The organism is Pelagerythrobacter aerophilus (genome assembly GCF_003581645.1).
Lineage (GTDB): Bacteria > Pseudomonadota > Alphaproteobacteria > Sphingomonadales > Sphingomonadaceae > Pelagerythrobacter > Pelagerythrobacter aerophilus.
Genome location: NZ_QXFK01000015.1, coordinates 57118 through 112961, shown reverse-complemented (window position 1 = coordinate 112961; position 55844 = coordinate 57118). Strand labels below are relative to the sequence as shown.

The window sequence follows — 55844 nt, the reverse complement described above, 5'->3', positions numbered from 1 at the left end:
CCGCGGTGTGAAGCACGCCGGTCTCGCTCGTCGGTTCGTGAGCGATCGGGGGCAGGACCCGCTTCGGATCGTGCTGCGTGCCCGCCTGGATCAGGCCGTTGGGTTGCTCACCCCAGTCGAGCCGCATGGCGCGGTAGAACACGATCCCGTCGAAGCGGCCCTCGTCGACATAGCGCAGGAAATTCGCGGCGGTGACCGGTGCCCGCTCGGTCTCGATCGCGGCGGTAATGTCACCCATCGTCGTCTCGAGCACGACGAGGGTGGTCTCGGCTTCGGCTTCGGGGGAAGGAATAGGCGCGGTGTCCTGCGCGAACGCAGCGGAGGCGAGCGCGAAGGGCAGGGCGAGTGCGGCGAATCGTCTGAACATGCCGCGACTATGCCGGACTTTCACCGCCGTCGCAGCATGCTGCGTTCGAGCTGGTCGACCGATGTCACGCCCATCAGGCGCATGCCGCGTTCGATTTCGTCCTTGAGTAGCGTGAGCGCGCGTTCGACGCCTGCCTGTCCGGCGGCGGCGAGGGCGTAGAGGTAGAGCCGACCGCCCGAGGCGGCGGTGGCGCCTTGTGCCAGCGCTTTCAGCACGTGGGTCCCGCGCCGCACGCCGCCGTCGCAGATAATCTCGATCTCGCCGCCCACCGCGTCGACGATCTCGGCAAGCTGGTCGAAGGGCGCGCGGCTGCCGTCGAGCTGACGGCCGCCGTGGTTGGAGACCATGACCGCGTCGGCGCCGATCTCGACCGCGCGGCGCGCGTCGGCGACGCTCATGACCCCCTTGAGGCAGAAGGTGCCGCCCCAGTCCCGCCGGATGCGCGCGGCGGTGTCCCAGTCCATCGCCGTGTCGAGCATGGTGTTGAAGTATTCCGCAATCGACACGGCGCGGCCGGTCCCTTCGCTGACATGGGTGTCGAGATTGGGCAGGCGGAACTTCTCGCGGAATACATAGTCGAGCGCCCAGCGCGGCCGGGTGGCGTAGGACCACACGGCACTCGGCGTGAACCGGGGCGGGGTGGTGAACCCGCTGCGGGCGCACCGCTCCCGTTTGCCCGAAACGATCGTGTCTACTGTCAGCGCCAGGGCATCGAACCCGGCTGCCTTGCAGCGTTCGATCATCGAGGCGTTCAGCCCATCGTCCTTGTGGACGTAGAGCTGGAACAGCTTGGGTGTTGACACGAGTGACGCGATCTCTTCGATACTCACGGTCGCGAGGCTGGAGATGCCGAACCAAAGGCCGAACCTCTCGGCCGCTCGCGCGACGGCTCGCTCACCCTGCCAGTGGAACACGCGCTGGAGTGCGGTGGGGCTGAGCATCAGCGGCAGCGCGCTGTGGCGGCCCATGATCGTGCAGCTTGTGTCGATCTCGGCCACGCCGGCGAGCACGTTCGGCACGAGGTCTACCTCGTCGAACGCAGCCGTATTGCGTGCGCGGGTGATCTCGTCGTCGGCCGCGCCGTCGATGTAGTCGAACACCGGCCACGGCAGGCGGCGCTTGGCCAGCAGGCGCAGATCGTCGACATTGTGGCAGTCCGACAGATGCATGACCGGGCTCTACCAGCAGCATCGGCAGGCGCCAATCGGTTCATCCATGCTTAATGTTTACAAGCGTAATCGGTAAGTCTACAAACGTAGACGCAAAACCGGGGAGGTTTTCGTGGCGAAGTCCGAAGAAGACGAACGGCCGGAGCGCATCAGCGATGCGGAGCACGCCGTCATGGAAGCGCTCTGGGCGAAAAGCCCGCTGACCGCCGCCGAAGTGTGCGAGGCGGTCTGTGCGGAGCGCGACTGGAGCTTGCCGACGGTCAAGACGCTGCTCTCGCGGCTCGTGACCAAGCAGGCAGTGGCGACCAAGCCGGACGGGCGGCGGTTCCTCTACAGGCCGCTCCTCGCCCGCGACGATTATGTCGGCGATGAATCCCGCCGGCTGGTTGATCGACTGTTCGGCGGCCGCGCGGCGCCGCTTTTCGCCCATCTCGCCCAGGAGGAGGCGTTGACCGACGCCGACATTGCGGAGATCGAGGCGCTACTGAAGGAGCTGAAGCAATGAGCTGGCTTCTCGATACGCTCGTCTGGACCGCGGCGCTGATCGCGCTGGTCCTCCTGCTGCGCCGTCCGGTTGCTCGCCATTTCGGAGCGAAAGCGGCGTACGGGCTATGGCTGCTGCCGTTCCTCCGTCTGCTGCTGCCGCCGATCACGCTGCCAGCTTCGCTCGCGCCCGAAACGCCGGCCGCACCCGCCGTGATGCCTTCCGAAACCGCCAATCTCATCATCGATCGAACTGCCGCCCTGGACGGGACGGGGGCAGCAGTGGAGGCAGCGTCGCCGACAATCCCCTGGGCGGCGGCGCTGCTTGCACTGTGGCTCGCGGGCGCGGCGGTGTTCCTCTGGTTGCGCTTCTCCGGATACCACCGGATGCGCCGTGTGCTGCTCACAGGCGCGGTGCCGGTGGGGGAGGCGGGCAAGATCCGCCTGGTCGAGACGTCCGAGACCAACGCTCCGATTGCGTTCGGCGTGCTCGACAAGGTCGTGGCCTTGCCGCCGGGTTTCATGGCCCAGCGCGACCGCGCTGCGCGCGATTTGGCTCTGGCCCATGAACTCGCCCATCACCGTGGAGGCGATCTGCTGGCGAACTTTGCCGCACAGCCGCTGTTTGCCCTGCACTGGTTCAACCCGCTGGCCTACGCGGGCTGGCAAGCCATGCGGCGCGATCAGGAAGCGGCGTGTGATGCCCGCGTGGTCGAGAAGAGCGACCGCGAGACCCGCGCCGCCTACGGCCAGGTTATCGCCAGCTTCGCCGCTGGCCCCCGCGTCGCGCTCGCCGCACCGATGGCCTGCCCGGTGCTGGGCGACAAGTCGATCATCCATCGTTTGAGGAGCCTGACCATGTCCGAGATCACTCCGCGCCGGCGCATGGCCGGGCGCGCACTGCTTGCCGCCGGATTGTTGGCTCTGCCGCTGACCGCTTCGATCAGCTATGCGGAAACCACAACCCTGCCCGAGCCGCCCGAGCCACCCGCCGCGCCGGCCGCTCCTGCCGACGTGCCGCCGGCCCCGCCCGCTCCCCCGGCGCCTCCCGCGCCCCCGGCACCGCTCCCGCTCCAGGTTGTCGGCGATTACCCCGATGGCGAGCGGCGCCACGTCGTCGTCCATCGGCTCGATGACGAGCGTGAGCGCATGGTCGTCAGGAGGTACGGCGATGACGCAACCAGGCACGACCATCTCCGGCGTCTTTCTTCGGAAGAGCGCGAGGCGCACCTCAAGGCACTCGAAGAGCTCGATAAACTCGGCGAACTGGGTAAGCTTGGCGAACTCGGCGAACTTGGTAGTTTGGGCGAGCGTATCGGCCATGAGGTGCGCGTCGCTCTGGCCGACATGCCGGAGGTTCCGCGCGTGATCGAGGGCTGCCGCGGCACCGACGCGGTACACGAAAGTTCGGAAGATGGACGGCAGGTCATCCGGATCTGCACCGCCGCGATCAATGCGGAAGCGATGCGCGGCTTGCGCGAGGCCCGGGCAGAGGTCGCCCGCGACCGAGCGATCTCGGCGGAGATGCGGGCGCGCGTGCTGAGCTCGCTGGACGAGTCGATCGCGCGGATGGCTGCAAAGAACTAGACCGCGCGGCGGTTCAGCCGCCCACCGGCTGCACGACTTCATTGGAAACGAAGGTGATCCCCCGGGCGCCTTCGCTTTCCGCGTTCGGCTTCTCGTCCACGGGCGCGGCTTGCGCGCTGGCAGCGCCGAACGTGAGTTCGGTTTCGGCCCATTCGACGCGGTCGTCCTTCGTCACGTCGATCTTCGCGAAGGCGGGCCGGGCCGGATAGGCGCAGCCCATCTGTTGGCCCAATCCTTTCAGATAGCCGCGCCGGATCAGCCCTGCGACGATTGCCGCCTCGAACTCGCGCTGGTGGTCGGCCGCGCCGGTGATCTCGCGCACGATGCTGCGGAAGGGAATGAACGATCCCACCGCGCTCTTGGCGATGCGACCCACGGATATATCGTCGCGGTGCTCGTCGGCGATGTCGAGGTCGGTGCCGAGCACCGCATCAAGCTGGGCGATTGCCCCTTCGACTTCGCTGCATTCGTCGAGGCTTTCGTTCGCGTAAGGCGCCTGTGCCGCGGCGAGCAGAATCTCCGGAATTGGATCCTTCGCGAGGTTGAGATCGGTGAGCGGCGTGGTGGCGATGTCCGCCATGTCGGGGTCGGGATCGCGCACGTTCGCCTGGTCCCGTGCCGCGAGCGGCGCGCCGGCCAGAACCGAGGCCAGCGCGAGCACCCTAGCGCATGTCGAAATAGGCATCGCACACACTGTCATCGGCCTGTTCCATTCCGCGCTGCAGCGCTTCGGTGCGCTGGGCGCTCGAACCGTGGGTGAAACTCTCAGGGCTGACCTGCTGTCCGGCCTGGCGCTGGAGCGTATCGTCGCCGATGGCGCTCGCAGCGCGCAACCCTTCCTCCATGTCGCCCGGATCGATCAGGTTGCGGTTCTTGCCGGCCCAGACGCCGGCATAACAATCCGCCTGCAGTTCCATCCGCACCTGCAGCTCGTTGGCGCGGCCCGGGTTCTGCGATTGCGCGCTGCGTACCTGAGCGGCGAGTCCCGTGAGGTACTGGATGTGATGCCCGTATTCGTGGGCCATGACGTAGTAGCGGGCAAAGTCGCCGCCCGCGCCGAGTTCCCGAGCCAGCGTGTCGTAGAAGCTCGTGTCGATGTAGATACCCTGATCTGCGGGGCAGTAGAACGGCCCCATCGCGCTCGATGCGCCGCCGCAGCCGGAATTGGTGCCGCCGGCGTAGAACTCGAGAACAGGGTCCTGGAAAGCGATTCCCGCGCGTTCGAACTCGGGTTGCCAGGTGCGATTCAGCGAATCGAGCGCGTTGCAGGCTTCGAGAGCATATTCGTTCTGTTCGCAGACTTGCGTTTCCGACAGGCTCGATTGCGGCCGCTGCCCGGCGGGTGCGCTCTGCTGGACGCTGTCGATCGTGCCGAGCATCTGGCCGGGGTCCACTCCGAACACGAGCGCGGCGACGACCACGATCACCAGTGTGCCGCAGCCGACTTTGCCGCCACCGCCGCCGGGAAACCTGCTTCCGCCCCCGCCACCCTGGCGTACGCGAATATTGCGCGGATCGAACCGGTTGAGCCTCATCTATTCATCTCCCCGAAGGCGCGTCCGCCGATAGTATCTGGACAGGTGCAGACTTGCCCGCAAAAGCCGTCTAGGCAAGGCTTTGCTCATTAAATCTGCAGGGGGTATCGAATGTTCCTTTCTGGCAAGCGTGCGCTCGTCACCGGGTCGACCTCCGGTATCGGCCTCGCGGTCGCGCGCGCTCTGTCGGCGGAGGGGGCGGAGATCGTGCTCAACGGCTTCGGAGAGGAAGCCGAAATTGCCCAGCTTTGCGACGAACTTCGCGCGCAGCACGTCGGGGCGGACCTGACCACGCGCGAAGGATGCGACGCGCTGATGGATGCCGCCGGGCCGATCGATATCCTGGTCAACAACGCAGGGATGCAGCACGTCGCCCCGGTCGAGGCGTTTCCGGTCGAGAAATGGGACGCGATTATGGCGCTCAATCTGACCGCTGCGTTCCACACGGTGCGCCGCGCGGTTCCGCACATGAAGGAACAGGGCTGGGGGCGGATCGTCAACGTGGCGAGCGCGCATTCGAAGACCGCGTCGCCCTTCAAAAGCGCCTATGTCGCCGCCAAGCACGGCCTCGACGGCTTCACCAAGACCGTCGCGCTGGAATTGGCCAAGAGCGGAGTAACCGCGAACTGCGTCAGTCCGGGCTATGCCTGGACGCCGCTGGTCGAGAACCAGATTCCCGATACGATGAAGGCGCGCGGCCTATCGCGCGAAGACGTAATCGACGATGTGCTGCTGGCCAAGCAGCCGACCAAGAGGTTCGTCCAGCCTGCGGAAATCGGCGCGCTCGCCGTGTTCCTATGCCGCGACGAAGCGGGCAACGTCACCGGTGCCAACTGGAGCATCGATGGCGGTTGGACCGCCGAGTAACCGGCGATGCGGGCAGGGGCGCAGATGCACCGTTGGGCGGTGATCCTTCTCGCGGTGGCCGCCGCGAGTTGCGCCCCTGCGCGAATGGACTCGGCGCCGGCCGATAGCCTTGATGCGATCGAAAGCGAACTGGCGGCAGATGTCGCCGTGCTGGCGAGTAACGAGTTCGAGGGCCGCCGCCCCGGCACGGACGGCGAGGCGAAGACGCTGCGCTACCTCGCGCAGCAGTGGCAGGCGGCCGGGCTCGAGTCAGGCACGAACGATCCGGCAAACCCCTGGTTCGCACCAGTGGCGCTGCAGCTCATCACGCCGGAGCACTTCGAGGCCGCTTTCTTCCGCGGCCGCCGCAAACTTACGCCGCCGGAGGGATCGGTCCGCCTTTACACCTCCGGGCGCCGTTCGCTGCTCGAGCGCAGCCCGGTGGTGTTCGTCGGCCGCAAGGGCCAGGCGCTCGATCAGGCGGAGCTCGCCGGACGCATCGCGATCATGCTGTGGGATCATCCACGCCAGGTCGAGCAGCGCGAAGCGCTGCTGGAGAAAGGCGCTGCGGCCGTACTCGCGATCGTGCCCAATGGCGCGGAGCTCGCCGAACTCGCAGATCTTCGAAGCAAGGGCTCCTATCGCCTGGCCGGCGCCGAAGATGGCGCCCAGCTGGACGGGCTCGTGTCGCGGGAAGGCGCAGAGGCGCTGCTGGGTGCGGAACGCTTCGCGGAGCTTTCCGCCGCAGCAGGGCGCGAAGGCTTCAGACCCGTTCCGCTCGATATCGAAGCGCGTCTGGAGGCGACCTCGCTCTCGCGCGAGGTGCGCACGCACAACCTTATCGCACGCCTGCCCGGCCGCCTGCCCAACGCGGGCGCGGTGTTGCTGCTCGCCCACTGGGATCATTTCGGGCATTGCGCCGAGGGGCAGGGTCCGGACGCGATCTGCAATGGCGCAGTCGACAATGCCAGCGGTCTCGCAGTGCTCGGGGCGGTCGCAAAACGGCTTGCGCAGGGGCCGCAGCTCGACCGCGACGTCTATTTCCTCGCGACCACGGCGGAAGAGTGGGGCCTGCTAGGCGCGCGAGCCTTCGCCCAGGATCCGCCGATGCCGCTCGACACCATCGTCGCCGCATTCAACGTCGACACGATAGCGGTCGCGCCGCGGGGCGGGCGGGTGGCGATCGTCGGGCATGGCATGACGGCGCTCGACCGCGAAGTGGAGCGCCTCGTGGCGAGCCTCGGCCGCGAGCTCGGCGATCACGACTATGCCAACCGTTATGTCCGCCGTCAGGACGGCTGGGCCCTGTTGCAGCATGACGTGCCCACGCTGATGGTTTCCAGCGCCTTTGCAGATCGCGACGCGATGGAAGCTTACATACGCGATCGCTATCATCGCACCGGCGACGTCGCCGATGCGATCCAGTTCGGCGGTGCGGCGGAGGACGTGCTGCTGCATCTCGCGCTGGTGCGGCACTTCGCCAGCCTCAGCGGTTACCAGGCCGCCCAGCCATAAATTCCCGCTCACCCCTAGCGGGGGCCGGTACATGCGGTTACATGGGCCGCCACGATTCTCCGGCGAAAGATTTTACGTGGCTTCGATCGACATCCCCCTCGGCCTTACCTTCGACGACGTGCTCCTGCGTCCGGCGGAAAGCGATATTCTCCCGTCCATGGCGGATACGAGCACGAGGCTGACGCGCGATATCGCGCTCAATATTCCCGTGCTGTCCGCTGCGATGGACACGGTGACCGAGGCGGACATGGCGATCGTCATGGCGCAGCTCGGCGGGATCGGCGTGCTCCACCGCAATCTCACCATCGAACAGCAGTGCACCGCGGTGCGTGCGGTCAAGCGGTTCGAGAGCGGCATGGTGGTCAATCCGATCACGATTTCGCCGGAGGCGACGCTGGGCGAGGCGCAGGCGCTGATGACGCAGCACCGGATCAGCGGCATTCCGGTGACCGATCGCGGCGGCACGCTGGTCGGTATCCTGACCAACCGCGACGTGCGCTTTGCGGAGAACCCGCAGCAGCCCGTGCGCGAGCTGATGACGACCGAGAACCTCGCGACCGTGCCGCTTGGCACCGGGCAGGACGAAGCGCGCCGCCTGCTCCACCAGCGGCGGATCGAGAAGTTGCTGGTGGTCGATCAGGACTATCGCTGCATCGGGCTGATCACGGTCAAGGACATCGAGAAAGCCGTGAACTATCCCGATGCGACCAAGGACGTCAGCGGGCGCCTGCGGGTAGCTGCCGCGACCACCGTTGGCGACAAGGGCTTCGAGCGGACCCAAGCGCTGGTCGACGCGGAAGTCGACGTGGTAATCATCGACACGGCGCACGGTCACAACAAGGACGTCGCGCGCGCGGTGGAGAAGGCGAAGACTCTCTCGAACTCCGTGCAGATCGTCGCGGGTAATGTCGCGACCGCGGAAGCGACGCGGGCGCTGATCGACGCGGGCGCTGACGCGGTGAAAATCGGCATCGGTCCGGGCTCGATCTGCACGACCCGGATCGTCGCTGGCGTCGGCGTGCCGCAGCTCACTGCGATCATGGAATGCGCGGAGGAAGCGGCGAAATCGGGCGTTCCGGTGATTGCCGACGGCGGCCTGCGGACGAGCGGCGATGCCGCGAAGGCGCTGGCGGCGGGCGCCTCGACCGTCATGGTCGGCTCGATGCTCGCCGGCACGACCGAGAGCCCTGGAGAGACCTTCATTTACCAAGGGCGCAGCTACAAGGCGTACCGCGGCATGGGCTCAGTGGGCGCGATGGCACGCGGCAGCGCAGATCGGTATTTCCAGCAGGACGTGTCGGCGATGAAGCTGGTGCCCGAGGGGATCGAGGGGCAGGTGCCGTTCAAGGGCCCGGCGGCAGACGTGATCCACCAGCTCGTCGGCGGCATCAAGGCGGCGATGGGCTATACCGGAAGCGCGACGATCGAGGATCTGCGCACGCGCGCCAAGTTCGTCCGCATCACCAACGCCGGGCTCAGCGAGAGCCATGTGCACGACGTCGCCATCACCCGCGAGGCGCCGAATTATCCGACACGATGAGCGCGAGGCGCTCAATGCGTGAGTCACCGCGAAGGTGGGGGGCTCGGACCGTCAGGTCTGCGGCTATCGAGGGAAGTCCCAGCCTGCGCCAGGACTCAAATACGTGACCCCCGCCGCGCGGGTCCAGGCCGCGATCGAACTGCTCGATGCCGTCATCGCCGCGGCACAAGCCAAGGGCGCCCCTGCCGACCGGCTGATCGCCGATTACTTCCGCCAGCGCCGCTATGCCGGCAGCAAGGACCGGCGCGCGGTACGCGAGTTGGTCTATCGGGCGATCCGCGTCTGCGGTCCGGTCCCGCCCAGCGGACGGGCGGCGATGATCGCGCTCGGCGCCGAGGACGAAGCGATCCTGTTGCTTTTCGACGGCTCGCCCCATGGGCCGGCACCGCTCGCAGACGGCGAAGTCGGCGCCGAGCCCGGCCTCGCGTCGCGATGGTTGGTCGAGGCGCTCGTCAGCTCCGGTATCGAGGAATACGAGACGGCCGCTTTGCTGGACCGCGCCCCGCTCGATCTGCGGATCAACACACTCAAGGCGGGCCGCGAAAGCATCGACCTGCCCGATCATGGCGAACCGCTCGCCGCATCAAACGCGCTGCGCTTTCCTGCAGGCACTTCGGTCGATCAGTGGCCCGCCTACCGCGAGGGGCTGGTCGAGATCCAGGACCACGGCAGCCAGCTCGCCTGCATGGCCGTGGAGGCTCAGCCGGGCGAGACGGTGATCGACCTTTGTGCAGGGGCCGGCGGCAAGACGCTGGCGCTCGCCGCAGCGATGCAGAACCGCGGCACGCTGATCGCGAGCGACACGGACCGCGCACGGCTGGCGAACCTCGTGCCGCGGGCCGACCGCGCCGGCGCGGGAATGATCGACACGCTGCTCCTGAACCCGGGACGCGAGATGGAGGCGCTCGAACGCTTCAGGGGTTCGGCTGACGCGGTGTTGGTCGACGCGCCATGCTCCGGCACGGGCACATGGCGTCGCAATCCTGAGGCGCGTTGGCGTCTGGACCAGGCGCAGCTCACCCGGTTCGCGGAGACACAGGATCGGCTGCTCGGCCTTGCTGCGCAGCTCGTGCGGCCGGGTGGGCGGATCGTCTATGTCACCTGTTCGCTGCTCGACGTGGAGGGCGCGGACCGCATCGCGCATTTCCTTGCCGAAAACCCCGAATGGCGTGCCGATCCGCCCGATCTTCCCCTCGGCCGCAAGCGGGGGAGCGGCATCCGCTTGACCCCGTTCCACGATCAGACGGACGGATTTTTCATCGCGCGTGCAGCCTTGCCGTGTTAACCGGCGGCACTATGGCAGAGGAACCATCTGCAGGTGCCAGGGCCTACCAGGAGTTGATCATGCGTTTTGCCCCCGCAGCCGTTGCCCTTTCGCTGGCCGTTGCGCTTACCGCAAGCGTCGGGATGGGTGCGGAACGCGAAGCCGACCCGCGCGCGGCGGCACTGATCGCGGAAGGCCGCGCGGCGCTCGCCGCCGAGCAGCCGCAGCGCGCCATCGACGCTTTCGAAGCCGCACTGGCCGTCGATCCGGGGTATACGCCGATCTTCCTCGAGCTCGCCCAAGCGTCGCGTGCCGAAGGCCTGCAGGGCAAGGCGATCCACTATTACCGCGAAACGCTGGCGCGCGATCCAGGCAACCTCGCGGCGATTTCCGGCGAGGGCGAAGCCTTGCTGGAGAAGGGCGCGGTCGAGAAGGCGAAAGCCAACCTGGCGAAGCTCAAGAGCATGTGCGGCGAAGGCTGCCCCGAAACGCGCGAACTCGCTGCCTCGATCCAGCGCGGCCCGCGCACTCCGGTGCTTGCCGCCGAATCGGTTATGCCCGAAGCACAGGTGAGCAAGGCGAACTGATCTGCTTGTGAGCCGCGCCTGTGCGCAAGCTCAAGCGCTGCGCTATACCAGTTCGCGGAACGCTTCGACGACCGTGCGATAGACGCGCTTTTTGAACGGCACGATCAGTTCGGGAAGCTGCTCGGGCTCGGCCCATTTCCAGTCGCAGAACTCGGGCGGATCGTGGGCTTCCAGGTCAATATCGGTATCGCTACCGCTGAAGCGGGCGAGGAACCAGACCTGCTCCTGCCCGCGATACTTTCCGCCCCAAAGCTTGCCCACAAGCTCCTCCGGCAGGTCGTAGCGCACCGGCTCTTCCATCCGCTTGAGGATCGACACGTGCTCGGCCCGTACGCCGGTCTCCTCGGCCAGTTCGCGCAGTGCGGCCGCCACTAGATCCTCACCCTCGTCGACGCCGCCCTGCGGCATCTGCCACCAGTCGCCTTCCTTGTTGTCGATGCGGCGGCCGACGAAGACCTTGCCGTCGGCGTTGACCAGCATGACTCCGACGCAGGGGCGGTAGCCGAGTTCGTTCATGTTCGTTGGTGCCCTAGTTTGCGTGCCGCTCGAGCATCAGCCTGATCGCGGCGAGGAAGGAATCGAGGTCCTTCTGCCCGCTCGGGATCGCCTTGCGCAAGGTGGTAAAGCCATGAATGATCCCGGGAAACTCCAGATAGCAGACCTCCGTCCCCTGCCGGATCAGGTGGGCAGCGTAGCTGCGGCCCGAGTCGCGCAGCGGATCGAGCCCGGCGGTGCACAGCACGGTCGGCGGCGCGCCCGAACAGTCCCCAGCCATCGGCGTATGGCGCGGATCGTTGGGATCGCCGCCGTAGTTGTCGGTGAACCATGCCATTGCCGCGCCGGTAAGGAAGAAACCTTCGAAGAAATCCTTGAGGCTCTGGTGCTCGCGAACGTCGTCCGCCACTGGATAGATCGGCGCCTGCACGATCACCGGCACCTCGGCCGGGCGCGCACAGAGCTCGTTTGCGGTGACGATCGTCAGATTGCCGCCCGCGCTGTCGCCGGTGATGACGAGGCCGGTGAACTGCCGTCCGAGTTCTGCGGGGCTGGAGGCGATCCAGCGCGCCGCCGCCTCGCAGTCGTCGGGCGCGGCGGGGAAGGGGTGTTCGGGGGCGAGGCGGTAATCGACCGAGACGACCGGCAGGTCGAGCTGGTGGGAGATTTCCGTGCAGAGCGAATGGTAGACCTCGAGGTCGCCGATCGTGAATCCGCCACCATGGATGAACACGACGCAGGGGCTGGGCGCGCGGGATTCCTTCGTGTCGTAGAAGCGCAGCGGAATTTCGCCCGCCGGCCCGGGGCAGGCGAGGTCGCGGATCACGGCGAGTTGACGCGGTTCGGCTTCGGCGAGCGTGCCGAGCAAGCGCATCCCCTCGCGGCCTTCCTCGACCGGCAGTTCCTCGACGCCCGGACGGCCCATCTGTTCGAGCATGTCGAGAAATCCGCGCACGTCCTCGCGCACGTCATGTTCGGTATCGACCAATGTCCCCTCCGCTTATCGGTTGCTTTTCGCAATCCTAGCGCGCGGTGGGCCGTTTTCCACTCGACATTTTTCACCCGGGGGAGAAAAACTTCATTGCGGGCGCTAGGGCGGATACATAGGTGCCCCAGCGTAACGAGTGCACCGCCAAAGTGCGGCGCCTGAAAAGGAATTCCGATGGCTACCCAAGCCGCCGACACGCCGCTGGAAGCGGAAAATCCCGATGCCGTCGTTGTGCGTTTCGCCGGAGACTCCGGCGATGGCATGCAGCTCACGGGTGGGCAGTTCACGCTCTCTACCGCGCTCGCGGGCAACGATCTTGCGACGTTCCCCGACTTCCCGGCCGAGATCCGTGCGCCGCAAGGTACGCTGTTCGGCGTCTCCGCCTTCCAGATCAACTTCGGCAGCCGCCAGATCAACACCGCGGGTGACGCGCCCGACGTGCTTGTGGCGATGAACCCGGCGGCGCTCAAGGTGAACCTGGCGGCGCTGAAGCCGGGCGGACTGATCATCGCCGACACCGGCGAGTTCACCAAGCGCAACCTCGACAAGGCGAAGTACGAGAGCAATCCGCTCGAGGACGGCAGCCTTGCGAAGTACGACGTGCTCGCGTTCGACATCAGCGCGCTGACGATCGAGGCGGTCAAGCCGTTCGGCCTCGGCAACAAGGACGCGCTGCGTTCCAAGAACATGTGGACCCTCGGCCTCGCGCTGTGGATGTTCGACCGTCCGCGCGAACCGCTGCACGAATGGCTGCGCGCGAAGTTCAAGACCAAGCCCGACATTGCGAACGCCAATATCGCCGCGCTCGATGCAGGGCATGCTTACGGCGAGACGGCAGAGCTTTCGGGGCCGCTCAAGCAGGTTCACGTGGCGCCGGTTGCGAGTGCGCCCGGTCTCTACCGCACGATCACCGGGGCCGAGGCGGTTTCGCTCGGCCTCGTCGCGGGTGCGCAGCTTGCCGAGCTGCCGATGTTCTTCGGCGGCTACCCGATCACGCCGGCGAGCGCGATCCTGCACCACCTCACGCGGCTCAAGGAGTTCGGCGTCACCACCTTCCAGGCTGAGGACGAGATTGCGGCAGTTTGCGCGGCGATCGGCGCCAGCTACGCCGGGCAACTGGGCGTCACTTCGTCTTCCGGCCCGGGCATTGCGCTCAAGACCGAGGCGATCGGTCTCGGCATCATGACCGAGCTGCCGCTGGTGATCGTCAACTCGCAGCGCGGCGGGCCGTCCACCGGTCTCCCGACGAAGACCGAGCAAAGCGACCTCTACCAGGCCGTCTATGGCCGCAACGGTGACGCGCCGATGCCGGTAATTGCTGCTCGCAGCCCGTCCGACGCGTTCGACTGCGCGATCGAGGCTTGCCGCATCGCGGTCCAGTACATGACCCCCGTCATGCTGCTGACCGATGGCTACATCGCCAATGCGGCCGAGCCGTGGAAGGTGCCCGATCCCGCGAGCTACGAGAAATTTCCGGTCGAGTTCCTCACCGAGAGGAACGACGGCGACCGGCTGCTGCCCTACAAGCGCGACGTGAAGGGCGCGCGGCCGTGGATCAAGCCGGGCACGCCGGGCTTGCTGCACCGCATCGGCGGCATCGAGAAGCACGAGCTGACCGGCAACATCGATTACTCGCCCGACAACCACCAGAGGATGACCGATGCCCGCAAGGCGAAGGTCGAAGGCATCGCGGTGCCGGACCAGGACGTCGCGCTCGGCGAATCCACCGGCAAGCTGGCGGTGGTGGGTTGGGGCTCGACCTACGGCCCGATCCATCAGGCGGTCGGCCGTGCGCGGCGCAAGGGGCTGGACGTCAGCCATATCCACGTGCGCCATATCTGGCCGCTGCCGGCCAATCTGGGCGCGCTGCTCAAGGGTTTCGACAAAATCCTCTTGCCCGAGATGAACACGGGCCAGTTCAAAACGGTGCTGCGCGACCAGTTCCTGGTCGACGCCGAGCCGCTGACCAAGACCAGCGGCCAGCCGTTCCAGATCGCCGAGCTGGAGGAGGCGATCGACAAGTACTTCGACGACATCCCCGGAAACGAGGGCGGCGAGGTTCCTGCGAACGAGCAGCAGTTGCCGGTATCCGAATCCGGCCATGACGACGGTAGCTATCCCGATGCCCCCTTCCACGGCGACGACGCCGCGCTCCCGGGTGAGGGATCGGATACCGGGGCGGTGAACCAATGACGCTTTCCCATCGTCCCGGCGCAGGCCGGGATCGCTCTCCGCATCGCCCGACTTCGCTGCACCAGATCCCGGCCCTCGCCGGGGTGACGAGGTGATTTTATGAACGCCCCAGTAAAGATCGAAACCACCCTCAAGGACTGGGAAACCGACCAGGAAGTTCGCTGGTGCCCGGGTTGCGGGGACTATGCGATCCTCAAGGCCGTGCAGCGCACGCTGCCGCAACTCGGCGCGGATCCGGCGAACACGGTGTTCATCTCCGGCATCGGCTGCTCGAGCCGCTTCCCGTACTACATGGAAAGCTATGGCTTCCACACGATCCACGGCCGCGCGCCTGCGGTGGCGACGGGCGTGAAGCTGGCCAATCCCGATCTCGATATCTGGCTGGTGACCGGCGACGGCGACGGTTTGTCGATTGGCGGCAACCATCTGATGCACGTGCTCCGGCGCAACGTGAACATGCAGATCATGCTGTTCAACAACGAGATTTACGGCCTGACCAAGGGCCAGTACTCGCCGACCAGCCGCGAGGGCACGAAGTCGCCGTCGACCCCGCTCGGCTCCTACGACCATCCGGCGCGGCCCGCCGCCTTCGCGCTCGGATCGGGCGCGCGCTTCGTTGGCCGCGGCTTCGACGTATCGAAGAATCTGCCGGATGTGCTCAAGGCCGCCCACGCACACCAGGGCGCGGCCTTCATCGAGATCTTCCAGAACTGCATCGTCTACAACAAGGACGTGTTCAACGACTTCGCCGCACCCAAGGGGGCCGAGGATCGGCAGCTCTGGCTCGAGAACGGCGAACCGATGCTGTTCGCTGGCGGCGCCAGGGGCATCGCACTCGACCGCGACCGTCTTGAACTCAAGGTGGTCGACGTCGTGGACGGCGATTGGCAGGCGGCCGAGGTCCTGGTGCACGACGTCACCAACCGCTCGATCGCGCACATGCTGATCGAAATGCCGTTCGGCCCGTTCCCGATGGCGCTCGGCGTCCTCTACGACGACCCGCGCCCGACCTTCGAAACCGCCGTCATCGAAGAGCGTGCGAAGGCGAGCGAGGGCAAGACGGCGGACCTCGCCAAGCTCCTCGGCAAGGGCCAGACCTGGACCGTCAGCGGAACGGCTGCCGATCCGGTCTGATCGCAGCGACTAGCGGGGGAAATGGACAACATCACCCACAGCCTCGTCGGGGCGCTGATCGGGCAGGCGGGGCTCAAGCGGAAGACCGGGCTGGCGATGCCCGCGCTGATCATCGGCGCGAACCTGCCGGACGTCGACGCGGCGTGCTTCTTCTGGCTCGACGGGGTGGAGCATCTCGGATTTCGGCGGGGGATCACCCACGGGCCGATTGCTTGGGTGCTACTGCCCTTGATCCTTGCAGGCGCACTCTGGTGGTTCGACCGATGGCAGGCAAGCCGCGGGCGGCGGCCCAAAGGGCGATTGCCGGTGCATTTCGGCTGGCTCTACGCGCTCAGCTTCATCGCCGGCTTGTCGCATCCGGCGCTCGACTGGCTCAACGTCTACGGCATCCGCCTGCTCGAGCCGTTCTCGAGCCGCTGGTTCTACGGCGACACGCTGTTCATCATTGATGTGTGGCTGTGGGCACTGATGGGCTTTGCTACCTGGTTCTCGCTGCGACGGGAGAGACAAGGCGGAGAGTGGCGGCGTCCGGCGCGGATAGCGATTGCGGTGGCTGTTGGTTACATCGGGTTGAACGGGGCGATTACGGCGTATCAGTATGATTTTGAGAAAAGCGTCGATCACGGGAGTACAAAAATAATAAGTCCTGTTCCCATTCAATTCTGGTCACGGGAGGTGCTGACCTATCAGGAGAACATGATCTGGAGTTCTACCGAATGGGATGGTGCGCTGAAGAATCCCGAAGCAATTAATCGTTTCTGCTTTGATGACTGCCCTGGTTATCCTGCGGAAAAAGTTTGCGACATCGCTCCCGTGCGGGCGCTACAAAATGCCAATCCGCAAGTCGGGGTCTTCCTCTTCTGGTCTCGCGCGCCGTTCGCCGAGCGCGCGTCCGATGGTTCGGTAATCCTGCGCGATGCGCGCTTCTACGATCCCCGAGCCCGCGACCGGTTCAGCGTTGCACTGCCCGACGTGCAGTGCAGCCCTCTCGCGCCGCGCTAGGCGCGGGCAAGGTTCTCAGCCGCTTCGCTCTCCGCCGCCGCCTTGGCAGGCCGGTAGAGCAGCGCCGCCGCCATGAAGGCCCAGCCGGCGCCGCCGAGCCAGCCGGCGACCACGTCACTGGGGAAATGGACGCCGAGCATTACGCGGCTCCATGCGACCATGGCGGAGATCAGCATGGCAGCGCCGATCACCGTATAGCGCACGGATTGCCGGCGGCTCAGCGCGGCGAAGGCGAGGGCCATCGCGATATAGACCACGGCCGCGTTGAAGCTGTGGCCCGAAGGGAAGCTCTGGCCGCTCGCGTCCATCAGGTGTGGGACGATCTGAGGCCGTTCGCGTCCCACCGCCAACTTTAGGGCTCCGTTGACCAACCATCCCGTGATGACGGTCATGGCGAACAGCATGGCCTCCCGCTTGAGCCGGAGGAATAGCAGCGCGACGACCCCGCCGATCGCGAACAGGTTGCGCAGGAACACGCCGCCGAGTGCGGTGACGTCGCGCACGATCTCGCGCACCAGCTCCGGCCCGACGAGCGCCAGTTCGGTGCCGGTGCGTCCCGACAGGAGCCCGACCCGGTCGAAAACGTCCATGCGTCCGTTAGCGACGGACCAGACGACGATGGCGAAACCTGCCCAGCACAGCGCGCCGGCGATCAGCGCCTTGCGCCGGTCGATGGTGAACCCACGCTCGGGCAGGCGGACCGTCTCTGCAGGAAGGTGGTGGGTGTCGCGGGAGAGCTCGTCCATTGCAGGGGCAACCCGCAGCCGGGTGGGCCGTTCCCCCCTTAAACCGCGACGATCCGCCGGATCATCAGTCGTTTGGCGACCAGCACGGCGACAAGCGGCAAAACGGCGCTGGCCGCAAGCAGCCAGTCGGGATGCGGCACCATTCGCGTGCTCCATACGCCCAGGAGCGCGATCAGGAGACCGACGATCCAGGCCGGCAGCACCCGCCGCGATATCGCGATCGCGGCGCACGCACCCGCCAGCGCACCGAGAAACCAGGCGAGGGCGACTGCAATTCGCGCTTCGACCGGTACCAGGTCCATCGCTTGCGCCGGATCTTCCATGCCGGCGAGATCGGGCGGGGAAGGTAGCACCGCGTCGCCGATCGTCTGGACGATCGCCATCGCGATCATGGCGGCAACCAGCCCGGCACCCACTGCCAGGGCATTGCGTATCAACGGATTGGTCATCGCGGCCCCCATGTCGTAACGCGGGGATGTTAGCACGATCGTAGTCGCTTGCGCACTGCCGTTCGCGCCGGATGTGATGCTTGAACCGCCGTTTCGCCCGGTCCATAGGAGCCGCATGAAGGCAGAGGGGATAGGCAGGGGCGAAACCCTCCTCACTGGCGGCGCACGGTTCGAGCGCAGCCCTGGCCTGCTTGCGCGCCTGTTCGCGCCGGGCTTTCACAAGATCCTCGATCGCGTTGACGCGGGGCTCGAAAACGGGTCGATTACCGGCCGCTTGCCCGACGGCACGACCCGGGTGGTGGGCGGACGGGGGCCCGGTTTCGATGCCGAGGTGACGATCCACGACTGGCGCGCGCTCATGCGGCTCGCCACCAACGGCTCGATCGGCTGGTATCAGGCCTGGGAAGCGGGCGAGTGGGACAGCCCCGACCCGGTGCCGCTGTTCGCCCTGTTCATGGCCAATGGCGACGCGCTGGGCGACACCGGTCGCGCGCGCGGGCCGTTTCGCTGGGCCGCACGGCTCGCGCACTGGATGAACCGCAACACGCCCGAAGGCGCGGAGCGCAACATCCACGCGCACTACGACCTCGGCAACGACTTCTACGCTGCCTGGCTCGATCCGACGATGAGCTATTCCTCGGCAATCTGGGGCGAGGGGGATGACCTCGAAGCGGCGCAGCGGCGCAAGTGGGCGCGCCTCGCCGAGCGTGTCGGCGCGCCGGAGACCCTGCTCGAGATCGGCTGCGGCTGGGGCGGCCTGTCGGACTTTTTCGCTCAGGCCGGCGCGCAGGTTACCGGCATCAGCCTGTCGGAGGAGCAGCTTGCCTGGGCGCGTGAGCGCCACGACCCGGGTATCGACTTCCGCAAGCAGGACTACCGCGATGTCGAGGAGACGTTCGACGCGATCGTCAGCGTCGAGATGGTCGAGGCGGTCGGGCGCGAATACTGGCCGAGCTATTTCGACTGCATCGCCCGCTGCTTGAAGCCCGGCGGCCGCGCAGCGATCCAGTTTATCTCGATGAAGGACAGCCTGTTCGAAGATTACGCGAGGAGCGCGGACTTCATCCAGGCCTATGTCTTTCCCGGCGGCCTGCTGATCCGCACCAGCGAGTTCGAGCAACTCGCGCGCGAACGCGGGCTTCGGTGGGAGGATTGCGAGAGCTTCGGGCTCGATTATGCCGCGACCTTGAAGGCCTGGCGCGAACGGTTCGACGCGGCGGCCGCGCAGGGGCGGCTGCCGGCCGAGTTCGACGAACGCTTCCGCCGGCTCTGGCGGTTCTACCTGATGTACTGCGAAGGCGGGTTCCGCGGGCGCGGGATCGACGTTCAGCAGGTTACGCTGGTCAAGGAGGGGTAAGGGGAATGCGGATATTCGGGATCGCGCTGGCGGCGGCGCTGCTGGCGAGCTGCGCGAGCGCGCCCGTTGCGGATCGGCTGGAGGTCTATCCGACCCAGCCCTCCGAAACGATCGCGCTGCAGGACCAGCAGGTCCTTTTCTGGGACGCCGCGACACGTACCGATCGCTTCCGGCGAATGGAAGACTTCTTCGCAGGCATTGAGGCAACCAGTGCCGGCGATGTACGCGAGCTGCCTGCCGGCTCGCCACTGCCCGCCGAAACCGCCGCAGCGGTCGATGCCTTTCTCGCCTCCAGCAATGCCGCGGGAATTATGGTGATCGATGAGGGCAAGGTCCGTTACGAGAAGTATGGCCTCGGCTTCGGGCCGAAGCAGCGCTGGACCAGCTTCTCGGTCGCTAAGAGTTTCACTTCGACCTTGCTAGGTGCGGCTGTGGCAGACGGGCTGATCGCGAGCATGGACGATCCGGTCACCCGTTATATCCCGAAGCTGGCCGGAACGGCGTACGAAGGCGTAAGCGTCGAGCAGCTTGCTACGATGACCTCAGGCGTAAAGTGGAACGAGGACTACACCGATCCGAACAGCGACGTGGCGAAGATGCTCACCGTCGCGCCCGTTCCTGGTGAATCGCAGGCGGTGACATATGCGCGCACGTTGGAGCGCGAGGCACCTGCGGGCGAGAAGTGGGTCTACAAGACGCTCGAGACCAACCTGCTCGGCGTGCTGGTGGAGGAAGCCACTGGCCGGAGCCTCGCCGACTACGCCAAGGAGAAGGTCGTCGATCCGGCAGGCTTCTCGGGCGACCTGTTCTGGATGACCGATCTGACCGGCGGCAACATCGGTGGGTGCTGCCTGTCGCTGCGCCTGTCGGACTACGCGCGCTTCGGCCAGTTCGTGCTCGAAGGCGGCGAAGGCGTCGTGCCACAGGGCTGGTTCGCCGAGGCGACCGGGCGACAGGTGGCGTTCGACACGCCGGGCTTCGGCTACGGATACCAGTGGTGGACGTACCCCAGCGCCTACGGCGCGCAGGGAATTTTCGGCCAGGCGATCACGATCGTGCCGGAGGACCGCTTGGTGGTGGCCGTTGTCAGCAACTGGCCGGTGGCGTCGAGCCGCGACCTGCGGCTCCAGTGGGGCGGTCTCGTGCAGAAGATCGCCGCGGCCGATTGATACGCTCAGCAGGCGCTGCGGTAGACTCCGCCGCTGTGGTGCTTGCTGACAATGTTGTCGTGGACGATCGGGCTCAGCAGCTCGGCAAAAGCGCAGCCGACCTGGCAGTTGTCCCACCAGATCACTTCGGCCTGCAGTGCGCCGAGCCCGGGCAGCGTCACCCAGCACACCTGCCCCGGGTGCATGCGGTTGATCGCCGCTGCGGAAAAGCCGGAGATCGACAGATCGTGGACGACCGTCTGGAAGGCACGGCCCCCGGAAGCGCGGAGCTGTGCGGGGATCGTCAGCTTGGTGCGCGGCGCGCAGCGGTCCTCCTGCGCGGCGACCGAATAGCGTCCGGAAGATTGCACCGTCATCGCCTGGTTCCTTTCCCTACGAGCCTGCGCCACGCGTCGCGCGCGGGCGCTCGGGAAAGCTGACCTAGCCTGCTTTCCAGCGGGTTATCGGACAGGGTTAAGCCGGATTAACCACGCGCTCGCGATGGCGCGTCTCGAAGCCTTCGGTGACGAGCGCAGCGATCCGTTCGCCCACGACTTCGGGATGCTTTACGGTTTGAGGATCCTCGCCAGGATAGGCCTTGGCGCGCATCGCGGTGCGGGTGGCACCCGGATCGACGATGGCAACGCGGATATCGCCGAGCTTGCGCACTTCCTCGGCATAGCTGTCGAGCAGCGATTCGAACGCCGCCTTGGTCGAGCCATAGGCCGACCAGAACGCTCGCGGCTGCGACCCGACGCTGCTTGTCAGCCCGACGACACGCGCACCGTCGCTGCGCTTCAGCAGCGGGTCGAACGCGGCGAGCAAGGCCTGGGTCGCGAGAAGGTTGATAGTAACCGCCTGCCCGAATTGCTTGGGCTCGATCTGAGTGACCGGGGTCAGCGTGGGCATGTAAGCGGCTGAGATTACGAGGATATCGAGCTTGTCCCACCGGCTGGCGACCGCGGAGGCGAGGCGTGCGATCCCGTCCTGTTCGGTCAGGTCGAGCGGTGCGATCGTCGCGTTGCCGCCGATGTCGTGGATCGCATCCTCGACTTGCTCGAGCGCGCGCACGTCACGTCCGGTAAGGACGACATGCGCACCGTCCTTTGCCAACGCTACCGCCGTCGCCGCGCCGATCCCGCGGCTCGCGCCGGTGACGAGCGCAATGCGCCCTTCGAGAGGCTTGGCGTCGGACATCAGGCGACCTTGTCGAACGGAAGCTGCGCCTCTCGATGCTCACGCGTGGCGAGATCGGTCAGCGGGGTGGGGTAGTCGCCGGTGAAGCAGGCATCGCAGAACTGCGGGCACGCCGTGTTGCGGGCGTCGTGGCCTACTGCGCGATAGAGTCCGTCGATCGAGACGAACGCGAGGCTGTCGGCTTTGATGAACTCGCGCATCGGCTCGATTTCCATGCGCGCTGCGAGCAACTTCGAGCGTTCGGGCGTATCGACGCCATAGAAGCATGAATGCGCGGTGGGCGGGCTGGCGACGCGGAAGTGGACTTCGGCCGCACCTGCCTCGCGCATCATCTCCACGATCTTCAGGCTGGTCGTGCCGCGCACGATCGAATCGTCGATCAGCACGATGCGCTTTCCTTCGACCAGCGCGCGGTTGGCGTTGTGCTTGCGCTTCACGCTCGAATGGCGCGCGCCGTCGCTCGGCTGGATGAAGGTCCGCCCGACGTAGTGGCTGCGAATGATGCCGAGTTCGAACGGCACGCCCGATTGCTGGGCATAGCCGATCGCTGCGGGCACGCCGCTGTCGGGCACAGGCACGACGAGATCCGCCTCTACCGGGCTTTCGATCGCGAGCTGCTCCCCGATCGCCTTGCGCGCGGCATAGACGCTGCGCCCGTCGAAGATCGAATCGGGACGGCTGAAATAGACGTGTTCGAAAATGCACGGCCGCGAACCGCGTGCACCGAAAGGATGGAGCGAATCCACGTTACCGTCGAAATCGACCTTCACCAGTTCGCCCGGTTCGACCTGGCGCACGAATTCGGCGCCGACGATGTCGAGCGCCACCGTCTCGCTGGCGAACACGGTCGCGTCGCCCATCTTGCCCATCACGAGCGGCCGGATACCGAGCGGGTCGCGGCAGGCGATCATTCCCTCTGGTGTCATCACGACCAGGGCGTAGGCGCCCTCGATCAGGCGCAGCGCATCGATCAGGCGATCGATCATCGTCGGATAGCGGCTGGTAGCGACGAGGTGGATGATGACTTCGGTGTCGGACGTGGACTGGAAGATCGCGCCCTTGCTCACAAGTTCCTGACGCAGCGTGCCGGCATTCGAGATATTGCCGTTGTGCGCCACGGCGAAGCCGCCGCTGGCAAGATCTGCGTAGAGCGGCTGGATGTTCCGCATGCCCGACCCGCCGGTAGTGGAATAGCGGACGTGGCCGGCGGCCATGAAACCCGGCAGTTCCGCGATCGCCTCGCTGGAAGAAAAATTCTCCGCCACGTGGCCGAGCCCGCGGCGCTGGTAGAATTCGCCGCCGTCGAAGCTGATGATGCCGGCCGCTTCCTGCCCGCGGTGCTGCAGTGCATGGAGGCCGAGCGCGGTCGCGGCGGCAGCGTCCGCTGCGTTGACGGCTCCGAAGACGCCGCACTCCTCGCGGAGCTTGTCGCCGTCCTCGTCGCGGAACGGGTGAGTGAGGTTCATGTGGATGCGATCCGGGTTTGCGCGCGTCTCGGGGCGCTCAATGGCGATGTTGCAGCCCGATTACAAGGGGCGCTTCGGCCAGCCGGGCGTCCCGGGGATTTCATTGCGCAGACAGGAAAGGGTGCCTAAAGCTGCGCCACACCTCAGAACCGACGAGATCGCTCGCCTTGATCCTCTCCCTATTCGAACGAACCATCGCCAAGCGATACCTGCTGCCGGGACGGGGCGAGGCGTTCATCGCGCTGGTTGCCGGCATCAGTGTCGGCGTCGTCATGCTCAGCGTCGCGATGCTGGTGATCGTGATGAGCGTGATGAACGGCTTTCGCGCCGAGCTGCTCGACAAGATCGTGGGGCTCAATGGCCATGCCATCGTGCAGGCATACGGCGGCCGGCTCGATAATTGGGAGAGCGTGCTGGAGGACATCCGCGAAACGCCGGGCGTCGTGCATGCCTCTCCGCTGATCGAACAGCCGCTGCTGGTGAGTTTTAACGGCCGGGTCGAGGCGATCCTGGTGCGCGGCAATACGCAGACGGATATCGACCGGCTCGCACCCAACGTGGTCGTGGGCAATCTCTCCGAACTCAAGGCGGGCGAACGCAATGTCGCGATCGGCGCGCGTCTGGCGGAAAACATCGGCGTGCGCCTCGGCGAGACGATCACCATCATCAATCCCGAAGGGCGCGCTACGCCGTTCGGCACGATGCCGCGGCAGATCGGCTATCGCGTCGCGGCGATCTTCGAGATCGGGATCTATGACTACGACCAGAAATTCGTCGTCATGCCGATGCAGGAGGCGCAGCGATTGCTGCTCCTTGGCGACACGGTCGGCATGATCGAGGTAAAGACCACCGACGCCGACCGGGTCGAAGAGATCATGGCACCTGTGGAACGCAATCTTGCCGGCCGCGCCGTCGTGAATGACTGGAAGACCATCAACTCGACCCTGTTCGAGGCCTTGCAGGTCGAACGCGTGGCCATGTTCTTTGCCTTGAGTTTCATGGTGCTGGTTGCCGCGTTCAACATTCTTTCGAGCCTGGTCATGCTCGTGCGCGCAAAGACCAGGGACATCGCGATCATGCGCACGATGGGTGCTACCCGGCGCAGCCTGCTCAAGATCTTCGTCACCACTGGTTTTACGGTCGGCGCGATCGGGACTGCGGCTGGCCTGGCGCTCGGCTTTCTCGTGCTCGCCTTCCGCCAGCAGATCGTGAAGGTGATCGAAGTCGTGACGGGACAGAATCTGTGGGATCCCTCGATCCGTTTCCTTTCAATGCTGCCCGCGCGCGTCGATCCGTTGGAGGTCACAGGCATCGTTGCCCTCGCCCTGGTGCTGAGCTTCCTTGCAACGCTCTACCCGGCCTACAAGGCGGCGAGCACCGATCCCGTGCAGGTGCTGCGCTATGAGTAACCCCGTCGTTCGCCTCAAGAACCTGACGCGCAGCTTCGAACAGGGCGGCGAACGCATCGATGTGCTGCGCGGCATCGATCTCGAGATTCAGCCCGGCGAGATCGTCGCATTGCTCGGCCCGTCGGGCTCGGGCAAGTCGACGATGCTTCAGGCGGTGGGACTGCTGGAAGGCGGCTTCGGGGGCTCGATCGAGATCGCCGGCACTCCCGCAAGCACGCTGCCGTCCGACGGCCGGACGCGCGTCCGGCGCGAGCATCTCGGCTTCGTCTATCAGTTTCATCACCTCCTGGCCGACTTCAATGCCGAGGAGAACGTGATGCTGCCGCAGCTGGTCGCCGGAAGTGGGCGGGACGATGCGACCACGAGGGCGCGCGAGCTGCTCGGCGCGCTGGGCCTTTCACAGCGGCTCGACCATCGTCCGAGCCAGCTTTCGGGCGGCGAGCAGCAGCGCGTCGCCGTGGCCCGCGCGCTGGCCAACCGCCCGACGCTGGTGCTGGCGGACGAGCCGACCGGCAATCTCGACGAGCACACCGCGGACCGTGTGCTCGCGCAGTTCCTCGAACTCGTGCGCGGCGAGGGAAGTGCGGCATTGGTGGCGACGCACAACGAGCGGCTGGCGGGCAAGATGGACCGCGTCCTTCGCCTGCACGAAGGCAAGCTCGAGTAACGGACCCCGCGCCCGTTTCGGACGTTGGTCATGCAGAAGGAGGACCCGCATGACCGATCATCCCAGCACGTTCAAAGCCGCCGAGACCCACCAGGAGGGCATTCAGTGGGACGATCGCGCATCGATCCACACCGCTCATGACGGGCAGGGTATACTCGACGGCGCCAAGGGCCTGCGCCGCGGTACGCTCGCCGAGATGGTGGCGGAAGTTATGGCCTATCCGCCCGAGCGGCGCGGGGACTTCGTCATCCAGAAGGCGGGCGACCACAAGCTGGAGCGCGCTGAAATCGAAGCGCTGGCGGCGCGGAGCGACTTTCCGGGATGATCGCGCCCCGCGGCGTGGTATGTCGGAGCACGTAGCAGGGAGGCCAGCCGCATGACCACGATCGCCGATTTCACCGTGACCACGAACCGGGGCGAGACGCTCGACCTGAAGGACAAGCTCGGCAAGGTGCTGCTGGTGGTCAACACCGCCAGCAAATGCGGATTCACACCGCAATACGAAGGGCTGGAGAAGCTCTATGAGGACTATGTCGATCGCGGGTTCGAGGTGCTCGGCTTCCCGTGCAACCAGTTCGGAGCGCAGGAACCCGGCAGCGCCGACGAAATCGCCGAGTTCTGCAAGCTGAACTTCGGCGTCACCTTTCCCCTGATGGCAAAGGTCGACGTGAACGGCGACGACGCGTCGCCGCTGTTCGACTGGCTGAAGAAGGAAGCGCCCGGACTGATGGGCTCGAAAGCGATCAAGTGGAACTTCACCAAGTTCCTGATCGACCGTGAGGGAAATGTGGTGCGTCGCTATGCACCCACGGACAAGCCGGACGCGATCGCGAAGGATATCGAGGCGCTGCTCTGACGTTATCCGGATGAATGGGGAAAGCGTCGAGCTCTGCCTTGGCGAATCCCGCTGCGACCCGCATATTGCGGGCGATGCCTTTCGCCCCGTTCGTTCCTTTGCGCGTACTGTCGTCCTATTCGATGCTCGAAGGGGCGATCGATCCCAAGGCGATCGCCAAACTGGCGAAGGAACGCGGCTTCCCCGCGATTGCGATCTGCGACCGCAACGGGCTCTATGGCGCGGTCATGTTCGCAAAGGCCTGTATCGACGAGGGCGTGCAGCCGATCGTCGGCACGCTGCTCGGGGTTGCACGGGATGCAGAGGGCAAGCAGGTCGACTACCTGCCGCTCTATGCGCAGGACGAGGTGGGCTACGACAACCTTTGCCACCTCGTCAGCAAGGCGCATCTGGAACGGCCGCTCGAATTCGAACCCCATGTCGCGCTGGCCGATCTGGAGGGGCGCACCGAGGGCCTGATCGCACTTACCGGGGCGAGCGAGGGCGCGCTGACGCGGCTGCTGGCCGAAGGGCAGCGCGATCATGCCGAGGCGCTGCTCGACCGGATCGAGTCGCTGTTCCCGGGCCGGCTCTATGTCGAGCTCGCCCGGCGCGGCAATGCGGTCGAGGACGCGGCGGAGGGGGCGCTGATAGACCTCGCGTATCAGCGCAACCTGCCGCTGGTGGCGACGAACCCGGCGAACTTCGCAGAGGCGCATATGTACGATGCGCACGATGCCATGCTCTGCATCGCCGGTTCGACGCATATCGAGGCGGAAGAGCGTGCGCGCTCCAACCGCGAAGCCTGGGTCAAGCCTGCCGAGGCCATGGACGAGGCATTCGAAGACTTGCCCGAAGCGACCGCGAACACGCTGGTGATCGCGCAGCGCTGCGCCTTCGCGCCGCCAAGCCGCGCACCGATCCTGCCCAGCCTCGCGGGCGACCTCGAAGGCGAGGCGAAGATGCTGGCGGAGGACGCGCGAAAGGGCCTCGTGGCGCGGCTCGAGCCTTACTATCTGGAATCCGTTCATGCGGAGCTCGTCGAGGCCCTGTGCGCACCATCGATCGAGGCGCTAGAGGGGAATGCGCGCGCGTTCGAGAAGCTGCGCGCGGGCGGCATCTGGGACGAGGTTCTCGAATACAAGAAGCGCCTTGAATTCGAGGTCGGGATCATCAACCAGATGGGCTTCCCCGGCTACTTCCTCATCGTCGCCGACTTCATCAAGTGGGCCAAGGACAACGACATCCCGGTGGGGCCTGGGCGCGGCTCGGGCGCGGGCTCGCTGGTCGCCTGGGCGCTGACGATCACCGACCTCGATCCGATCCGCTTGGGCCTGCTGTTCGAACGCTTCCTCAATCCCGAGCGCGTCTCGATGCCCGACTTCGACATCGACTTCTGCGAAACCCGCCGCGGCGAGGTGATCCGCTACGTCCAGCGCAAGTACGGACACGATCATGTCGCGCAGATCATTACCTTCGGTAAGCTCAAGGCCCGCGCGGTGCTGCGCGACTGCGGGCGCATCCTGCAGATGAGCTACGGCCACGTCGACCGGCTGTGCAAGATGGTGCCCAACCATCCGACCGATCCGTGGACCCTGCCGCGTGCGCTCAACGGCGCGGCCGACTTCAAGCGCGAGTACGACAACGACAACGAGGTCAAGCGGCTGGTCGATCTCGCGATGCAGCTTGAAGGCTTCCCGCGCAACAGCTCGACCCACGCGGCGGGCGTGGTGATCGGCGACCGGCCTTTGGCGAAGCTGGTGCCGCTCTACCGCGATCCGCGCTCGGACATGCCGGTCACGCAGTTCGACATGAAGCACGTCGAGAGCAGCGGACTGGTCAAGTTCGACTTCCTCGGCCTCAAGACGCTGTCGGTACTGCAGAAGGCTGTGCAACTACTTGAAAAGCGCGGGATTACGGTCGATCTCGGCACGCTCGCGTGGGACGATCCGGCGGTTTACGAACTGCTCAAGCGCGGCGACACGGTCGGCGTGTTCCAGCTCGAATCCGAAGGCATGCGGCGTACGCTGACCGCGGTGAAGCCGACCAAGTTCGAGGACATCATCGCGCTCGTCTCGCTCTACCGGCCGGGCCCAATGGACAACATCCCGCTGTTCGGCAAGCGCAAGGGGGGCGAGGTGCCGATCGAGTATCCGCACCCCAAGCTCGAAGGCATCCTGGCCGAGACTTACGGCATTTTCGTCTATCAGGAACAGGTCATGCAGGCGGCGCAGATCCTCGCCGGCTACTCGCTCGGCGACGCCGACCTGCTGCGCCGCGCGATGGGCAAGAAGGTCCAGGCCGAGATGGATGCGCAGCGCCAGCGCTTCGTCGACGGGTGCAAGGAAGTGTCCGGGATCGAGCCCAAGCAGGCCAACGAACTGTTCGACTTGATCGACAAGTTCGCCGGCTACGGCTTCAACAAGTCGCATGCCGCAGCCTACGCTTTGCTTGCCTACCAGACCGCGTGGCTCAAGGCGCATTACCCCGAAGAGTTCTACGCCGCTTCGATGTGCTTCGACATGCATCAGTCGGAAAAGCTCGCCCTGTTCGTCGACGATGCGCGGCGCGGTGGGGTCGAGGTGCGTGCGCCCGATATCAACCGTTCGGAGGCCGAGTTTACCGTCGAGCGAACCGACGAGGGCTATGCGGTGCGGTATGCGCTTGCGGGCATTCGGAACGTCGGCGAGAAGGCGATGGAAGCGCTTGTCGTCGAGCGTGAGGCGCATGGCTGGTTCGAAAGCCTGCAGAACCTGTTCGAGCGCATTCCCAAGGGATCGATGAACAGCCGCCAGCTGGAAGGCCTGATCTGCGCCGGCGCGCTGGATGGTCTGGAACCGGATCGTGCGAAGCTGTTCGCCAACATCGACATGCTGCTCGCCGTCGCCGATGCGGCGAACCGGGAGCGCGAGAGCGGACAGGTCGGCCTGTTCGGTGGTGAGGAAGCAGCAGGTGACACGCTGCGTCTGAAAGACGCCGAGCCGTGGAGCCGAACCGAGCGCATGGCGAAGGAGCGCGAGAACTTCGGCTTCTACTTCTCCGCTCACCCGGTCGAGCAATATCGCGCTGTCGCCTCGGCCAACGGCGCGCGCAGCTATCAGAGCCTGATGCAGGGCGGCGGCCCCGCAGGCGGCCGGCAGCCCGCGGTAATGGCGGCGATGGTCGAGAAGGTGAACAAGGGCCGCACCCGCCGCGGGGGTGAGTTCGTGCGCGCCGACTTCTCCGACAGCTCGGGCCAGTTCAGCGCGGCCTGCTTCGAGGAAACGCTTGTCGAAAGCTTCCAGAAATGGGCAGCGGAGGGGACCTGCGTGTTGCTCAACGTCGAGCTCGACAGCCCCAGCCCGGACGAGCCGCCGCGCGTGACAGTGCGCGGGGCGCGGCCGCTCGACGAGGTCAAGAGCGGCTCGCGCATGCTGCTGACGATGGACGTGATCAGCGCCGAGGCGATCGCAGAACTCAAGATGGCACTGGAGATCGGCACGCCGGGGCATGGCGAGGTCCAGGTGCGGTTGAAGATCGGCGGCGAGAGCGAGCCGTTGTTGCGGCTGGGCCGCGACTATCGCCTCGACGGTGAACTCGCGGAGCGCCTGGCCGAGATCGACGGACTAGAGAACGTCGCGCTCGCCACCCAGAGGGGCGGCGGGCACTTGCGCCTCGTGGCTTGAGTCCCGGGCCGCGTCGGCGGTCGTCTGGGGCCGGGTGAAGAGCTTCGTGTAACGCGCCGCGATCAGCAAGATGGTCGGAACAGCCATCGTGTTGAGAATGTCCTTCACGTTCTCGCGCCCGATGGCGCTCTCGAACGGGCCGGGCATTTCCCGAATATCGAGCACCTCGCCCACGACCGCGGCGAGCAGCACCAGCAGCCACGGCTTCCACTGGTGCACCTTCCATCCGAACAGGATGCACGATCCGAACAGGACGATCAGCGCGACATAGATGTGCAGCGCGTCCCTCGCGAGATGCAGGTGCTCGACCAGATAAAACTTCGATTGCTGGAATGGATTCATTCGTCCCGCCTGCCGCCGATTGCCAAGCCGCGCAAGCGGCGGCATGAAAGTGGCAAAGAGAAATTGAACGGGAGAGAAACGCCGATGCTCGGAGCCATGCAGGACTGGGACCTCGTGGTCACCCACCTGATCGACCACGCCGCCCGCGAACACGGTCCTCGCGAGCATGTAACGCACTGGGCTGACGGCACGGAAACCCGCGCGACTTGGGCGAGCGTGCGGAGCGATGCGTTGAAGATGGTGCAGGCCCTGCAGGCGCTCGGAATCCGCAAGGGTGACCGGGTTGCGACCCTGGCGATGAACCATTCGCGCCATCTGGTGAGCTGGTATGGCGCCGTAGGGGCCGGCGGCGTGCTCCACACGATCAACCCGCGTCTGTTCGACGACCAGCTCGAGTACATCGCGAACCATGCCGAGGACCGGGTGCTGCTCTACGACGCAGCCTTCCAGCCGATCGTCGACAAGATGCGCGAGAAGTGGACCACGATCGAGCACTACGTTTGCTACGATCCGCCGGCCGGGTTCGCGGGGTTGGGCTTCGAAGACTGGATCGGCGCCTACGACGGTGACACCAGCTGGGTCGCGGTCGACGAGCGCGATCCCTGCATGCTCTGCTATACCAGCGGCACAACCGGGCACCCCAAGGGCGTTCTCTACGAGCACCGTTCGACCATGCTGCACGCCATGGCCGGCGTTCAGCCGAACAGCTTCGATTTCGATGCGCGCAGCGTGATGCTGCCGGTCGTGCCGATGTTCCACGCGGCAAGTTGGGGCCTGCCCTGGGCGGGGGCGATAACGGGAGTGAAGTTCGTCTATTCGGCGGTCAACGATCCGGCCGTCTTGTGCGAGCTTCTGGAGCGGGAGGGCGTTACTCACTCTGCCGGTGTGCCGACGGTCTGGCTGGCGATGTTCCAGCATTGCGACGCCACCGGCACGCCGCTGCCCAAGCTGCAGCAGGCGATCATCGGGGGTTCGGCTGCGCCGCGCTTCATGATCGAACGCCTGATGAAGAACGGCAGCCGGGTGGCTCACGCCTGGGGCATGACCGAAACCAGCCCCATCGGCACCGTCGGCGCGCCGACGCCCGACTGGGACAGCCTGTCCTTCGAAGAGCAGGTCGAGATCGTTACGCGTCAGGGCCGCCCGGTGTTCGGCGTGGAACTGCGGACCGTCGATCTCGACGACTGGACGAAGGAATTGCCGCGCGACGGCAAGACCGCCGGCGCGCTGCAGATCCGGGGGCCGTGGATCATCAAGCGCTACTTCAAGGCTGACGAGGATGCGGTGACTGCCGATGGCTGGTTCGATACCGGCGATGTCGGCATTCTCCACCCGGACGGCACGCTGCAACTGACGGACCGCACGAAAGACGTCATCAAGTCGGGCGGCGAGTGGATCAGCTCGGTCGAACTCGAGAACGCTGCCTGTGGCCATCCAAAGGTCGCCGAGGCGGCAGCGATCGGGATTCCGCACCCGAAGTGGGATGAGCGCCCTGTGCTGTTCGTGGTGAAGAAGGCGGGGCAGGATGTCACGGCCGACGAGATCATGGAGCATCTCACACCGCTGGTCGCGAAGTGGTGGTTGCCCGACGCCGTCGAGTTCGTCGACGAAATCCCCCATACGGCCACAGGCAAGATCAGCAAGAAGGACCTGCGCGCGCGGTTCGGCGACTACCGACTGGAGGCATGAGGGAGTAGCAAATGACCCATTACATCGATCCCAGCCGCGCGAATTTCGAAGCCTTCAAGGCGCTCCCGCGTGACGAGCCGATCCATATGCTCAACTTGCTGCTCTACCGCGATCTGGCGGAATACCCCGCAGGCCACGAGCATGCGGAGAAGGGCTGGACGGGGCGGCGTGCCTACGAGGAATATGGCGCCACCTCCGGACCGATCTTCCGGCGTGTCGGCGGCACGATCGTTTGGCGCGGTGCGTTCCAGACGATGGTGACGGGGCCGGAGGATCGCCGCTGGCACGACGGTTTCGTTGCGCAATATCCGAACAGCGCAGCCTTCTTCGAGATGATCAAGGACCCCGACTACCAACAGGCCGTCGTCAATCGCACTGCCGCGCTGGTGGATAGCCGCCTGGTGCGCTTCAAGCCGGGCGAGGGCGGGGAAGCGTTCTAACGCGTCTTCCGTGGCGTCGGCAGGTGATGTGGGGGTATTATTCATCGCCGCGCTCACTGAGAGCCCGTTTCCACAGAGGAGGCGTACGATGGCTTTGCGAATGCAGCCCGCCAATGCGATCCGCATCGGCGCATGGTCGATCGCAGGGTTGGTCCTATGCGCGCCGCTTGTCGCGATGCAGTTCACGAGTGAGGTGGACTGGACGGCTTTCGACTTCATCGTCGTGGCAATCGTGCTCGGCACGATCGGGCTGATGGCGGAATTCCTGTTCCGCAGATCCGCCAGCCTGGCGTATCGCGCGGGAGCAGGTCTCGCGCTTGGCGCCATACTTTTTACGATATGGGCGAACCTCGCCGTTGGCATCGCGGGTAACGAGGCCGATCCTTTCAACCTCCTGTACTTCGCGCTCCTCGCGTTCGTAGTTCTGGCGGCGGTCCTCGTGCGGTTTCGAGCGTTGAGTCTGGCGCTCGTCTCTATCGGCGCGGTAGCGGGCCTCGCTCTTCTCGGAGTGATAGCTGCATCGCGCGGTTACGCGATCTGGCCGCAGACGATCGTGCTCATGCTGCCCTGGATCGCCGCAGCCGCCTGCTTCCGTCAGGCGCAGACGGCCTAGAACAGCCGCATCTGTCCGCCGATCTCCGGCGGTCTGAACTGCGAGCAATCGAGCTCGAACCGCTCTTTCCCGATCCCGGCGCGCTTGCAGGCGATGCGGAAGCGGGCGCGGAAGAGGTCGGCCCACACGCCGCTCGGTTTCATGCGGGTGAAGAAATCCGGATCGTTGTCGCGCCCCCCGCGAATGGATCGAACGATCGACATGACCTTGTCGCCGCGTTCCGGGAAATGGACCGAGAGCCATTCGCGGAACAGCGGGGCGACTTCGTGCGGGAGGCGCAGCGGTATCCACCCTGCCGAGCGCACTCCGAGAGCTGCCGCTCGCGCAACGATCTCTTCCATGAACTCGTCGGTGATCGCTGGAATGATGGGCGCGATCGAGCAGTGCGCCGGCACGCCCGCCTGGACCAGTTTTCCCAGCGCTGCGAGCCGCTTCGCGGGCGCGGCGGCGCGCGGTTCGAGTTTACCCGACAGCTTTGGGTCGAACGTGGTGACCGAGATCGCCACCGCGACCAGCTGCTGCTCTGCCATTGCAACGAGCAAGTCGAGATCATCCAGCACCCGGTCGGACTTGGTGGTGATCGTCACCGGATGGCGCGCGTCGAGACACACCTCCAGCACCTGGCGGGTAATGCGGTAGCGCCGCTCGATCGGCTGGTAGGGATCGGTGTTCGTGCCCATCGCAATCGGGCGAGGGCGGTACTTCGGCTTTGCCAGCGTCTCGCGCAGCAGCCGCGCCGCGTCGGGTTTGGCGTAGAGCTTCGTTTCGAAGTCGAGGCCCGGCGACAGGTCATGATAGGCGTGCGTCGGCCGCGCGAAGCAATAGATGCAGCCATGCTCACACCCACGATAAGCGTTGATCGACCGGTCGAATGCGATGTCGGGCGAACGGTTGAACGAGAGGATCGTCTTCGGCCGTTCCTCGGTCACCGTGGTGCGCAGCTTGACCGGCGGGCCGTCGAGAGTCTCCATGTAGTCGCGCCAGTCGCCGTCGGTCTCGCGCGTCGCCAGTCCGAAGCGATCCGGCACAGCACCGGACTGGGCTCCGCGGCCGTTCACGGCGGGGGCAAGGCGCTTCTCCATGAATGAGAACATATCACGAACATATAGCCGGTGCCAGTCGGTTTGCGAGACGACGTGGAGCGGGTCCCGACTACAGCGTGTCGCAGCGGCGTTCTTTATCGGTTTTCCAAGGACTCGGCCCAGAAGCCGGGCGGATCAGTCCCGCGCCGTCACCCGCACTCCGCCGCCGCCCGAGAGTTCGGGAAAGGTCGGCCACAGGCCCTGCGCGAGGGCGGTCCGGCTCTCGGAGGCGCCGCCGGCCTGGCGTTCGTACATCCAGTAGTTGCGCATCACGATCGAGACGTAACCGCGCGTCTCCCAATAAGGGATGCTCTCCATGTAGAGCAGCGGATCGCCGAGATCGCGCACTTCGGTGTTCCAGCGGCCGACCGGCGTGAGACCCGCGTTGTAGGCGGCCATGACTTTCGGCAGCAGCCCGCCCGTCGCGGGAGCGTTCCGGAGCATTCGGAGATGCGCCTGTCCGAACGCGAGATTGATCTCCGGCCGCGAGAGGTCGTTGGGCGAGCCCGCGACGCCCAGGCCGCCGGAGTGGTCAATTGCCGCAGCGGGCATGATCTGCATCAGGCCGCGTGCGCCCGCCGGGCTGACGGCATCGGCCCGGAAGACCGATTCCTGCAGCGTGTGCGCGTAGGCGAGAGCGGGATCGACCTTCCATCCGTTAACCGGTGCCCAGCGCGGTGCGGGATAGCGCAGCGCCGGCTCGGCGGCCGCACCGCGCGGCGCATTGTGCGCCATCCAGAGCTGGGTCGACGGCAGCCCCATGTCGCGCGCAAGCCGCGAGAGCTCGTCGTAGTGCTCCGGATTGCCGATCCGCGCCTCGTGCCGCAAGACCTCGTCCGCGAGATCATCTCGCCCGATTTCCGCGAGTTCAACCGCGATCCGCACGTTCTCGATCTCGCGCAGCTTTTGCCAATCCTCCATCGAGAAGTCGGCACCGGCGTGTGTCTGCGGCAAGGCCTGGCCGAGCTGCTCGCGGGCGAGCATGCCGTAGAGCGTCTCATCGAACCGAGCCGCGCCGCGCAGCTGTTCGCTGGCCTTCTCCGGATGGCGGCACCGGACGAGCGCGCGGCTACCCCAATAGAAGGCCGCCGCGGTGAGTTCGTTGTTGGTCGACCCGCTCGCAGCGCGCCTGAAGGCATCTGCCGCGGTGTCGCAGTCACCCATCCGCCAGGCGGCGAGCCCCGCGACCCAGTCGCCTTCCGCCACCCACGCGCCGGATCCCTGATGGACCGTCAGCGCCATCGCCAGCGCGGCGGGATCATCGTTCTCGATATAGTAGCTCCAGGCCACGCGCTGGCGCCATTCGGCGCGGGCGGGCGGGCTGAGCAGGGCATCGACCCCATCGAGCAGCAGGCGTGCGCCGCCGGGGTCGTCGTTGGTGATCCGCTCGAGGATTGCCGTGCGTACGTCGCCAGGCATCGTCCCATCGTCGACCGTGGCGGGGCGCACGCGCTTGGAAGCGTAAGGCTGCCGCACGAAATTCTGCTCTTGCGGCAAGTAAGGGGCGGACAGGAGACCGCGGGTCAGACCCAGATTGCCCATCTGCTCGGCTTGCGGCAAGCGGCTGCCTGCGGCGAGCCAGGCCTGGATGGCCGGAAGTTCCACCCGCGGACTGTTGGCCGCGAGATAGTATTCCGCGCGCGCAATCTGGTGCAGTGGTCCGTCGCCGCGTTCGGCGAACATAGCCTGGACGCGTGCCCAATCCTCGCGGTCGATGGCCTGGAAGAGCTGCGAGTAGTAATCGCGGTCGGGCCGGCTCAGCAGTTGCGGGACATTGCTGTTGAGCGCGCGGGAGCGGAAATATTCCGCACTGCTGTTCGCTGCGGCCGGCGCTGCCACGATCGCGGACGCGAGCGCTGCGGCAATCGTTGCCGCCAGCTTCCAACCCCGCTTAATCCGTGCGTCCGTCGCCATACGTCCAATCGAGCCAGCATCGCCAGAACCGCTCGCGTCGCTTCGCTGAACGGAGCATATCCGCGAGCCCTCCGGCCCCCATGGCAGGAATACTTCGCCCTTCATGGTTAAATTCCGGTAAAATTGCAGGACGTTGCGTCATGTCGTGTCCCAGCAGCGGTGGAATGTTGCGTCCGAGGAAAAGAACACGCCGGGGTTCGACGAGACCCATGTGGTGGGCAAGCAATTCCCCGAAGCCGGAGGAGCGGATCGTCGCCCAGTCCGGGGCGGGGTCATGGCGGGGCAGGAGGGAGGCGAGATAAACCGTGTCTGGCTCGGTACCGGTTGCGCGAAGGAAACCCTGCAGAAGCGCGCCCTCCGGTCCTGACAGGAGGCGTTCGCGGTCACCTTCTTCCGGCTGGTTGACTACGATCATCAGCGAAGCCTGCGACGGACCCAGAGGGGGCACACGAGGATACGCGCCGCCCTGGTCCAGCGTGTCGGCCGTGAGCCACCATTCACGAAATGCGGCAAGGTCCGTCGGCCACATCGATCGGTCGGCGTCGATTTTCGGCGAGGGTTCGGCCCGCGGTGCCAGCGGTTCCGGAGCCGCAGCTACCGGTCTGGCGGCCGGCTTGGGAGCCTCGTCTTCCGGCGGGGCCAGCCAATCCGTAGCGTCCTCGGCGAAATCGCAATCGACGCCGGCGTCGCGCCACCAGTCGAAGGCGGCGGCGAGCTGCTCGGCAAGGGGCGGGGGCGGGCGTTCGGCCATCTCGGCTGTGGTCTTGACCTGCCCCGCCGCAGCAATCAAGGCATGAACCAAGTCTCGTCAACGCAATATTACGAAGGACCGAACCGGGATGAGCGAACGTGAATCGATGCCATGCGACATCGTGATCGTCGGCGGGGGGCCTGCGGGCCTGGCCGCGGCGATCCGTCTCAAGCAGATCAACGATGCGCTCGAAGTCGTCGTTCTCGAAAAGGGATCGGAAATCGGCGCGCACATCCTCTCGGGTGCGGTGGTCGATCCGATCGCTCTGGACGAATTGCTCCCCGAATGGCGGGAGCAGGGCTGTCCGATGGCCGAGACGCCGGTGACCGACAACTGGCACTGGGTACTGGGCAAGTCGGGCAAGTGGTCGATGCCGCACCTGCTGATGCCGCCGTTCCTGTCGAACGACGGCTGCTACACCGGTTCGCTCGGCAACATGACCCGCTGGTTGGGCGAGCAGGCCGAGGCGCTGGGCGTGATGGTCTTTCCGGGCTTTCCCGCCGCGGACGTGCTGTTCGACGAGAGCGGAGCGGTTGCCGGCGTGGTGACGCAGGACATGGGTGTCGCCGCCGACGGCAGCCACAAACCTGATTATCAGCCTGGCATGGAGATCCACGCCAAGTACACGCTCTTCGCAGAAGGGGCGCGCGGCAACCTGACCAAGCGGATGAAGGCGAAGTTCGACCTCGAGGCGGACTGCCAGCCGCAGGTTTACGGGCTTGGCATCAAGGAGCTGTGGGACATCGATCCCGAGAAGCACGTCCCCGGCCGCGTGATCCACACCCAAGGTTGGCCTCTGTCGGAAAGCGACACCTGGGGCGGCGGCTTCCTCTATCATCAGGCGAACGGACAGGTGGCGATCGGCTTCGTCACGGCGCTCGACTACGAGAACCCCTACGTCTCGCCGTTCCAGGAATTCCAGCGTTGGAAGCACCACCCGGCGATCCGGGAGTATCTGGAAGGCGGCAAGCGCGTCGCTTATGGCGCGCGCGCGATCAACGAAGGCGGCTGGCAGTCTGTGCCGAAGCTGGCGTTCCCCGGCGGGGCGCTGATCGGCTGCGCGGCGGGGTTCGTCAACGTGCCGCGGATCAAGGGCAGCCACACCGCGATGAAGAGCGGCATGCTCGCTGCCGAGGCGGTCGCGGCTGTGATCGCTGGCGGCAGCGAGAAGACCGAGCTGTCGGACTACGATGCCGCCGTTCGTTCGAGCTGGATCGCGGACGAGCTCAAGAAGGTAAAGAACGCGCAGCCCGCAGTCGCCAAGTTCGGCGGCGACATCGGCACGGCGCTCGCCGGGATCGACATGTGGATGCGCACGCTCGGCATCGGATTGCCGATCACAATGAAGCACACGCCGGACTACACGCACACGCATCGGGCGGACCTGCACAAGCCGATCGACTATCCGAAGCCCGATGGTGAGATCAGCTTCGATCGACTGACTTCGGTATCCTACTCGTACACCAACCATGCCGAGGATCAGCCCTGCCACCTCAAGGTGAAGGACATGGCTCTGCAGGAGGCGAGTGAATTGGGCGTCTATGGCGGGCCTTCGACGCGCTACTGCCCGGCCGGGGTTTACGAGTGGGTGGACGTGGAGGAGGGCGATCCCAAGTTCGTCATCAACTCGCAGAACTGCGTCCACTGCAAGACCTGCGACATCAAGGACCCGAACCAGAACATCGAATGGGTCACGCCCGAGGGCGGCGGCGGTCCGAACTATCCGAATATGTGACGGGTTGCACCCGGCTCTGATGCGTGAAACCGCCTACGCCAAGATCAACCTCGCGCTGCACGTCCGTCGGCGACGCGAGGATGGCTATCACGAGCTCGAGACGGCCTTCGCCTTCGTCGATCGCGGCGACGTGCTGAGCGCGAAGGCAACCGAAGCCGACAGCGTGACCACGATGGGCGAATTCGCGAGCGGGATCGACAATCCGCTCGACAACCTCGTCAGCCGCGCACTGGCCGCGCTCCCGCGCGCGAATAGCCTTGCCGTAACGCTGGAGAAGAACCTGCCGGTCGCGGCCGGCCTCGGTGGCGGATCGGCGGACGCGGGGGCCGTGTTCCGCCTCGTGCGCGACGTCTATGGCCTGCCGGACGACTGGCGCGAGCGTGCCGCCCGGCTGGGCGCGGACGTGCCGGCATGCGTCGAGAGCGAGGCCTGCATCGGACGCGGGACCGGAACCGAACTTGCGCCGCTGGAGAACGACCTCAGGGGGACGCCCGTGTTGCTCGTGAACCCGCGCATGCCGCTCTCGACCAAGAGCGTTTTTGCCGCTTGGGACGGGACCGATTGCGGGCCTCTGCCCGATGGGCCTGCCTCCGGTGTTGCGCGCGAGGGAGGTAACAATCTCGAAGCGGCAGCCATCGTGCAGTGCCCGCAGATCGCCGATGTTCTCGCCGAGCTGCGGGAGACGGGCGCGTTCCTCAGCCGCATGTCGGGTTCCGGCGCCACGTGCTTCGCCCTCTTCGAAAGAGCCGAAACGCAGGCCGATGCCGCCGCTCGGCTCGCTTCGGACCGTCCCGACTGGTGGCAAATGCAAGGAAAGCTGAGATGACTGGCCATTCACCCTATCGGCACGTGGGCGAGATCGCGCGGGGCGGGATCGTGTGCGTGGGGGACCATGCGTCCAGCTTCGTGCCGGACGACGTTCCACTCGGCATCGCGCCCGAGCTGCTGGGGAAGCACATCGCCGTCGACATCGGCGTGGAGGGCGTCGCGGAGGAGATGGCGCTGGCCCACGGCATTCCCGCGCATATCGCCTGCATCAGCCGCCTGGTCTGCGACCTGCACCGGGAGGAGGATTCTCCCGCCGTCGTTCCAGCCGCCAGCGACGGGTTTGTAATACCGGGCAATGTCGACGCCGACGTCGAGGAGCGTCTGGCGCGGTTCCACCGACCCTATCACGCGGCGCTGGGCGACTGGCTCGATACGGCACAGCCTGAGCTGATTGTGGCGCTCCACAGCTTCACCCCGCGGCTGGAAAGCGGCGGCGAGGAGCGGCCGTGGGAAGTGGCGCTGCTCTACAACCAGGACGATCGGGCGGCGCGGCACGCCATCCGTCTGTTCGCCGAGGAAGGGCTGACCGTCGGCGACAACCAGCCCTATTCGGGCAAGCAGCTCAATGCGACGATGAACCGCCATGCGGAGGCGCATGGACGACCTTATCTCACGATCGAAGTCCGCCAGGACATGATCGAGTGCGGGGCCGACCAGACGCGATGGGCGGCGCTTGTGGCAAACGTTGCTCGCCGGACGCTACTTGCCTTGAAGAGCGCCTAAGAGCGCCCAAGGAGAGCCGGAGGGCGCAGAGCTGTTGCCGGCAAAAGAATTTCCCTTTCGACCGGTGCACGCGATGCTTTAGGGGTGACGGGAACTCAAATCCCGCAACATCTGGAATTCCTCATGCCCGCCTACCGCTCCCGCACTTCGACCCACGGCCGCAACATGGCCGGCGCGCGCGGGCTGTGGCGCGCGACGGGCATGAAGGACGACGACTTCGGCAAGCCGATCGTCGCGGTGGTCAATTCCTTCACTCAGTTCGTGCCGGGTCACGTTCACCTCAAGGACCTCGGCCAGATGGTCGCGCGCGAGATCGAGGGGGCGGGCGGGGTTGCCAAGGAATTCAACACGATCGCCGTCGACGACGGGATCGCGATGGGGCACGACGGCATGCTTTACTCGCTGCCGAGCCGCGACCTGATCGCCGACAGCGTCGAGTACATGGTCAACGCCCACTGCGCCGACGCGATGGTCTGCATCTCGAACTGCGACAAGATCACGCCGGGCATGCTGATGGCCGCGATGCGGATCAACATCCCGGTCGTGTTCGTCTCCGGTGGCCCCATGGAGGCGGGCAAGGTCGTGGTGAAGGGCAAGGAAGTCGCGCTCGACCTGGTCGACGCGATGGTTGCCGCGGCCGACGAGCATTACACCGATGAGGAAGTCGCCGCGATCGAGCGTTCGGCCTGCCCGACCTGCGGCTCGTGCTCGGGCATGTTCACCGCCAACTCGATGAACTGCCTGACCGAAGCGCTGGGACTTTCGCTGCCGGGCAACGGATCGACGCTGGCGACGCACGCGGACCGTCAGGCCCTCTTCCTGCGCGCGGGGCGGCTGGTCGTCGAGCTCTGCCGCCGCTGGTACGAGGACGACGACGCGAGCGTGCTTCCCCGCACGATCGCCGACAAGTCCGCGTTCGAGAACGCGATGAGCCTCGATATCGCGATGGGCGGCTCGACCAACACCGTCCTCCACCTCCTCGCCGCAGCGCACGAGGCGGGGGTGGACTTTACCATGGCGGATATCGACCGCCTTTCGCGCCACGTCCCGTGCCTCAGCAAGGTCGCGCCGGCCAAGTCGGACGTCCACATGGAGGACGTTCACCGCGCCGGCGGCATCATGGCGATCCTCGGCGAACTCGACCGCGCGGGGCTGCTCAACACCGCCGTTCCGACGGTCCACAGCCCGACGCTGGCCGACGCGCTCGATTCCTGGGACATCGCGCGCACCAACAGCCCGGCGGTGCAGGAATTCTTCCGCGCCGCGCCCGGCGGCGTGCCGACGCAGACCGCGTTCAGCCAGAACCGCCGCTGGAGCGAACTCGATCTCGACCGCCGGGCTGGCGTGATCCGCTCGGCCGAGCATGCCTTCAGCAAGGACGGCGGCCTCGCCGTGCTCTACGGCAATGTCGCCGAAGACGGTTGCATTGTGAAAACCGCCGGGGTGGACGAAAGCATTCTGAAATTCTCCGGTCCGGCCAAAGTCTACGAGAGCCAGGACGCGGCGGTCACCGCGATCCTGATGGACCAGGTCGAGGAAGGCGACGTGGTTGTGATCCGCTACGAAGGGCCCCGTGGCGGACCGGGGATGCAGGAGATGCTCTACCCGACGAGCTACCTGAAATCGAAAGGGCTCGGAAAGGCCTGCGCGCTGCTGACCGACGGGCGCTTTTCCGGCGGCACCTCGGGCCTGTCGATCGGCCATGTCTCGCCCGAGGCGGCCGAGGGCGGGGCGATCGGCCTGGTTCGGGACGGCGACACGATCGCCATCGACATTCCCGGGCGAACGATCCATCTCGACGTCTCCGACGAGGAACTCGCGCGCCGCCGTGAGGAAATGGATGCGAAGGGGGATGCCGCATGGCAACCGGTGGAGAAGCGCAAGCGGCAGGTCTCGACCGCGCTCAAGGCCTATGCCGCGATGACCACCAGCGCCGCGCGCGGCGCGGTGCGCGACGTCTCGCAGCTGGAGCGCAAGTGACGCGCCTCTCCACCGTCGCCGCGGCACTGGCACTCGCCGCCTGCTCCTCCGGCGATGCGGCGGTCCAGGCGCAGGCGGACGAAGGCGCGCAGCGGATCGAATGCGCGATCGGGCCCGGTGCCGAATTCGGGGCGGACTGCCTGGTGGAGCGCGGCGAGGCGGATGGAGCGGCGGTGCTCACCGTCCGCCATCCCGACGGCGGCTTCCGCCGCTTCGAGCAACTGTCGGGCGGACGCGGGCTCGAAGCACTGGATGGAGCCGATCCGGTGGAACAGGAGCTGACGGACGAACTGCTGGAAGTCAGCGTGGCGGGAGACCGCTACCGCTTTCCCGCGCGCCCGCAGCAAGGCGACGATGCCGGGGAATGATCCGGTCCTCACGGTCGCCGAAATGCAGGCGGCCGAGCAGGCGCTGATCGATGGCGGGACCAGCGTCGACGAACTGATGCAGCGCGCCGGGCGCGGCGCGGCGGAGTGGGTCTGGCGGCTCGCGGCTAACCGGCCGGTGATGGTGCTCTGCGGCCCCGGCAACAATGGCGGCGACGGCTACGTGATCGCCGAGGTCCTGCGCAAACGCGGACTCGACGTGCTCGTTGTCGCTCCGATCGAACCCAAGACCGAGGCGGCGAGCAACGCACGGGCGCTTTATCGCGGCGAGGTCGCGACAACGGGCGAGGGACGGCGCGGAGCAGTGCTGGTCGATTGCCTGTTCGGGAGCGGCCTCACCCGCCCGCTGTCGCAGGATCTCCATACGCTGTTGAAGGATTTCGCGGCGCATCACCATCATTGCGTGGCGATCGACCTGCCGAGCGGAGTCGATAGCGACTCCGGGGCACTGCTGAACGACGATCTGCCGCGGATCGATCTCACGGTGGCCCTGGGGGCGTGGAAATTCGCGCACTGGACCATGCCCGCGAGCGGGAGAATGGGCCTGCGCCGGCTAGTCGATATCGGCGTTCGTGCACCGCGTGCTGGCGCGAGCCTGTCCGAGCGCCCTTGCTTCGAACCGCCTGCGGCCGATGCGCACAAGTACCGGCGCGGCCTGCTCGCCATCGTCGGCGGCGCAATGCCGGGTGCAGCCTTGCTCGCCTGCCGCGCGGCGATGCACTCCGGCGCTGGATATGTGAAATTGCTCTCGAACGATCCACCGGCGACATCGCCGGCGCTCGTGGTGGACGAGCGGCCCCTGACACAGTCACTGGATGACGTGCGGATCGGCGCGCTTCTCGCCGGCCCCGGGCTGGGCCGTGACGAGGAGGCGAGGGCGCGGCTCGACGCAGCCTTGGCCTGCCGTGCACCACTGGTGCTCGATGCCGATGCGCTGATCCTGCTCGGTCGCCGGACGTTCTCGCAGGACGTGCTGGTGACACCGCACGAAGGCGAGCTCGCTCGGCAGTGCGACGCATACGGTATCGCGCGTGCCGATAAGCTCGCGATGGCGCGCAGTCTTGCCAAGGCGAGCGGTGCGACCGTTCTCGCCAAGGGGCCCGACACCGTACTCTGTGCCCCCGACGGTACGACGCGCCTGTTCCCACCCGGCCCGACATGGCTCTCGACCGCCGGGACGGGCGACGTGCTCGCCGGTATGGCCGCCAGCCGCATGGCCACGGGTGCATCCGCGTTCGAAGCGGCCGAGCAGGCCGTCTGGCTGCACCACGAAGCCGCCCACGTCGCGGGTGCCGTATTCACCGCCGAGGAACTGGCGCAAGCCGTCAAGACCGCCTACGCGCGCTTCCTGTGAGCGAAGAATCCGAGATCGTCCGCATCGCCGCCAAGGGCGATGGCGTCACTGCCGATGGCCGGCACGTACGCTATGCCGCGCCGGGCGACACGCTTCTTCCCGACGGATCGCTCTCGCCCGGGCCGCACCATGCGGTTCCGCCGTGTCGCCACTTCGGCACCTGCGGCGGATGCCAGCTCCAGCATTGCGACGAGGCATCGATCGCGCGTTATGTCACCGAACGGGTAGCCTTCGCCGCGCAATCGCAGGGCGTCGCGATCGGCGAGATGCTTGCGCCGCACCTGTCGCCGCCGCGCAGCCGCCGCCGGTGCGCGCTGCATGCGCTTTCCGCCGGGGGAAAGCCGGTGATCGGCTTTCGCGAGGCGGGTTCCCACCGGGTGGTCGACATGCGCGAATGCCATATCTTGCGGCCGGAGCTATTCGCGCTCGTGCCCGCGCTTCGCGCCCTGCTTGCTCGCCGCAAGGGGCGCTTCGCGGTCGACATAGAGCTGGCGCTGACCGATCAGGGCGTGGACTGCGCGCTCGCGAACCTGCCCGTCGAGGGCCTTGAGGAAACCGAAGCGCTGCTCACTTTCGCGCAGGAGAACCGGCTCGCACGGCTCACGCTGGACCAGGGCTATGGCCCCGAACCGGTCTGGGAGCCCGAACCGGCGACGGTGTCGCTCTCGGGCATTCCGGTCGGTTTCCCCAGCGGCAGCTTCCTCCAGGCCACCGTCGACGGTGAAGCGGCTCTCGCCGGTGCCGCACGCGAATGGCTCGCCGGCGCCGGCGTTGTCGCCGACCTGTTCGCGGGCCTCGGCACGTTCTCGTTTCCGCTGGCCGAAACGGGGAAGGTGCTGGCGGTCGAAGCCGCGCGAGACGCTCATCTGGCTTGCAAGGGTGTGGCGGGCAGATCGGGACGGCCGGTCCATGCCATGCATCGCGACTTGTTCCGCAACCCGCTCCAGCCCGACGAACTCAACCGCTTTGACGCGGTCCTGCTCGACCCGCCGCGCGCGGGGGCAAGAGAGCAGGTCTCGCGCCTCGCCGAAAGCACCGTGGCGCGGATCGTCTACGTCAGCTGCAATCCGTCGAGCTGGGCCCGCGACGCAGCCCGGCTGGTGGAAGGCGGCTACCGGCTGGAGCGCGTTCGCCCGGTGGGCCAGTTCGTCTGGTCGACCCACGTCGAGCTGGCGAGTCTTTTCCTCCGCTAAGCGGCGTCCCGCTGATCGGACTGCAGGCGCTCGATCAGTGCCTCGGAAAATGCCGGAATGTCATCCGGACGGCGGCTCGTGATGAAGTTACCGTCGGTGGCCACCTCCTTGTCGACCACTGTGGCGCCTGCATTCTTGAGGTCGGTGCGGATCGACGGCCAACCAGTCACGGTCCTGCCGTCGATGATCCCCGCCTCCGCAAGCAGCCACGGCGCGTGACAGATCGCGGCGATCGGCTTCCCGGCCGCATCGAACTCGCGGACGATGGCGACGGCCTTCTCGTTCATCCGCAGAATATCAGGATTGATCTGTCCGCCGGGAAGCATAAGCGCATCGTAGTCGCCCACTCCAACCTCATCGACGGTGATATCGACCTTTACGGTGTCACCCCAGTCCTTCTGGTGCCAGCCGCGAATGTCTCCGTCTTCGAGACTGGCGATCGCCGTTTCGATTCCGGCCTTCTCGAGGTTCTCACGCGGCTTCATCAGTTCGGATTGTTCGAAGCCGTCGGTCGCGAGGATGAGAACGCGTGTCATGGAGCTCTCCTTTTTTCGTTTCGTGCGCCACTGCAACGTGTGGGGAAAGCGCACCGTTCCGCTCTGTTAGCCGGGGCGTGGCGCTGCTAGGGCGAGGAGCATGGCGACCCTGCAAGATGAAAAAGACCCCTTCGACGCGATCGTCGATGCGCCGTTCGATTCCGCGCTGGAAGAGCGCTATCTAGTCTATGCGCTCTCGACGATCACCGCGCGTTCGCTGCCCGATCTGCGCGATGGGCTGAAGCCGGTCCACCGCCGCCTGCTATGGGCGATGCGGCAGCTTAAGCTCGACCCGTCCTCGGCCTTCAAGAAGTCCGCGCGCGTGGTCGGCGACGTGATCGGCAAGTACCACCCGCACGGCGATGCCAGCGTTTATGATGCGATGGTGCGCCTCGCGCAGGATTTCGCGCTGCGCTATCCGCTGGTGGAGGGGCAGGGCAACTTCGGCAATATCGACGGCGATAACGCCGCGGCCTACCGCTACACCGAAGCGCGCCTGACCAGGACCGCGCTGCGCCTGATGGAAGGGCTCGACGAGGGCACGGTCGAGTTCATCCCGACTTATAACGGTGAGGAGCAGGAGCCGGAGATTTTTCCGGGCCTGTTCCCCAACCTGCTCGCCAACGGTGCCAGCGGCATTGCGGTCGGCATGGCAACCAACATCCCGAGCCACAACGTCGCCGAGATCATCGATGCCACGCTCGAGCTGATCGACAACCCGCATGTCGAGCACGCGCGGTTGATGGAGCTGTTCCAGGGCCCCGATTTCGCGACCGGCGGCCTGATCGTCGACAGTCCGGAGATGATCTCCCAGGCCTATGAGACCGGCCGCGGCAGTTTCCGTGTCCGCGCGCGCTTCCATGCCACGGAGGCGGAGAAGGCCGAGGATCGCGAGGCGGGGATCGAGCGGCTCGGCGGCGGCCAGTGGCAGCTCGTCGTCAGCGAAATCCCCTACCAGGTGCAGAAGGGCAAGCTGATCGAGCAGATCGCGCAGCTCATCGCCGACAAGAAGCTGCCCATCCTCGAGGATATCCGCGACGAGAGCGACGAGAATATCCGCCTGGTGCTGGTCCCGCGCAGCCGCAACGTCGATCCCGAACTGCTCAAGGAATCGCTCTACAAGCTGAGCGATCTCGAAACCCGCTTCGGCCTCAACATGAACGTGCTCGACGCACACCGCACGCCGATGGTCATGGGCCTGAAGGAGCTGCTGACGCACTGGACCGCGAGCCAGATCGACATCCTCCAGCGCCGCAGCCGCCACCGGCTCGAACAAATCGCTCGGCGGCTGGAGCTGGTCGAGGGCTACATCATCGCCTTCCTCAATCTCGACCGGGTGATCGAGATCATTCGGACCGAGGACGAGCCCAAGCCGGTGATGATGGCGGAGTTCAACCTCACCGACCGCCAGGCCGAGGCGATCCTCAACATGCGGCTGCGCAGCTTGCGCAAGCTCGAGGAGATGCAGCTCCGGCAGGAGAAGGACGCGCTGCTGAAGGAGCAGGACGAGCTTACCAAGCTGCTCGACAGCCCGGCGCGGCAGCGCACGCGGCTGAAGCGCGATCTGGGCGCGCTGCGCAAGGAGTACGGCGAGGATACCCAGCTCGGCCGCCGCCGCACGACCGTGGCGGAGGCTGCGCCCGCGGTCGAATTCAGCATGGACGCGATGATCGAGAAGGAGCCGGTCACGGTGATTCTGTCGCAGAAGGGCTGGATTCGGGGCGCGAAGGGACACGTCGATCTCGCCGGCGATTTCAAGTTCAAGGAAGGCGATGGCTCGGCATTCGCAGTCCATGCGCAGACCACCGACAAGCTGCTCGTCGTGGCGGACGACGGGCGCATCTATACGCTCGGCGCGGACAAGCTGCCGGGCGCGCGCGGCTTCGGCGAACCGATCCGCAACATGCTCGATATCGATCCCGAAGCGCAGGTCGTGGGCCTCATCGTGCACAAGCCGAAGGGGCAACTCCTGCTGGCGGCGACGACGGGCAAGGGCTTCGCAGCCGCGACCGACGAAATCCTCGCCGAAACGCGCAAAGGGCGGCAGGTCGTAAACCTGAAGGGTGGCGCCAAACTGCGGGTTGTTCGCGAGATTGCCGAGCCGCACGATCACGTCGCCGTGGTCGGCGACAACCGCAAGCTGGTCGTCTTCAATCTCGAGGAGCTGCCGATGCTGGCGCGCGGGCAGGGGGTTACTCTCCAGCGCTACCGCGACGGTGGCCTCAGCGATGCGATCACTTTCACCCTCGCGGAGGGCCTGAGCTGGACCATGGGCGGCGAAACCGGGCGGACCCGGACGGAAACCGAGATTTGGCAGTGGAAGGTCGCGCGCGGCGCCGCGGGCCGCCTGCCGCCGCAGGGATTCCCGAAGGACAACCGCTTCTAGGTCACAGAAAAAGGGCCGAATGCACCAGCACCCGGCCCCTTCCTTGCGATCCGAAGAGAAAACTTATTCGGTAGCGCCAGCCGTCGTTTCGGCCTGCGCTCCGCCGGCCGCGGGACTCTGCGCGGTCGCACCCTGGGCCGCAACCGCTTGGTCAAGCTGCGCGTCGGTGAACAGCACCATGAGCTGGCCGCTCTGGTTGACCGCGAAGTGCTCGCGAAGAAGGTTCAGGTCGCCCTGGCCGCCGCTGACGATCACGGTGTTGCCCGCGATGCTCTTGACGACGCCGAGCGGCTGGTTGTCGGCCGTGACCACGGCGGCGGCTTCGACCAGCGCCGCATCGCGCTTGGCGTTGGCCGCGGCAAGCTGCTCGTCCAGCATTCCGTCGAGCTGCGCCTTGGTGACCGTGATGGTCGGGCCCTTGTCGCTCTCGCCGAAGGCGTTGGAGGGCAGCGGCGCCTTGTGCTTGCCGGTGTCCACGGTCACGACGCCGTCGGCGACGCTCTCGACCGTGCCGACCGAATTGCCTTCGGGCCCGTAGACGGTAGCGCCGACGGTGACACCCTGAGCATGGGCCGCCGTCGCGATCCCGGCGGCGGCGATGGCGCCAATGGCCATTTTCGAGAACTTCATAATTCCACTCCGTAATTACTTAATATCAAACGCAAAGCTGTACGACGCGAGACCCGCACGAGTATCAGCCAGTTTGGATCACGGGCGCGCCCTTCGAAGGCTTGAAAAATCCCTCGGCGCCTAGCGCCCCGCCGCAAGAGCAGGAACCCGCATGCCCGGAAAACCGGACGGGAGGCTCACCACGCGCGAGGCACGCGGTGACATGTCCTGCCTGTCGGCGATGAACACGGTGTACCATTTCCACATTAAACCCGGATGAAGCAACCTCAGATGTCTCCGAGCACCTCATCCAGGATACCATTCACCCGGTCGCGCCCGGGGAAGCCTTCCTCGATCCACCGGGATTCCACTTTTCGCAGCGTGCGGGCGACCTCCGGCCCTGCGGCAACCCCTCGCGTCACGATCTCCCCGCCTTTGAGCGGAAGCTCCGGCACCTGCCAGCCGATCAGCGGCGCGACATCGGCGCCCGTGAGAAGCAGCCGATCGATCGCGCAGTCGATGCCTTCACGGTAAGCCAGCGCGCGGGGTTGCAGCGCATCCTCGGCGCCGCGTGCGGCGGCACGGGTAATCCGCTCGCGCTGCGCCTTCGAAAGCCGGAGGCGTGCCGCTACGGTTTCGGCGACCGCAGGCAGCGGGGGCAGAAGCGCCGCGAGACGACGGATCGGATTGGGTGCGATATCCACCGCTCGCTCGTTGGCGACGAGCCGGTCGAGCGCCTCGATACCCCTGGTGCCGGCTTCCGGCAGAACCACAGGCAGCACTCCAAGCGCCAGCATCCTCGCCACCGTGTCGCCTGGATCGGGCAGGCCGAGCAGGTTGAGCAATTCGCCCGCGACGCGTTCCCGTGAAAGGCCCTTGAGAGTGGCGGCAAGCTCCGCGCAAGCCTCCTCCGCCTCGGCGTCGAGTTCGGCGCCGAAGCGCGCTTGAAAGCGGAAATAGCGCAGAATGCGCAGGTGATCCTCGCGAATGCGCTGGCGCGCCTCGCCGATGAACCGCACACGCTGCGCCGCGAGATCGGCGAGCCCGCCGAACCAGTCGAAGATCTCGAGCGTATCCGGCGCGGCGTAGAGCGCGTTGATCGTGAAATCGCGCCGGGCGGCATCTTCGCGCCAATCCTGCGCGAAGGCGATCGTAGCGCGGCGCCCGTCGGTCGAAACGTCGTGACGGAGCGTGGTGATTTCCACCGGACCGCGGGGCAGGACCGCGGTGACGGTGCCATGGTCGATCCCGGTCGGAACGGCCCTGATCCCGGCTGCCCGCAACCGCTCCATCACCGCAGCGGGCTCGAGCGGAGTGGCAGCGTCGATATCCCGTACATCATGCCCGAGCAGCGTATCGCGCACCGCGCCGCCGACCCAGCGAACGTTGTCCGCGCCTAGGGCTGCGACGAGCGCGGCAAGATCCTGGCGCTGCGTCCATTCCGCGGAAGGCAGGTACTCAGCCATCGAACAGCGCCTTGTATTCGATCCGCCGGGCAAGGTTGGCAATGATCGCCGCGGTCACGCCCCAGATGCGGAAACCGTCGTAGTGATATTCGAGGTAGCGCCGCGTCGCCCCGCGCCAGAATACCTCGTGCTCCGTCCAGTTGGCGCGGTCGAGCAGCAGGTCGAGCGGGGCCTCGAACCATGCCTCGACCTCGCCGGGATTGGCGACCAGCGGCAGATCGGGCGGCACGACGCCGAGCACCGGCGTGACATCGAACCCGGTGCCCGTCTGGTATTGGTCGGTCGTGCCGATCACGCGCACGTCTCCGGGGCGCATGGAGAGTTCCTCCTCGGCCTCGCGCAGGGCGGCTTCGATCGCGGTTTCACCCGGGTCGATCTTGCCGCCGGGGAAGGCGACCTGTCCGGGGTGATCGCGCATGTCGTGTGGGCGCTGCGTCAGGATTAGACCGGGCGAGGGGCGATCGGTCACCGCGATCAGGACCGCGGCATCTGCCGTGCGACCGGCATCGGCAAAGCGCTCGTCGGTCAACAGATCGGGAATGTCCGCGCGGTGCCCCTGTTCGAACAGGGCTTCGAGGCGGTCGAAGAGCGAATTCATTGCGGCAGAAGAGCGAAGGTTTCGCCCCCGCTCGCCACCGTGTGCCCATCGCCTTCGGCCAATGCGATCTCGGCGAGTTGCTGCCAGGTGCTGCGGTTCAGCCGCGCCTCACACCCGCGTCGCACGGCGAGATAGACGGCGGGTGTCTCGATCTCGCCGATCACCTGCAAAGGGTTGTCGGCGCCGGCGACGATCAGCTCGTCGGTATTGAGGCGGAAGGCGAGATCGTCCCCGCGCCGAACCACGTCGGTCGCAATGAAAGCCGCATCCTCGACGTCGACCGACAGTTTTTCGAACGGGGTGACGAGCCAGTGTGCTCCATCTTCATCGCGCGTGAGCAGGCCGGAAAAGGCGCGCACCATTGCCGGGCGGGTGATCGGGGTATCGTCGTGATACCAGGTGCCGTCGGCCGCGATGCGCATTTGGCTGTCGCCGGTCCTCTCCGGCCGCCACTCCTCTACCGGCGGCAGCTTGCGCGAGGCAACCTGCTCGGCGATTTCGTCGAGCGTCAGGCCGGCAAGTTCGGGAGGCGGTTGGTATGGCATCGCGTGTCCGATGCCACGGCGCGGTCAATTCGCCAAGGTCCCGGGCCACGGGCCCAGCATTCCCTTGGCCGGAAGAACCGCCGGATTGTCGCAACGGACCAGCAGGCGCTCGGGATCGAAGGGGCCGGGGCAGTGCCAGCCGCCCGTCGGCGCGGCGGTGAAGCCGAAGAAGCGGCCATAGTATTCCGGATCACCGATCATCACTTGCGGCAGAGCGCCCGGCTCCAGCGCGCCGAGGGCCGCAAGCATCAACGCCTTGCCGAAACCTTCGTTCTGCCGTTCGGGCACGACCGCCACCGGGCCGACCATGATCATCGGGTGCGGGCGGCCGTCCGGGTCGGTCAGAGCGACCGGCCAGAGCTGAATCGTGCCGACCAGATAATCCTCATCCGCCAGAGCGAAGCTCAGGGCTGGGAGCCAGTCGGTGCCCTCCCGAATCCGGTAGGCCGTGCGCGCGTGGCGATCCGGTCCGAAGGCACGGTCGAGCAGCGCCTCGATCAGCGCCGGGTCGATGTTGGCAAGGGGGACGATGGTCGCCATAGGCGCGCGCCGTTAGGGGCGGCGCGCGCCGCTGTCGATCAAATTCGCCTTCGCCCATCCGGGGCGCAGCTTCGCGGCTCAGCCGGGCGTGAGTTTGATGAGACGCCCGTCTTCGCCATCTTCGAGGATCCACAAGGCACCGTCGGGCCCTTCGACAATCTCCCGTACACGCTTCTCGAACGGGTAGCGAGCCACCTCGGTAGCCTTGTCGCCTTCGATCGCGACGCGCACGACGGCAGTCGGCTTCATGGCGCCGATGATCGCCTGACCCTGCCACTCCGGCCAGAGCTTGCCCGAATAGAAGGTGAAATCGCCCGGCGCGATGACCGGATCCCAACTGATCGCCGGGGCATGGAACTCGGGACGAGTGCTGTGATCCGGGATCGGATCGTCGTTGTAGTGGATGCCTTCCGAAACGATCGGCCAGCCGTAGTTGTCGCTGCTCTCCACAAGATTGAGTTCGTCGCCTCCCTGCGGCCCATGCTCGAGATCCCACAGCCGCCCCTGCGCATCGAACTGCAGCCCGAGGATATTGCGGTGGCCGTACGACCAGATCTGGTCCGACGGGCTGCCGCGCTCGGCGAAGGGATTTCCGGGCGCCGGCTGACCGTCGAGCGTGAGCCGCAGGACGCTGCCGAGATTGTTCGACAGGTCCTGCGCCGGCTGCATCTTCTGCCGCTCGCCCGAAGCAAGGAACAGATATTGCCCGTCGGGCGAGAAGGCGATGCGATGCGAGTAATGGCCGCGGCCGGTGACTTTCGGCTGCTGGCGCCAGATTACCGTGAGACCGTCGACAGTGCAGGCATCGGCCTGCTCGCAGACGAGCGTGCCCTTGCCGAGCGCGGCGCCGCGCGTGTCCCCATCGCCCGCTTCAGCCCAAGTGAGATAGATCGTGCGGCGATCGAGCGCCTCCGAGCTTTCGGAAGGAAGGAACGCCACATCGCCGAGGCCGCCCTGCCCGCCGTAGTCGACCTCCGGCATGCCGGTGACGGTACCGGTCCGACCCGTCACGGTATCGACGAATTTCATCGTCCCGGCCTTCTCGGTGACGAACAGCACGCTGGTGCCCGGTGCAAAATCGGCGGCCCAGGGCTCGTCGAACGCACCGAGGGAAACGGCATTGAAATCGCTGGCGGAAGTGACGGTCACTTCCTCGCCGACTTCGGCAGTGGCGGTCGCTTCGGGCGAGGCGCTATCCCCCACAGGTTCCGCACTGCAGCTTGCAGAGACGAGCGCGCACGGCGATAGAAGCGCGGCAAGAATCGCAGATTTCGTCATGTTCAGTGGAACTCCCCATCACACGTTCGGGTCCGGTCCCCTCATCGTCGGCGTCGACGAGGCGGGGCGCGGGCCGCTGGCCGGACCGGTTGTGGCGGCTGCCGTTGCGCTGTGCAAGCCGCGACCGGCGGGCCTCGACGATTCCAAGAAGCTCTGCGCCGCGACCCGTGGGCGCATCGACCTCGCGGTCCGGCGCCGCTGCGCTTGGGGCGTCGGCGTGGTCGAAGTGGAGGAGATCGATCGGCTGAACATCTTCGGTGCGACGATGCTGGCGATGACGCTGGCCGTCGCGCGGCTCGCCGAAGTGCTCGCGCGCGATCCCGACGAAGTGCTCGTCGACGGAAATCTGACCCCGCATGGCCGCCGGCCCGAATGGCGCTGGGCGGCGCGGCCGATCGTGGGCGGAGATGCGAAGGAGCCGGCGATCTCGGCCGCTTCTATCGTCGCCAAGGAATGGCGCGACCGCATGATGATCGAGGCGGCGCGCGAGCACCCGCATTACGGCTGGGAACGCAACAAGGGCTACGGCACGCCAGACCATGTCGAGGCGCTGCGCAACCACGGACCGACCCCGCTCCATCGGCGCAGCTTCGCGCCCGTCGCACAGATGGAACTGTTCTGACGAGCGAGTCCTTCGGGCAACACCCGCAGGATATCGAGTCCGGCTGAACAGCCTAGACTCAACATCTTGTGGCGGACTCTTTTCGTTCCTCCGCAGGTTACCGGGCGTTAACCATGCCGGGTGCAAATTCCTCGCTTGACGCGGAGTCCGCTTGGACTCACCCTGTGGATAACTACGGAAACGGGGGATTTGCATTGAGCGTTCTGGAGATCACGAAGACGCGTGCGCCGCGCATGGCCAAGAAGGTCGAGACGCGGCACACGCTGCCACTGGGGCAGATCCTCGGCGGCGACTGCGTCGAGGCCATGCGCAAGCTGCCCGACGCCAGCGTGGATCTCGTGTTCGCCGATCCGCCGTACAATCTCCAGCTCGGCGGCGATCTCAACCGGCCCGACGGCAGCCACGTCGATGCGGTGACCGACGAATGGGACCGGTTCGACAGCTTCAAGACCTACGACGATTTCACCCGCGCCTGGCTGGCCGAGGCGAGGCGCGTGCTGAAGCCCGACGGCGCGCTGTGGGTGATCGGTAGCTATCACAACATCTTCCGCGTCGGCGCGATCCTGCAGGATCTCGGCTTCTGGATCCTCAACGACGTCGTCTGGCGCAAGGCGAACCCGATGCCCAACTTTAAGGGCACACGTTTCACCAACGCGCACGAGACGCTGATCTGGGCGAGCCAGGGCGAGAAGGCGAAGTATCACTTCAACTACCGCGCGATGAAGACGCTCAACGACGAGCTGCAGATGCGCAGCGACTGGGTCCTGCCGATCTGCGCCGGGCAGGAACGGCTCAAGGAAGGCGGGCACAAGGTTCATCCGACGCAGAAGCCGGAGGCGCTGCTCTACCGCGTGCTGCTTGCGACGACCGAGCGCGAGGATGTCGTGCTCGACCCGTTCTTCGGCACCGGCACCACCGGCGCCGTGGCCAAGCGCCTGGGCAGGCAGTGGATCGGCTGCGAACGCGAAGGCCTCTACCGCGAAGCCGCGCTCAAGCGGATCGAGAAGGAACTGCCGCTGGACGAAAGCGCGCTCGAAACGATGCAGAGCCGCAAGACGGCGCCGAAGGTCGCATTCGGCGCATTGGTCGAGAACGGGATGATCCAGCCCGGTACCGAGATCTTCGACAAGAAGCGTCGCTGGGTCGCCACCGTGCGGGCCGACGGCTCGCTCGCCTACGGCAAACAGATCGGTTCGATTCACGGGCTCGGCAAAGAGCTTCAGGGCGCACCGAGTTGCAATGGCTGGACGTTCTGGCACTTCGAGACGGGCGGCGAGATCAAGCCGATCGATGCGGCGCGGCAGCTCTACCTGCTGGCGACGGAGGACTGATCCGTCTCGTCCTCTCTACCGTCATCCCGCTTTCGCTGGGATGATGGATTGGGTAGCGAGGACTCCACATGCCCGACCAGATCTATCTCCGCCCGATTGGCACCACACTCAGCCCGCAGAGCGAGGAGGGTGATTGCATCCGCCTCGCTGGCGGCATGGCCTATGCGCATCGCTTCGCAGCGATCCTGCGGCGTGATGGCGAAGTGGTCGAACGCTGGCGTTTCACCCCGGCGACAGTCGATGACGTTCTTGGCCAACTGCCCGACGCCCTCGGAGCGGAGGCGGAGGCGCAGTGGGCGAACCTGCGCATGGCGCATCCGCCGATCGCAATGGGCGCGCGGACCGTGCGGCTGGATCAGCCGCAGATCATGGGTATCCTCAACGTCACGCCGGACAGCTTCTCCGACGGCGGGAAGTTTCTCGACCGCCCGGAAGAAGGCCGGGCCCATGCCGCCGCGATGCTCGAAGCGGGCGCGGCGATCGTCGACATCGGCGGCGAGAGCACGCGGCCGGGCGCGCCCGCGGTGTGGGAGGGGGACGAACTCGAACGGGTGATTCCCGCGGTCGAATACTGCGCTGCCATGGGAGCAGCGATCAGCGTCGACACACGGCGCCCAGCGGTAATGGACGCCGCGCTCCATGCAGGGGCGCACATGATCAACGACGTTTCGGCGCTGCGTCACGATCCCCGGAGTCTGGAGCTGGTGGCGGCCCGTGCGTGCCCAGTTGTGCTGATGCATGCACCGGGTGCTGGCGACGATCTCCATGCGGATGCTGATTACGAATGCATAATGCTCGACGTGTTCGACTGGCTGCGCGAACGGCGCGACGCGGCGATCGGGGCGGGAGTAGCCCGCGAACGGATCGTGCTCGACCCCGGTATCGGTTTTGGAAAGAGCGTGGGCGAGAACCTCGCGCTCATCAACGCACTGCCGCTGTTCCACGCGCTGGGGCAACCCCTGCTGCTCGGCGGCAGCCGCAAGCGGATGATCGGCGCGCTCAGCAACGAAGTTCCCGCTCACGAACGTCTCGGCGGCAGCCTTGCGCTCGCTATTGCCGGAATGAACGCGGGCGTTCAGCTCCTGCGCGTCCACGACGTGTTTGAGACGGTCCAGGCGCGCAACATCTGGCGCGGTTTGCGCGACGCTGCGCTGACCGACTTTTCCGACGTTCCGGCCTAAAGAGAATATCCGCCGTCGCTCACCAGGACCGCTCCGGTGATCGTCGCCGCGGCGTCCGAGAGCAGGAAACCTGCCTGT

54 protein-coding genes (2 of these 54 only partly in view) are annotated in these 55844 nt (G+C 66.2%); 31 read left to right on the top strand and 23 right to left on the bottom strand.

Annotated features, from left to right (window positions below; genetic code table 11):
* Both D2V04_RS07780 and D2V04_RS07775 read right to left on the bottom strand, forming a co-directional pair.
* On the bottom strand, positions 1-367 hold the 5' portion of the coding sequence (locus tag D2V04_RS07780) for a peptidylprolyl isomerase (RefSeq protein ID WP_119512791.1). Its footprint begins 278 nt before the window's first position; the window shows 367 of its 645 coding nt (coding positions 1-367); its start codon is at positions 365-367; the stop codon falls past the left edge of the window.
* Between the two features lie 20 nt (positions 368-387).
* Complete coding sequence (locus tag D2V04_RS07775) at positions 388-1536, bottom strand: alpha-hydroxy acid oxidase (protein WP_119512789.1); 1149 nt, start codon at positions 1534-1536, stop codon at positions 388-390.
* Between the two features lie 172 nt (positions 1537-1708).
* Here D2V04_RS07775 and D2V04_RS07770 point away from each other — a divergent pair, with 172 nt between their 5' ends.
* Together D2V04_RS07770 and D2V04_RS07765 are read left to right on the top strand one after the other, a co-directional pair.
* Positions 1709-2041: a BlaI/MecI/CopY family transcriptional regulator gene (locus tag D2V04_RS07770; RefSeq protein ID WP_407672085.1), complete on the top strand. Its 333-nt coding sequence runs from the start codon at positions 1709-1711 to the stop codon at positions 2039-2041.
* Complete coding sequence (locus tag D2V04_RS07765; RefSeq protein ID WP_119512785.1) at positions 2038-3606, top strand: M56 family metallopeptidase; 1569 nt, start codon at positions 2038-2040, stop codon at positions 3604-3606. Before D2V04_RS07770 ends, D2V04_RS07765 begins: the two co-directional genes overlap by 4 nt.
* A 13-nt stretch (positions 3607-3619) precedes the next feature.
* On the opposite strand, the gene D2V04_RS07760 is transcribed toward D2V04_RS07765, so the two are convergent.
* A complete protein-coding gene (locus D2V04_RS07760; protein ID WP_182849704.1) occupies positions 3620-4267 on the bottom strand; it encodes a hypothetical protein in 648 nt (215 codons plus the stop codon).
* 1 nt (position 4268) lies between these two features.
* Positions 4269-5141, bottom strand: a complete 873-nt coding sequence (ypfJ, locus tag D2V04_RS07755; RefSeq protein ID WP_119512783.1) for a KPN_02809 family neutral zinc metallopeptidase — start codon at positions 5139-5141, stop codon at positions 4269-4271.
* 111 nt (positions 5142-5252) lie between these two features.
* On the opposite strand from ypfJ, the gene D2V04_RS07750 reads away from it, so the two are divergent.
* The 5 genes from D2V04_RS07750 to D2V04_RS07730 all read left to right on the top strand — a co-directional run bounded on the left by D2V04_RS07750 (position 5253) and on the right by D2V04_RS07730 (position 10893).
* Complete coding sequence (locus D2V04_RS07750) at positions 5253-6008, top strand: 3-hydroxybutyrate dehydrogenase (RefSeq protein ID WP_119512781.1); 756 nt, start codon at positions 5253-5255, stop codon at positions 6006-6008.
* Positions 6009-6092: 84 nt separating this feature from the next.
* The gene (locus tag D2V04_RS07745) at positions 6093-7502 is read left to right on the top strand and encodes a M28 family metallopeptidase (protein WP_182849703.1); all 1410 of its coding nucleotides are present in this window, start codon (positions 6093-6095) and stop codon (positions 7500-7502) included.
* 85 nt (positions 7503-7587) lie between these two features.
* Positions 7588-9042, top strand: coding sequence for an IMP dehydrogenase (guaB, locus tag D2V04_RS07740; RefSeq protein ID WP_119512962.1), 1455 nt, complete (start codon positions 7588-7590; stop codon positions 9040-9042).
* Positions 9043-9145: 103 nt separating this feature from the next.
* Positions 9146-10327 carry an RsmB/NOP family class I SAM-dependent RNA methyltransferase gene (locus D2V04_RS07735; protein ID WP_119512777.1) on the top strand — a complete coding sequence of 394 codons (1182 nt, stop codon included), beginning with the start codon at positions 9146-9148 and terminating at the stop codon, positions 10325-10327.
* Positions 10328-10386: 59 nt separating this feature from the next.
* Positions 10387-10893, top strand: coding sequence for a tetratricopeptide repeat protein (locus D2V04_RS07730; RefSeq protein ID WP_182849702.1), 507 nt, complete (start codon positions 10387-10389; stop codon positions 10891-10893).
* Positions 10894-10935: 42 nt separating this feature from the next.
* On the opposite strand, the gene D2V04_RS07725 is transcribed toward D2V04_RS07730, so the two are convergent.
* Positions 10936-11409, bottom strand: coding sequence for an RNA pyrophosphohydrolase (locus tag D2V04_RS07725; protein WP_119512773.1), 474 nt, complete (start codon positions 11407-11409; stop codon positions 10936-10938).
* Positions 11410-11422: 13 nt separating this feature from the next.
* Positions 11423-12376: an alpha/beta hydrolase gene (locus D2V04_RS07720; protein ID WP_228766317.1), complete on the bottom strand. Its 954-nt coding sequence runs from the start codon at positions 12374-12376 to the stop codon at positions 11423-11425.
* 174 nt (positions 12377-12550) lie between these two features.
* Here D2V04_RS07720 and D2V04_RS07715 point away from each other — a divergent pair, with 174 nt between their 5' ends.
* The 3 genes from D2V04_RS07715 (at position 12551) to D2V04_RS07705 (ending at position 16705) form a co-directional block, all read left to right on the top strand.
* Entirely contained in the window at positions 12551-14569 is a 2019-nt protein-coding gene (locus tag D2V04_RS07715) for a 2-oxoacid:acceptor oxidoreductase subunit alpha (protein WP_119512771.1), read from the top strand.
* Positions 14570-14668: 99 nt separating this feature from the next.
* Positions 14669-15703, top strand: a complete 1035-nt coding sequence (locus D2V04_RS07710) for a 2-oxoacid:ferredoxin oxidoreductase subunit beta (RefSeq protein ID WP_119512769.1) — start codon at positions 14669-14671, stop codon at positions 15701-15703.
* A gap of 21 nt (positions 15704-15724) precedes the next feature.
* Positions 15725-16705 carry a metal-dependent hydrolase gene (locus D2V04_RS07705; RefSeq protein ID WP_119512768.1) on the top strand — a complete coding sequence of 327 codons (981 nt, stop codon included), beginning with the start codon at positions 15725-15727 and terminating at the stop codon, positions 16703-16705.
* Here the strand turns inward: D2V04_RS07705 and D2V04_RS07700 are convergent.
* Positions 16702-17451 (bottom strand): phosphatase PAP2 family protein, encoded by a 750-nt coding sequence (locus D2V04_RS07700; protein ID WP_119512766.1) that lies wholly within the window; start codon positions 17449-17451, stop codon positions 16702-16704. The genes D2V04_RS07705 and D2V04_RS07700 overlap by 4 nt on opposite strands.
* A 38-nt stretch (positions 17452-17489) precedes the next feature.
* On the bottom strand, positions 17490-17900 hold the full coding sequence (locus D2V04_RS07695; protein WP_147391796.1) for a hypothetical protein: 411 nt from the start codon (positions 17898-17900) through the stop codon (positions 17490-17492).
* Positions 17901-18015: 115 nt separating this feature from the next.
* Between D2V04_RS07695 and D2V04_RS07690 the strand changes: the two genes are divergently transcribed.
* Together D2V04_RS07690 and D2V04_RS07685 are read left to right on the top strand one after the other, a co-directional pair.
* Positions 18016-19257 (top strand): SAM-dependent methyltransferase, encoded by a 1242-nt coding sequence (locus D2V04_RS07690; RefSeq protein WP_119512762.1) that lies wholly within the window; start codon positions 18016-18018, stop codon positions 19255-19257.
* Between the two features lie 5 nt (positions 19258-19262).
* Entirely contained in the window at positions 19263-20426 is a 1164-nt protein-coding gene (locus D2V04_RS07685) for a serine hydrolase domain-containing protein (protein WP_119512760.1), read from the top strand.
* Positions 20427-20431: 5 nt separating this feature from the next.
* Here D2V04_RS07685 and D2V04_RS07680 read toward each other — a convergent pair whose 3' ends face one another.
* The 3 genes from D2V04_RS07680 to purF form a co-directional block, all read right to left on the bottom strand.
* The gene (locus D2V04_RS07680) at positions 20432-20782 is read right to left on the bottom strand and encodes a PilZ domain-containing protein (RefSeq protein ID WP_119512758.1); all 351 of its coding nucleotides are present in this window, start codon (positions 20780-20782) and stop codon (positions 20432-20434) included.
* A 97-nt stretch (positions 20783-20879) separates the two neighbouring features.
* Positions 20880-21602 carry an SDR family NAD(P)-dependent oxidoreductase gene (locus tag D2V04_RS07675; RefSeq protein WP_119512756.1) on the bottom strand — a complete coding sequence of 241 codons (723 nt, stop codon included), beginning with the start codon at positions 21600-21602 and terminating at the stop codon, positions 20880-20882.
* Positions 21602-23068 (bottom strand): amidophosphoribosyltransferase, encoded by a 1467-nt coding sequence (purF, locus tag D2V04_RS07670; RefSeq protein WP_119512754.1) that lies wholly within the window; start codon positions 23066-23068, stop codon positions 21602-21604. Before purF ends, D2V04_RS07675 begins: the two co-directional genes overlap by 1 nt.
* Positions 23069-23235: 167 nt before the next feature.
* On the opposite strand from purF, the gene D2V04_RS07665 reads away from it, so the two are divergent.
* The 5 genes from D2V04_RS07665 (at position 23236) to dnaE (ending at position 29644) form a co-directional block, all read left to right on the top strand.
* Positions 23236-24477 carry a lipoprotein-releasing ABC transporter permease subunit gene (locus tag D2V04_RS07665; RefSeq protein WP_119512752.1) on the top strand — a complete coding sequence of 414 codons (1242 nt, stop codon included), beginning with the start codon at positions 23236-23238 and terminating at the stop codon, positions 24475-24477.
* Entirely contained in the window at positions 24470-25144 is a 675-nt protein-coding gene (locus tag D2V04_RS07660) for an ABC transporter ATP-binding protein (protein ID WP_119512751.1), read from the top strand. The genes D2V04_RS07665 and D2V04_RS07660 overlap by 8 nt, the downstream gene beginning before the upstream one ends.
* A 49-nt stretch (positions 25145-25193) precedes the next feature.
* Positions 25194-25469: a hypothetical protein gene (locus D2V04_RS07655; protein WP_119512749.1), complete on the top strand. Its 276-nt coding sequence runs from the start codon at positions 25194-25196 to the stop codon at positions 25467-25469.
* Between the two features lie 51 nt (positions 25470-25520).
* Positions 25521-26000: a glutathione peroxidase gene (locus D2V04_RS07650; RefSeq protein WP_119512747.1), complete on the top strand. Its 480-nt coding sequence runs from the start codon at positions 25521-25523 to the stop codon at positions 25998-26000.
* Between the two features lie 74 nt (positions 26001-26074).
* The gene (dnaE, locus tag D2V04_RS07645; RefSeq protein ID WP_119512745.1) at positions 26075-29644 is read left to right on the top strand and encodes a DNA polymerase III subunit alpha; all 3570 of its coding nucleotides are present in this window, start codon (positions 26075-26077) and stop codon (positions 29642-29644) included.
* Here dnaE and D2V04_RS07640 read toward each other — a convergent pair.
* Positions 29585-29986, bottom strand: coding sequence for a hypothetical protein (locus D2V04_RS07640; protein WP_119512743.1), 402 nt, complete (start codon positions 29984-29986; stop codon positions 29585-29587). The two genes, dnaE and D2V04_RS07640, sit on opposite strands and share 60 nt — an antisense overlap.
* Positions 29987-30070: 84 nt before the next feature.
* On the opposite strand from D2V04_RS07640, the gene D2V04_RS07635 reads away from it, so the two are divergent.
* The 3 genes from D2V04_RS07635 (at position 30071) to D2V04_RS07625 (ending at position 32728) form a co-directional block, all read left to right on the top strand.
* On the top strand, positions 30071-31675 hold the full coding sequence (locus tag D2V04_RS07635) for a long-chain fatty acid--CoA ligase (RefSeq protein WP_119512741.1): 1605 nt from the start codon (positions 30071-30073) through the stop codon (positions 31673-31675).
* Positions 31676-31686: 11 nt separating this feature from the next.
* A complete protein-coding gene (locus D2V04_RS07630) occupies positions 31687-32115 on the top strand; it encodes a DUF1330 domain-containing protein (RefSeq protein ID WP_119512740.1) in 429 nt (142 codons plus the stop codon).
* An 88-nt stretch (positions 32116-32203) separates the two neighbouring features.
* A complete protein-coding gene (locus D2V04_RS07625; protein ID WP_147391795.1) occupies positions 32204-32728 on the top strand; it encodes a hypothetical protein in 525 nt (174 codons plus the stop codon).
* On the opposite strand, the gene D2V04_RS07620 is transcribed toward D2V04_RS07625, so the two are convergent.
* From D2V04_RS07620 to D2V04_RS07610, 3 genes are all read right to left on the bottom strand, one after another.
* The gene (locus D2V04_RS07620) at positions 32725-33822 is read right to left on the bottom strand and encodes a PA0069 family radical SAM protein (RefSeq protein WP_182849701.1); all 1098 of its coding nucleotides are present in this window, start codon (positions 33820-33822) and stop codon (positions 32725-32727) included. The two genes, D2V04_RS07625 and D2V04_RS07620, sit on opposite strands and share 4 nt — an antisense overlap.
* A 123-nt stretch (positions 33823-33945) precedes the next feature.
* On the bottom strand, positions 33946-35724 hold the full coding sequence (locus D2V04_RS07615) for a lytic transglycosylase domain-containing protein (protein ID WP_119512734.1): 1779 nt from the start codon (positions 35722-35724) through the stop codon (positions 33946-33948).
* Entirely contained in the window at positions 35702-36475 is a 774-nt protein-coding gene (locus D2V04_RS07610; RefSeq protein ID WP_119512732.1) for a uracil-DNA glycosylase family protein, read from the bottom strand. The genes D2V04_RS07615 and D2V04_RS07610 overlap by 23 nt, the downstream gene beginning before the upstream one ends.
* An 88-nt stretch (positions 36476-36563) precedes the next feature.
* Between D2V04_RS07610 and D2V04_RS07605 the strand changes: the two genes are divergently transcribed.
* From D2V04_RS07605 to D2V04_RS07575, 7 genes are all read left to right on the top strand, one after another.
* Positions 36564-38210: an electron transfer flavoprotein-ubiquinone oxidoreductase gene (locus D2V04_RS07605; protein ID WP_119512730.1), complete on the top strand. Its 1647-nt coding sequence runs from the start codon at positions 36564-36566 to the stop codon at positions 38208-38210.
* 19 nt (positions 38211-38229) lie between these two features.
* Positions 38230-39036, top strand: coding sequence for a 4-(cytidine 5'-diphospho)-2-C-methyl-D-erythritol kinase (locus D2V04_RS07600; protein ID WP_119512728.1), 807 nt, complete (start codon positions 38230-38232; stop codon positions 39034-39036).
* Complete coding sequence (locus D2V04_RS07595; RefSeq protein ID WP_119512726.1) at positions 39033-39761, top strand: N-formylglutamate amidohydrolase; 729 nt, start codon at positions 39033-39035, stop codon at positions 39759-39761. The genes D2V04_RS07600 and D2V04_RS07595 overlap by 4 nt, the downstream gene beginning before the upstream one ends.
* A 123-nt stretch (positions 39762-39884) precedes the next feature.
* Entirely contained in the window at positions 39885-41741 is a 1857-nt protein-coding gene (gene ilvD / locus D2V04_RS07590) for a dihydroxy-acid dehydratase (protein WP_119512724.1), read from the top strand.
* A complete protein-coding gene (locus D2V04_RS07585; RefSeq protein WP_119512722.1) occupies positions 41738-42109 on the top strand; it encodes a hypothetical protein in 372 nt (123 codons plus the stop codon). The genes ilvD and D2V04_RS07585 overlap by 4 nt, the downstream gene beginning before the upstream one ends.
* Entirely contained in the window at positions 42096-43481 is a 1386-nt protein-coding gene (locus tag D2V04_RS07580) for an NAD(P)H-hydrate dehydratase (RefSeq protein ID WP_119512720.1), read from the top strand. Before D2V04_RS07585 ends, D2V04_RS07580 begins: the two co-directional genes overlap by 14 nt.
* A complete protein-coding gene (locus D2V04_RS07575; protein ID WP_119512718.1) occupies positions 43478-44674 on the top strand; it encodes a class I SAM-dependent RNA methyltransferase in 1197 nt (398 codons plus the stop codon). The genes D2V04_RS07580 and D2V04_RS07575 overlap by 4 nt, the downstream gene beginning before the upstream one ends.
* On the opposite strand, the gene D2V04_RS07570 is transcribed toward D2V04_RS07575, so the two are convergent.
* A complete protein-coding gene (locus tag D2V04_RS07570) occupies positions 44671-45210 on the bottom strand; it encodes a type 1 glutamine amidotransferase domain-containing protein (protein WP_119512716.1) in 540 nt (179 codons plus the stop codon). The two genes, D2V04_RS07575 and D2V04_RS07570, sit on opposite strands and share 4 nt — an antisense overlap.
* A 100-nt stretch (positions 45211-45310) precedes the next feature.
* Between D2V04_RS07570 and parC the strand changes: the two genes are divergently transcribed.
* Positions 45311-47596: a DNA topoisomerase IV subunit A gene (parC, locus tag D2V04_RS07565; RefSeq protein WP_119512714.1), complete on the top strand. Its 2286-nt coding sequence runs from the start codon at positions 45311-45313 to the stop codon at positions 47594-47596.
* A 63-nt stretch (positions 47597-47659) separates the two neighbouring features.
* On the opposite strand, the gene D2V04_RS07560 is transcribed toward parC, so the two are convergent.
* The 6 genes from D2V04_RS07560 to D2V04_RS07535 form a co-directional block, all read right to left on the bottom strand.
* On the bottom strand, positions 47660-48226 hold the full coding sequence (locus D2V04_RS07560; protein WP_119512712.1) for a hypothetical protein: 567 nt from the start codon (positions 48224-48226) through the stop codon (positions 47660-47662).
* 266 nt (positions 48227-48492) lie between these two features.
* A complete protein-coding gene (locus tag D2V04_RS07555) occupies positions 48493-49671 on the bottom strand; it encodes a CCA tRNA nucleotidyltransferase (RefSeq protein WP_119512710.1) in 1179 nt (392 codons plus the stop codon).
* Positions 49664-50269 (bottom strand): CoA pyrophosphatase, encoded by a 606-nt coding sequence (locus tag D2V04_RS07550; protein ID WP_119512708.1) that lies wholly within the window; start codon positions 50267-50269, stop codon positions 49664-49666. Before D2V04_RS07550 ends, D2V04_RS07555 begins: the two co-directional genes overlap by 8 nt.
* Complete coding sequence (locus tag D2V04_RS07545) at positions 50266-50814, bottom strand: DUF1285 domain-containing protein (RefSeq protein ID WP_119512706.1); 549 nt, start codon at positions 50812-50814, stop codon at positions 50266-50268. The genes D2V04_RS07550 and D2V04_RS07545 overlap by 4 nt, the downstream gene beginning before the upstream one ends.
* A gap of 24 nt (positions 50815-50838) precedes the next feature.
* Positions 50839-51354 (bottom strand): GNAT family N-acetyltransferase, encoded by a 516-nt coding sequence (locus D2V04_RS07540; protein WP_119512704.1) that lies wholly within the window; start codon positions 51352-51354, stop codon positions 50839-50841.
* A 78-nt stretch (positions 51355-51432) separates the two neighbouring features.
* Complete coding sequence (locus tag D2V04_RS07535) at positions 51433-52632, bottom strand: PQQ-dependent sugar dehydrogenase (protein WP_119512702.1); 1200 nt, start codon at positions 52630-52632, stop codon at positions 51433-51435.
* On the opposite strand from D2V04_RS07535, the gene D2V04_RS07530 reads away from it, so the two are divergent.
* The 3 genes from D2V04_RS07530 (at position 52631) to folP (ending at position 55766) form a co-directional block, all read left to right on the top strand.
* Positions 52631-53254 (top strand): ribonuclease HII, encoded by a 624-nt coding sequence (locus D2V04_RS07530; protein WP_119512700.1) that lies wholly within the window; start codon positions 52631-52633, stop codon positions 53252-53254. The two genes, D2V04_RS07535 and D2V04_RS07530, sit on opposite strands and share 2 nt — an antisense overlap.
* Before the next feature lie 233 nt (positions 53255-53487).
* Positions 53488-54585 (top strand): site-specific DNA-methyltransferase, encoded by a 1098-nt coding sequence (locus D2V04_RS07525; RefSeq protein ID WP_119512958.1) that lies wholly within the window; start codon positions 53488-53490, stop codon positions 54583-54585.
* 68 nt (positions 54586-54653) lie between these two features.
* On the top strand, positions 54654-55766 hold the full coding sequence (gene folP / locus D2V04_RS07520; RefSeq protein WP_119512698.1) for a dihydropteroate synthase: 1113 nt from the start codon (positions 54654-54656) through the stop codon (positions 55764-55766).
* Here the strand turns inward: folP and D2V04_RS07515 are convergent.
* Positions 55763-55844, bottom strand: partial view of an SDR family NAD(P)-dependent oxidoreductase gene (locus D2V04_RS07515; protein WP_119512696.1) — the end only. Its footprint extends 680 nt past the window's final position; only the last 82 of its 762 coding nucleotides appear in the window; its start codon lies beyond the right edge, outside the window — the gene reads right to left on this strand; it ends in the stop codon at positions 55763-55765. The genes folP and D2V04_RS07515 overlap by 4 nt on opposite strands.

Coding starts and splice junctions, on each gene's coding strand:
- D2V04_RS07545 (WP_119512706.1), bottom strand. CDS start 50,814: ATGCCATACCAACCGCCTCCCGAACTTGCCGGCCTGACGCTCGACGAA.
- D2V04_RS07695 (WP_147391796.1), bottom strand. CDS start 17,900: ATGACCAATCCGTTGATACGCAATGCCCTGGCAGTGGGTGCCGGGCTG.
- D2V04_RS07685 (WP_119512760.1), top strand. CDS start 19,263: ATGCGGATATTCGGGATCGCGCTGGCGGCGGCGCTGCTGGCGAGCTGC.
- D2V04_RS07725 (WP_119512773.1), bottom strand. CDS start 11,409: ATGAACGAACTCGGCTACCGCCCCTGCGTCGGAGTCATGCTGGTCAAC.
- D2V04_RS07580 (WP_119512720.1), top strand. CDS start 42,096: ATGCCGGGGAATGATCCGGTCCTCACGGTCGCCGAAATGCAGGCGGCC.
- D2V04_RS07705 (WP_119512768.1), top strand. CDS start 15,725: ATGGACAACATCACCCACAGCCTCGTCGGGGCGCTGATCGGGCAGGCG.
- parC (WP_119512714.1), top strand. CDS start 45,311: ATGGCGACCCTGCAAGATGAAAAAGACCCCTTCGACGCGATCGTCGAT.
- D2V04_RS07690 (WP_119512762.1), top strand. CDS start 18,016: ATGAAGGCAGAGGGGATAGGCAGGGGCGAAACCCTCCTCACTGGCGGC.
- dnaE (WP_119512745.1), top strand. CDS start 26,075: ATGCCTTTCGCCCCGTTCGTTCCTTTGCGCGTACTGTCGTCCTATTCG.
- D2V04_RS07550 (WP_119512708.1), bottom strand. CDS start 50,269: ATGAATTCGCTCTTCGACCGCCTCGAAGCCCTGTTCGAACAGGGGCAC.
- D2V04_RS07540 (WP_119512704.1), bottom strand. CDS start 51,354: ATGGCGACCATCGTCCCCCTTGCCAACATCGACCCGGCGCTGATCGAG.
- D2V04_RS07610 (WP_119512732.1), bottom strand. CDS start 36,475: ATGGCCGAACGCCCGCCCCCGCCCCTTGCCGAGCAGCTCGCCGCCGCC.
- D2V04_RS07730 (WP_182849702.1), top strand. CDS start 10,387: ATGCGTTTTGCCCCCGCAGCCGTTGCCCTTTCGCTGGCCGTTGCGCTT.
- D2V04_RS07560 (WP_119512712.1), bottom strand. CDS start 48,226: ATGAAGTTCTCGAAAATGGCCATTGGCGCCATCGCCGCCGCCGGGATC.
- D2V04_RS07660 (WP_119512751.1), top strand. CDS start 24,470: ATGAGTAACCCCGTCGTTCGCCTCAAGAACCTGACGCGCAGCTTCGAA.
- D2V04_RS07605 (WP_119512730.1), top strand. CDS start 36,564: ATGAGCGAACGTGAATCGATGCCATGCGACATCGTGATCGTCGGCGGG.
- D2V04_RS07765 (WP_119512785.1), top strand. CDS start 2,038: ATGAGCTGGCTTCTCGATACGCTCGTCTGGACCGCGGCGCTGATCGCG.
- D2V04_RS07650 (WP_119512747.1), top strand. CDS start 25,521: ATGACCACGATCGCCGATTTCACCGTGACCACGAACCGGGGCGAGACG.
- D2V04_RS07625 (WP_147391795.1), top strand. CDS start 32,204: ATGGCTTTGCGAATGCAGCCCGCCAATGCGATCCGCATCGGCGCATGG.
- D2V04_RS07640 (WP_119512743.1), bottom strand. CDS start 29,986: ATGAATCCATTCCAGCAATCGAAGTTTTATCTGGTCGAGCACCTGCAT.
- D2V04_RS07615 (WP_119512734.1), bottom strand. CDS start 35,724: ATGGCGACGGACGCACGGATTAAGCGGGGTTGGAAGCTGGCGGCAACG.
- D2V04_RS07675 (WP_119512756.1), bottom strand. CDS start 21,602: ATGTCCGACGCCAAGCCTCTCGAAGGGCGCATTGCGCTCGTCACCGGC.
- D2V04_RS07595 (WP_119512726.1), top strand. CDS start 39,033: ATGACTGGCCATTCACCCTATCGGCACGTGGGCGAGATCGCGCGGGGC.
- ilvD (WP_119512724.1), top strand. CDS start 39,885: ATGCCCGCCTACCGCTCCCGCACTTCGACCCACGGCCGCAACATGGCC.
- D2V04_RS07570 (WP_119512716.1), bottom strand. CDS start 45,210: ATGACACGCGTTCTCATCCTCGCGACCGACGGCTTCGAACAATCCGAA.
- purF (WP_119512754.1), bottom strand. CDS start 23,068: ATGAACCTCACTCACCCGTTCCGCGACGAGGACGGCGACAAGCTCCGC.
- D2V04_RS07620 (WP_182849701.1), bottom strand. CDS start 33,822: ATGTTCTCATTCATGGAGAAGCGCCTTGCCCCCGCCGTGAACGGCCGC.
- D2V04_RS07600 (WP_119512728.1), top strand. CDS start 38,230: ATGCGTGAAACCGCCTACGCCAAGATCAACCTCGCGCTGCACGTCCGT.
- D2V04_RS07770 (WP_407672085.1), top strand. CDS start 1,709: ATGGAAGCGCTCTGGGCGAAAAGCCCGCTGACCGCCGCCGAAGTGTGC.
- D2V04_RS07715 (WP_119512771.1), top strand. CDS start 12,551: ATGGCTACCCAAGCCGCCGACACGCCGCTGGAAGCGGAAAATCCCGAT.
- D2V04_RS07555 (WP_119512710.1), bottom strand. CDS start 49,671: ATGGCTGAGTACCTGCCTTCCGCGGAATGGACGCAGCGCCAGGATCTT.
- D2V04_RS07525 (WP_119512958.1), top strand. CDS start 53,488: ATGGCCAAGAAGGTCGAGACGCGGCACACGCTGCCACTGGGGCAGATC.
- D2V04_RS07535 (WP_119512702.1), bottom strand. CDS start 52,632: ATGACGAAATCTGCGATTCTTGCCGCGCTTCTATCGCCGTGCGCGCTC.
- folP (WP_119512698.1), top strand. CDS start 54,654: ATGCCCGACCAGATCTATCTCCGCCCGATTGGCACCACACTCAGCCCG.
- D2V04_RS07750 (WP_119512781.1), top strand. CDS start 5,253: ATGTTCCTTTCTGGCAAGCGTGCGCTCGTCACCGGGTCGACCTCCGGT.
- D2V04_RS07630 (WP_119512740.1), top strand. CDS start 31,687: ATGACCCATTACATCGATCCCAGCCGCGCGAATTTCGAAGCCTTCAAG.
- ypfJ (WP_119512783.1), bottom strand. CDS start 5,141: ATGAGGCTCAACCGGTTCGATCCGCGCAATATTCGCGTACGCCAGGGT.
- D2V04_RS07680 (WP_119512758.1), bottom strand. CDS start 20,782: ATGACGGTGCAATCTTCCGGACGCTATTCGGTCGCCGCGCAGGAGGAC.
- D2V04_RS07745 (WP_182849703.1), top strand. CDS start 6,093: ATGGACTCGGCGCCGGCCGATAGCCTTGATGCGATCGAAAGCGAACTG.
- D2V04_RS07530 (WP_119512700.1), top strand. CDS start 52,631: ATGTTCAGTGGAACTCCCCATCACACGTTCGGGTCCGGTCCCCTCATC.
- D2V04_RS07710 (WP_119512769.1), top strand. CDS start 14,669: ATGAACGCCCCAGTAAAGATCGAAACCACCCTCAAGGACTGGGAAACC.
- D2V04_RS07655 (WP_119512749.1), top strand. CDS start 25,194: ATGACCGATCATCCCAGCACGTTCAAAGCCGCCGAGACCCACCAGGAG.
- D2V04_RS07775 (WP_119512789.1), bottom strand. CDS start 1,536: ATGCATCTGTCGGACTGCCACAATGTCGACGATCTGCGCCTGCTGGCC.
- D2V04_RS07700 (WP_119512766.1), bottom strand. CDS start 17,451: ATGGACGAGCTCTCCCGCGACACCCACCACCTTCCTGCAGAGACGGTC.
- D2V04_RS07635 (WP_119512741.1), top strand. CDS start 30,071: ATGCTCGGAGCCATGCAGGACTGGGACCTCGTGGTCACCCACCTGATC.